This is a genomic window from Citrifermentans bremense R1, assembly GCF_000426865.1.
GTDB lineage: Bacteria > Desulfobacterota > Desulfuromonadia > Geobacterales > Geobacteraceae > Geomonas > Geomonas bremensis.
Genome location: NZ_AUGE01000028.1, coordinates 1 through 50197 on the forward strand (window position 1 = coordinate 1; position 50197 = coordinate 50197).

General features: G+C 58.6%; 46 protein-coding genes, 2 tRNA genes, 3 rRNA genes and 1 pseudogene. 11 read left to right on the forward strand and 41 right to left on the reverse strand.

Going from position 1 to position 50197, the window contains the following annotated elements; all coding sequences use genetic code 11:
* Positions 1-308 precede the first annotated feature (308 nt).
* The 3 genes from K419_RS23605 to malQ all read right to left on the reverse strand — a co-directional run bounded on the left by K419_RS23605 (position 309) and on the right by malQ (position 3519).
* Positions 309-602, reverse strand: a complete 294-nt coding sequence (locus K419_RS23605) for a hypothetical protein (protein ID WP_156912220.1) — start codon at positions 600-602, stop codon at positions 309-311.
* Between the two features lie 33 nt (positions 603-635).
* Complete coding sequence (locus tag K419_RS0115175) at positions 636-1919, reverse strand: O-acetylhomoserine aminocarboxypropyltransferase/cysteine synthase family protein (RefSeq protein ID WP_026842336.1); 1284 nt, start codon at positions 1917-1919, stop codon at positions 636-638.
* Positions 1920-2031: 112 nt separating this feature from the next.
* Positions 2032-3519 (reverse strand): 4-alpha-glucanotransferase, encoded by a 1488-nt coding sequence (gene malQ / locus K419_RS22165; protein ID WP_035497317.1) that lies wholly within the window; start codon positions 3517-3519, stop codon positions 2032-2034.
* A gap of 169 nt (positions 3520-3688) precedes the next feature.
* Between malQ and K419_RS24295 the strand changes: the two genes are divergently transcribed.
* On the forward strand, positions 3689-3814 hold the full coding sequence (locus K419_RS24295; protein ID WP_015838487.1) for a hypothetical protein: 126 nt from the start codon (positions 3689-3691) through the stop codon (positions 3812-3814).
* A 71-nt stretch (positions 3815-3885) separates the two neighbouring features.
* On the opposite strand, the gene ftsH is transcribed toward K419_RS24295, so the two are convergent.
* The 16 genes from ftsH to K419_RS0115275 form a co-directional block, all read right to left on the reverse strand.
* Positions 3886-5736: an ATP-dependent zinc metalloprotease FtsH gene (gene ftsH / locus K419_RS0115200; protein WP_026842339.1), complete on the reverse strand. Its 1851-nt coding sequence runs from the start codon at positions 5734-5736 to the stop codon at positions 3886-3888.
* Between the two features lie 145 nt (positions 5737-5881).
* Positions 5882-6751 (reverse strand): CRISPR system precrRNA processing endoribonuclease RAMP protein Cas6, encoded by an 870-nt coding sequence (gene cas6, locus K419_RS0115205; RefSeq protein WP_026842340.1) that lies wholly within the window; start codon positions 6749-6751, stop codon positions 5882-5884.
* Positions 6752-6866: 115 nt separating this feature from the next.
* Positions 6867-7835 (reverse strand): Tim44 domain-containing protein, encoded by a 969-nt coding sequence (locus K419_RS0115210; RefSeq protein WP_026842341.1) that lies wholly within the window; start codon positions 7833-7835, stop codon positions 6867-6869.
* Between the two features lie 52 nt (positions 7836-7887).
* Complete coding sequence (locus K419_RS0115215) at positions 7888-8694, reverse strand: HD domain-containing protein (RefSeq protein WP_026842342.1); 807 nt, start codon at positions 8692-8694, stop codon at positions 7888-7890.
* The gene (locus tag K419_RS0115220) at positions 8684-9058 is read right to left on the reverse strand and encodes a PilZ domain-containing protein (protein ID WP_012529443.1); all 375 of its coding nucleotides are present in this window, start codon (positions 9056-9058) and stop codon (positions 8684-8686) included. Before K419_RS0115220 ends, K419_RS0115215 begins: the two co-directional genes overlap by 11 nt.
* 84 nt (positions 9059-9142) lie before the next feature.
* Positions 9143-10426, reverse strand: coding sequence for a class II fructose-bisphosphate aldolase (locus K419_RS0115225; RefSeq protein WP_012529442.1), 1284 nt, complete (start codon positions 10424-10426; stop codon positions 9143-9145).
* Positions 10427-10550: 124 nt separating this feature from the next.
* The gene (locus tag K419_RS0115230; RefSeq protein ID WP_026842343.1) at positions 10551-11489 is read right to left on the reverse strand and encodes a hypothetical protein; all 939 of its coding nucleotides are present in this window, start codon (positions 11487-11489) and stop codon (positions 10551-10553) included.
* 96 nt (positions 11490-11585) lie between these two features.
* On the reverse strand, positions 11586-12053 hold the full coding sequence (locus tag K419_RS0115235) for an FKBP-type peptidyl-prolyl cis-trans isomerase (RefSeq protein ID WP_026842344.1): 468 nt from the start codon (positions 12051-12053) through the stop codon (positions 11586-11588).
* Positions 12054-12106: 53 nt separating this feature from the next.
* A complete protein-coding gene (locus K419_RS0115240) occupies positions 12107-13348 on the reverse strand; it encodes a DUF1015 domain-containing protein (protein ID WP_026842345.1) in 1242 nt (413 codons plus the stop codon).
* A gap of 145 nt (positions 13349-13493) precedes the next feature.
* Complete coding sequence (locus K419_RS0115245; RefSeq protein ID WP_026842346.1) at positions 13494-14303, reverse strand: NlpC/P60 family protein; 810 nt, start codon at positions 14301-14303, stop codon at positions 13494-13496.
* Between the two features lie 16 nt (positions 14304-14319).
* A protein-coding gene (gene prfB / locus K419_RS0115250) for a peptide chain release factor 2 (RefSeq protein ID WP_156912221.1) occupies positions 14320-15436 on the reverse strand; the annotation gives its coding sequence in 2 pieces (ribosomal slippage) (positions 14320-15366 and positions 15368-15436; 1116 coding nt in all).
* An 86-nt stretch (positions 15437-15522) separates the two neighbouring features.
* A complete protein-coding gene (lnt, locus tag K419_RS0115255; RefSeq protein ID WP_026842348.1) occupies positions 15523-17046 on the reverse strand; it encodes an apolipoprotein N-acyltransferase in 1524 nt (507 codons plus the stop codon).
* A gap of 11 nt (positions 17047-17057) precedes the next feature.
* The gene (locus tag K419_RS0115260; RefSeq protein ID WP_026842349.1) at positions 17058-17921 is read right to left on the reverse strand and encodes a hemolysin family protein; all 864 of its coding nucleotides are present in this window, start codon (positions 17919-17921) and stop codon (positions 17058-17060) included.
* 45 nt (positions 17922-17966) lie between these two features.
* Positions 17967-18674 (reverse strand): diacylglycerol kinase, encoded by a 708-nt coding sequence (locus K419_RS0115265; protein ID WP_012529434.1) that lies wholly within the window; start codon positions 18672-18674, stop codon positions 17967-17969.
* Positions 18675-18692: 18 nt separating this feature from the next.
* A complete protein-coding gene (ybeY, locus tag K419_RS23200; RefSeq protein WP_026842350.1) occupies positions 18693-19058 on the reverse strand; it encodes an rRNA maturation RNase YbeY in 366 nt (121 codons plus the stop codon).
* The gene (locus K419_RS0115275) at positions 19045-21414 is read right to left on the reverse strand and encodes an HD family phosphohydrolase (RefSeq protein ID WP_026842351.1); all 2370 of its coding nucleotides are present in this window, start codon (positions 21412-21414) and stop codon (positions 19045-19047) included. The genes ybeY and K419_RS0115275 overlap by 14 nt, the downstream gene beginning before the upstream one ends.
* A gap of 246 nt (positions 21415-21660) precedes the next feature.
* Between K419_RS0115275 and eno the strand changes: the two genes are divergently transcribed.
* The gene (eno, locus tag K419_RS0115280; RefSeq protein WP_026842352.1) at positions 21661-22950 is read left to right on the forward strand and encodes a phosphopyruvate hydratase; all 1290 of its coding nucleotides are present in this window, start codon (positions 21661-21663) and stop codon (positions 22948-22950) included.
* Between the two features lie 191 nt (positions 22951-23141).
* Positions 23142-24050, forward strand: coding sequence for an RluA family pseudouridine synthase (locus tag K419_RS0115285; protein WP_026842353.1), 909 nt, complete (start codon positions 23142-23144; stop codon positions 24048-24050).
* A 1-nt stretch (position 24051) separates the two neighbouring features.
* Here the strand turns inward: K419_RS0115285 and K419_RS0115290 are convergent, their stop codons facing one another.
* Entirely contained in the window at positions 24052-24711 is a 660-nt protein-coding gene (locus K419_RS0115290; RefSeq protein WP_026842354.1) for a protein-L-isoaspartate(D-aspartate) O-methyltransferase, read from the reverse strand.
* A gap of 874 nt (positions 24712-25585) precedes the next feature.
* On the opposite strand from K419_RS0115290, the gene K419_RS0115295 reads away from it, so the two are divergent.
* Complete coding sequence (locus K419_RS0115295) at positions 25586-26077, forward strand: BCAM0308 family protein (RefSeq protein ID WP_026842355.1); 492 nt, start codon at positions 25586-25588, stop codon at positions 26075-26077.
* A 75-nt stretch (positions 26078-26152) separates the two neighbouring features.
* Here the strand turns inward: K419_RS0115295 and K419_RS0115300 are convergent, their stop codons facing one another.
* Together K419_RS0115300 and rpsA are read right to left on the reverse strand one after the other, a co-directional pair.
* Entirely contained in the window at positions 26153-26380 is a 228-nt protein-coding gene (locus K419_RS0115300) for a DUF3820 family protein (protein ID WP_026842356.1), read from the reverse strand.
* A 4-nt stretch (positions 26381-26384) separates the two neighbouring features.
* On the reverse strand, positions 26385-27587 hold the full coding sequence (gene rpsA, locus K419_RS0115305; protein WP_012529425.1) for a 30S ribosomal protein S1: 1203 nt from the start codon (positions 27585-27587) through the stop codon (positions 26385-26387).
* Between the two features lie 239 nt (positions 27588-27826).
* On the opposite strand from rpsA, the gene K419_RS0115310 reads away from it, so the two are divergent.
* The 3 genes from K419_RS0115310 (at position 27827) to K419_RS0115320 (ending at position 30177) form a co-directional block, all read left to right on the forward strand.
* Entirely contained in the window at positions 27827-28009 is a 183-nt protein-coding gene (locus tag K419_RS0115310; protein WP_026842357.1) for a GSU3473 family protein, read from the forward strand.
* A 243-nt stretch (positions 28010-28252) separates the two neighbouring features.
* Entirely contained in the window at positions 28253-29713 is a 1461-nt protein-coding gene (locus K419_RS0115315) for an RtcB family protein (protein ID WP_026842358.1), read from the forward strand.
* Positions 29714-29745: 32 nt separating this feature from the next.
* Complete coding sequence (locus K419_RS0115320) at positions 29746-30177, forward strand: archease (RefSeq protein WP_026842359.1); 432 nt, start codon at positions 29746-29748, stop codon at positions 30175-30177.
* Between the two features lie 9 nt (positions 30178-30186).
* On the opposite strand, the gene K419_RS0115325 is transcribed toward K419_RS0115320, so the two are convergent.
* The 5 genes from K419_RS0115325 to K419_RS0115345 all read right to left on the reverse strand — a co-directional run bounded on the left by K419_RS0115325 (position 30187) and on the right by K419_RS0115345 (position 34068).
* Positions 30187-30501, reverse strand: coding sequence for a transcriptional regulator (locus K419_RS0115325; RefSeq protein WP_026842360.1), 315 nt, complete (start codon positions 30499-30501; stop codon positions 30187-30189).
* A complete protein-coding gene (locus K419_RS0115330; RefSeq protein WP_026842361.1) occupies positions 30498-31220 on the reverse strand; it encodes a BON domain-containing protein in 723 nt (240 codons plus the stop codon). The genes K419_RS0115325 and K419_RS0115330 overlap by 4 nt, the downstream gene beginning before the upstream one ends.
* Positions 31221-31422: 202 nt before the next feature.
* Entirely contained in the window at positions 31423-32202 is a 780-nt protein-coding gene (locus K419_RS0115335) for an amino acid ABC transporter ATP-binding protein (protein WP_026842362.1), read from the reverse strand.
* Positions 32189-33208 carry an amino acid ABC transporter permease gene (locus K419_RS0115340; RefSeq protein WP_026842363.1) on the reverse strand — a complete coding sequence of 340 codons (1020 nt, stop codon included), beginning with the start codon at positions 33206-33208 and terminating at the stop codon, positions 32189-32191. The genes K419_RS0115335 and K419_RS0115340 overlap by 14 nt, the downstream gene beginning before the upstream one ends.
* Before the next feature lie 65 nt (positions 33209-33273).
* The gene (locus K419_RS0115345; protein WP_026842364.1) at positions 33274-34068 is read right to left on the reverse strand and encodes an amino acid ABC transporter substrate-binding protein; all 795 of its coding nucleotides are present in this window, start codon (positions 34066-34068) and stop codon (positions 33274-33276) included.
* A gap of 297 nt (positions 34069-34365) precedes the next feature.
* On the opposite strand from K419_RS0115345, the gene K419_RS0115350 reads away from it, so the two are divergent.
* Complete coding sequence (locus tag K419_RS0115350; protein WP_026842365.1) at positions 34366-35460, forward strand: AAA family ATPase; 1095 nt, start codon at positions 34366-34368, stop codon at positions 35458-35460.
* 70 nt (positions 35461-35530) lie between these two features.
* Here K419_RS0115350 and K419_RS0115355 read toward each other — a convergent pair.
* From K419_RS0115355 to mutL, 4 genes and pseudogenes are all read right to left on the reverse strand, one after another.
* Positions 35531-36832: pseudogene (locus tag K419_RS0115355) on the reverse strand (DUF512 domain-containing protein); the annotation flags it as partial.
* Positions 36833-37098: 266 nt separating this feature from the next.
* Positions 37099-37323, reverse strand: coding sequence for an RNA chaperone Hfq (gene hfq / locus K419_RS0115360; RefSeq protein WP_012529414.1), 225 nt, complete (start codon positions 37321-37323; stop codon positions 37099-37101).
* Between the two features lie 12 nt (positions 37324-37335).
* Positions 37336-38256, reverse strand: a complete 921-nt coding sequence (gene miaA / locus K419_RS0115365) for a tRNA (adenosine(37)-N6)-dimethylallyltransferase MiaA (RefSeq protein WP_026842367.1) — start codon at positions 38254-38256, stop codon at positions 37336-37338.
* A 34-nt stretch (positions 38257-38290) separates the two neighbouring features.
* Positions 38291-40228, reverse strand: a complete 1938-nt coding sequence (gene mutL / locus K419_RS0115370; RefSeq protein ID WP_026842368.1) for a DNA mismatch repair endonuclease MutL — start codon at positions 40226-40228, stop codon at positions 38291-38293.
* A gap of 140 nt (positions 40229-40368) precedes the next feature.
* On the opposite strand from mutL, the gene K419_RS0115375 reads away from it, so the two are divergent.
* A complete protein-coding gene (locus K419_RS0115375) occupies positions 40369-41232 on the forward strand; it encodes a D-alanyl-D-alanine carboxypeptidase family protein (RefSeq protein ID WP_026842369.1) in 864 nt (287 codons plus the stop codon).
* Positions 41233-41649 (forward strand): secondary thiamine-phosphate synthase enzyme YjbQ, encoded by a 417-nt coding sequence (locus K419_RS0115380; protein ID WP_026842370.1) that lies wholly within the window; start codon positions 41233-41235, stop codon positions 41647-41649.
* A 5-nt stretch (positions 41650-41654) separates the two neighbouring features.
* Here K419_RS0115380 and K419_RS0115385 read toward each other — a convergent pair whose 3' ends face one another.
* The 3 genes from K419_RS0115385 to K419_RS0115395 all read right to left on the reverse strand — a co-directional run bounded on the left by K419_RS0115385 (position 41655) and on the right by K419_RS0115395 (position 44244).
* Positions 41655-43205, reverse strand: a complete 1551-nt coding sequence (locus K419_RS0115385) for a SpoIIE family protein phosphatase (RefSeq protein ID WP_026842371.1) — start codon at positions 43203-43205, stop codon at positions 41655-41657.
* A complete protein-coding gene (locus tag K419_RS0115390) occupies positions 43202-43690 on the reverse strand; it encodes a response regulator (RefSeq protein WP_051293061.1) in 489 nt (162 codons plus the stop codon). Before K419_RS0115390 ends, K419_RS0115385 begins: the two co-directional genes overlap by 4 nt.
* 266 nt (positions 43691-43956) lie before the next feature.
* Positions 43957-44244, reverse strand: a complete 288-nt coding sequence (locus K419_RS0115395) for a MoaD/ThiS family protein (RefSeq protein WP_012529407.1) — start codon at positions 44242-44244, stop codon at positions 43957-43959.
* Between the two features lie 213 nt (positions 44245-44457).
* Between K419_RS0115395 and K419_RS0115400 the strand changes: the two genes are divergently transcribed.
* Positions 44458-44769: a hypothetical protein gene (locus K419_RS0115400; RefSeq protein WP_012529406.1), complete on the forward strand. Its 312-nt coding sequence runs from the start codon at positions 44458-44460 to the stop codon at positions 44767-44769.
* A 35-nt stretch (positions 44770-44804) separates the two neighbouring features.
* Here K419_RS0115400 and K419_RS0115405 read toward each other — a convergent pair whose 3' ends face one another.
* From K419_RS0115405 to K419_RS0115435, 7 genes are all read right to left on the reverse strand, one after another.
* Positions 44805-45635 (reverse strand): L,D-transpeptidase family protein, encoded by an 831-nt coding sequence (locus K419_RS0115405; protein ID WP_226377708.1) that lies wholly within the window; start codon positions 45633-45635, stop codon positions 44805-44807.
* 103 nt (positions 45636-45738) lie between these two features.
* Positions 45739-46077, reverse strand: coding sequence for an alanine-zipper protein (locus K419_RS0115410; RefSeq protein ID WP_026842374.1), 339 nt, complete (start codon positions 46075-46077; stop codon positions 45739-45741).
* Positions 46078-46241: 164 nt separating this feature from the next.
* Positions 46242-46358, reverse strand: a 5S ribosomal RNA gene (rrf, locus tag K419_RS0115415).
* Positions 46359-46493: 135 nt separating this feature from the next.
* A 23S ribosomal RNA gene (locus K419_RS0115420) occupies positions 46494-49451 on the reverse strand.
* A gap of 192 nt (positions 49452-49643) precedes the next feature.
* Positions 49644-49719, reverse strand: a tRNA-Ala gene (locus K419_RS0115425).
* A 23-nt stretch (positions 49720-49742) separates the two neighbouring features.
* A tRNA-Ile gene (locus tag K419_RS0115430) sits at positions 49743-49819 on the reverse strand.
* A gap of 285 nt (positions 49820-50104) precedes the next feature.
* A 16S ribosomal RNA gene (locus K419_RS0115435) occupies positions 50105-50197 on the reverse strand; the annotation flags it as partial.

The window sequence follows — 50197 nt, forward strand, 5'->3', positions numbered from 1 at the left end:
TCGTTCTGAGCCAGGATCAAACTCTCCAGTTTAATTTGAAACCGGAAAATCCGATTCTAGTTTGAAACAACTGACTTGTTACATTTTGAAACCCACAAATGCTGTTTCGTCTACTATTTAGTTTTCAAAGACCAAGCCGCCGTTTGCGACAGACTCAGCACCCTACCCGAACCGGACCAACCTGTCAAGAAATTCTTTTCAGATTTTTTCGAAACTCTTTCCCCGTCTCAGTCATCGATGAGATTGCGAGCTTCACGCTCTCAACTTCAAGCTGCTGACTATCAACAGTTAACGAACTTCTTTCCGGCTTATTCGGTTGCAAAGAACTGTGCTGCGAAGTCAGACTTTATAGCAAAGGCGTTTTCTGCTGTCAATGCTTTTTTTCCGACCCGCTGCCGAACAAGTGGTGCGTTCGTCAGCGGATGGTGGTTATAACAAAAGCCCTCACCCGCGTCAACGGGTTTGTTGTTTGTTTTTTCCAATGGTGGGAAAGGGCAACGGTCGGTGCGCTGTGGCGGCTTTTTATGGACTCGATGGACGGGGTGGACGACCTCATGGACAGGCGAATATACACACAGAAAAGGGGGGCGATGCTTGCGCATCGCCCCCCCTACTAACTGCTCTAACGTTTGCGGCTAAGCTTGCGCCGCTTTCAGGGCCTGCTCTATGTCGGCTATGATGTCCTTGACGTCCTCTATGCCTATGGAGAGCCTGATGAAGTCGGGGCTCACGCCACTTGCCAACTGCTCTTCTGCGGAGAGTTGCTGGTGAGTGGTGGACGCCGGATGGATCACTAAGCTCTTTGCATCGCCGATGTTGGCCAGGTGGGACAGCAGCTTTACGTTGTCGATGAACTTCATGCCTGCTTCAAGCCCACCCTTGATGCCGAAACCAATGATGGCGCCTGCGCCGTTCAGGTACTTCTTGGCGTTCGCGTGGTCTTTGTGGCTCGGCAGACCTGGATAGTTAACCCAGCTCACCAGCGGATTCTGCTCCAGCCATTCGGCAACCTTCTGCGCGTTCTCTACGTGACGCTGCATCCTGACATGCAAGGTCTCTATCCCCTGGATGATCTGGAAGGCGTTGAAGGGTGAAATGCAGGCGCCCATGTCGCGCAGAAGTTCTACCCTCATCTTGATTATGTATGAGATGTTGCCCAACGCGTCCCAGAACTTCAAGCCGTGGTAGGAGGGATCCGGCTCTGTGAACTCGGGGAACTTGCCGTTGTTCCACGGGAAGGTGCCGCCGTCGACTACGCAACCGCCGATACTGGTACCGTGGCCTCCCAGGAATTTGGTCAGCGAGTAGACGACGATATCGGCGCCGTGCTCAAGCGGTTTGAATACGAACGGCGTGGCCGCGGTGTTGTCCACGATATAGGGAATGCCTGCATCGTGTGCGACCTTGGCAATGGCCTCGAAGTCGTCGACGTTATTCTTGGGGTTACCTATGGCCTCGCTGTACACCAAACGGGTGTTCTCATCGATGGCTTTGCGGATGTTCTCCGGGTCGGAGGAGTCGACGAACTTCACGGTGATGCCGAGTTTCGGCAGGGTGTAGTGGAACAGGTTGTAGGTACCGCCATAGAGATAGCTGGTGGAGATGATGTTCTGCCCGGCACTGGCGATGTTCAACACCGCATAGGTCGTGGCCGCCTGGCCGGAAGCCACTGCGAGCGCGGCAACACCGCCATCCAGCTCCGCCACTCTCTTCTCAAGCACGTCGGTGGTGGGGTTCATCAAACGGGTGTAGATATTGCCGAACTCTTTGAGCCCGAAGAGGTTGGCGGCGTGTTCTGAGTTCTTGAAGACATATGAGGATGTCTGGTAAATGGGAACCGCACGGGACAAGGTGGCAGGATCTACAGTCTGGCCGGCATGAAGTGCGAGGGTATCGAATCCGAATGAATTTTCTGACATAGGTTCTCTCCCGTCCTTTTCTGAAGTTCTTTTATAAAGAATGCGTGATGTATTCTCTATACAAAAACAGCAGCCGCACTGTCAACAAATTTACCGCGGCATCTCCAGCAAATTAGTCTGGCAACCTGCCGTAAAGTTCCGTAGCCCGTGCGAGTTTGGCGGCAAGCCTCCCGGAGAAGGCATCAGTAGGGCATCTCCAGCTCCAGTTGCCTCCGGCTACGCCCGGAACGTTCATCCGGCCATTGCTAGGCAGTTCCAGCAGATCCTGCATGGGGATGATGGCATAGTCGGCAACTGAGGCGAGGGCGCATTTCACCATCTGCCACACGATGTCGCCTCCATCCCGATCAAAATAAGCCAGCACGTTCTTTTGCTCTTTCGTCTTCAGCGTATCGAACCACCCCGCAGTGGTGTCGTTGTCGTGAGTCCCGGTATAGACCACGCAGGAGCGGACATGGTTGTGCGGCAGATATGGATTTTCGGGGCCGGATCCGAAGGCGAACTGCAGAATCTTCATGCCGGGGAAGCCGAATTGTTCCCTGAGAGATTCCACCTCCGGCGTAATGATGCCGAGATCCTCGGCGATGATGGGGAGATTTCCCAACGCGTTGCGCAAGGCATGGAACAACGCCTCACCCGGCCCTTTCACCCACCGGCCGTTGATCGCCGTCTTCTCCCACATTGGCACTTCCCAGAAGGCCTCGAAGCCGCGGAAGTGATCGATGCGCACCATGTCGTAGAGGCAAAGGTCGTTTCTCAGCCTCGCGATCCACCAGCCGTACCCCTCCTGGGCCATCTGTTCCCAGTTATAGAGCGGATTCCCCCAGAGCTGCCCGGTCTTGCTGAAATAATCCGGCGGCACCCCTGCCACTACGATGGGAACCCCTTTCTCATCCAGGTGGAAAAGGTGGGGATTGGCCCAGACATCTGCGGAATCGTAGGCGACGAAGATCGGCAGGTCACCGACTACCGAGATACCGAGAACGTTCGCATAGCTCTTCAACTTCTTCCATTGCCGAGCGAACTGCCACTGCTGGTACTTCTGCTCGCCGATGGCGGTACCTAATTTCTCGCTCCAAAAAGAAAGCGCAGCAGGCTCCCTACTAGCCAGCGCATCCGGCCAATCCTTCCAGCTAACACCCTTGAACTCTTCCTTCAGCGCCATGAATAGCGCGAAATCGTGCAGCCAGAAGGTGCCATCGCAGAACTGCCAGAATTCCTCTTTGCGCTTTTGCGGCGCCTCCGCGAAAAAACGCGCCGCCGCATCCCTCAAGCGCCCCAGCTTGTACTCTTCGACCGTCGGGAAATCAATCCTGTCGGTGGAAAGGTCGGGCCTGTTTTCCTGGGGCAATAGATCCCCATCGTCCTGGACTGCTTCCAGGTTGACCAGAAGGGGGTTGCCCGCAAAGGCCGAGTAACAGGAATATGGGGAGTTTCCATAGGCGGTAGGGCCAAGGGGAAGGATCTGCCAGAGAGACTGACCGGATTTGTGCAGAAAGTCAACGAAACGCCGCGCTTCTTCGCCAAATGAACCTATGCCTCCGGCTCCTGGCAACGAGCTGGGGTGCAGCAGTACCCCACTCTTTCTCTGTCTCACCATGTACACCTCGATAACATTGAAATAGAAATGAAAGTCATACGGAATTTTAGCAGTGAGTACTATGACATAAATAAGTTGTAATGCAATACTGTCAGGGTTTACGAGGTCTGCAACAAATGGTATAGTGCCGCCCATGGAAACTATAAAGACAGCAACTTTTGAAGCTTTGATGGAACTGGCCGTAGCTGACGGCGACGGCTATGTTTTCACCTTGGACGGAGAGACCTTCAGGATCAAGGATACGCTTGAAATTACCGGGATCGCTACTAAGAAGGGTTACATCATAATCTACTAGTCGGGGAAAGGGTCCGGCTTTGTGGACCTGGTGGACCGTTGACCGCATGTACTGCCTGGGACACGATTGAGTCACGCTCCCGACAAAATCTCGTCGACGCGCTGGCCGTCAAGGGTCTCTTCTTCCAGTAACGCCGCCGCCAATGCATCTAACTTGCTCCGATTGGCACTCAAAAGCTCCAGTGACTTACCTTCGGCTGCCCTGATAAACGACGCTATCTCCTGGTCTATCAGCCAGGCCATCTCTTCGGAAAATGTCTTTTCTTCCGCGAGCTTCATACCGAGAAAGGGATGCTCCTCTCCTCTGGAGAAGGTCATCGGCCCTATCTTCTCACTCATCCCCCACTGACATACCATCTTTTCCGCCAGGTCAGTTACATGCTTCAGATCGCTCTGGGCACCCGACGACACGTCGTTGAAGACGATCCGCTCGGCGACCCTCCCCCCCAGCGCCACGCACAGACGGTTGACGAGATAGGCGCGCGGGTAGTGGTAACGGTCGTCTTCGGGCAACTGCTGGGTAACCCCAAGAGCACGCCCCCGCGGCAGTATGGTTACTTTGTGGACCGGATCGGTGCTCGGAAGAAGGCGGGCCACCAGGGCGTGCCCCGCCTCATGGCAGGCCGTGATCCGCCGCTCCTCGTCCGAGATCACCATGTGCCGCTCGCCCCCCATCAGGAGCTTGTCCTTCGCCCGTTCCAACTCGTCCAGACCGACGACATGCTTGTTCTCACGCGCGGTGAGAATCGCCGCCTCGTTGACCAATCCCTCCAGGTCCGCTCCGGTCATCCCAGGTGTTCCCTTGGCGATGACCCCCAGATCGACATCGGCTGCCAGCGGGATCTTCTTGGTATGAACCCTCAAGATCTTCTCGCGGTCACGCCAGTCCGGCCGCTCTATGACCACGGTGCGGTCAAAGCGCCCGGGGCGAAGCAGGGCAGGATCGAGGACGTCGGGCCTGTTGGTGGCAGAAATGACGACCAACTCTGTGTGGGGATCGAAACCGTCCATCTCCGAGAGCAGCTGGTTCAAAGTCTGTTCGCGCTCGTCATGCCCACCGCCGAAACCCGCTCCACGGCTCCTTCCGACTGCATCCAGCTCGTCAATGAAGATGATGCTGGGGAGCGATTTCCTTGCCGTGGCGAAAAGATCCCGCACCCGGCTCGCGCCCACCCCGACGAACATCTCTATGAAGGCCGATGCGGAAATGGAGAAAAAAGGTACACCAGCCTCCCCCGCCACCGCCCTCGCCAAAAGCGTCTTGCCGGTTCCCGGAGGCCCGACCAGCAGCACCCCTTTGGGGACCTTTCCTCCTACCTGCTGGAACTTCTTAGGCTCTTTCAGGTATTCCACCACCTCGCGCAGTTCCTGCTTGGCCTCTTCCATGCCGGCCACGTCCGTAAATGTCACCTCGATCCGCTCGGAGGTATACGCCTTGGCGCCGGAGCGGGCGAACCCGCCCATCATCCCGGTCGGTCCCTGCTTTCTCATCCCCCGCATCACCAACCACCAGACCCCGAGGATGATGAGCCACGGCAGGAGGTACAGGAACAAGGTCCCCATCGCTGACCCTTCCGTGGAAACGACCGAGACGTCGACCCGTCTGCTGTTAAGCTCGGGCAACAGGGTCATATCTTCTATAGACGGTAATGTGGTGGTGAAGTTGGAGACGCTGACGGTCCCCCCCTTTTCATCGACGGTGGCCGCGGGAACCTTGACCTGATTGCGGAACTGCCCTTTGACGTTCTTCCCCTTGAGCGTGACCTTGGTCACGTTGTTCGCTGCCACCTCGTCCCGGAAACGGGTGTAGCTGATGTCGGCCCCGCGCTCCGCCGTCGGCTTCACGACTGCACCGTAGAACAGGTCGACCAACAGCACGAACAATGCGGCGATCATCAGGGGTTTCCAGATGCCTTGTCCCATGAACAGGCTCCTGTAGTTGTACTAACGTTAAAATACCACCGAATTCTAGCTGAGATAACTATCATTACAAGAGATTAATCTGCTCTGACAGGGGTTCTAATCGCGTTGCGGTGCGGCAGTGGGGTCTTAAAGCGGCAGGAAAGGCTCAACTCTCTACGCGGTAAGAGCCAAAGCCAAAGGAAGCACCTTTGCCGAGATGGGTGGCCATCCCAAGTTGCAAGAGCAGGTGAAACGGCTCGAGATCGCCGCCAAATACCGCGGTTCCGGCGATCCCCGCCGGACGGCCGTTCCACGAGACCAGCCGGCAGCCGTACTCGAGGGTTTCCACGGCATCGCTGCTCTGGGAGAGCCAGCGGTAATCGAGGGACGGCTCCGCCCCCTCGTAATGATAAGCAAGCGAGGAGATGCGGCGCATCAGCGACCGCGCGAATTGGGCGAAGGTGAAGGTCTTCAGCAGCCTTCCCTCATGGACGAGTTTCAGCGGGGTGAGCAGATGCAGGGTCACCGTCTCCGTCGAAAGCGGTCCTGCCAGCACCGGGTCCTGTGAACTGAGCAGCGGGACGCCGCAGGCCGCGTCGATCGGGGTACGCCCTCCTCCCGGAGCCTCCGCTTCCACCCGCAAGACGCGCCCTTTCCTGGATTCTACGAGAACCCGCACCGCACAAAGGTAATAGAAGACATGCTGGACAGCGCTACCGACCAGGTGTAGAGCCAGCTGATGGTTCGTGCCGCGGTTAGGGGATGGAGGTAGCACAGGGAACTGGAAGATGAAGGGAAGCGGCGGCTTCTGGTGCCGCCGGACCGCTTCCGGGTCCTTGGCTATCTGCTGCCCGAAGGTGGCGGGAAAAGGACAGGGGGCCGCAGGAAGGCAGCCGGCGCAGTCGGACCTGCGGCAGGCAAGAGAGCTTCGGAAGGCGCTCTCGAACTCGGCGCGGGTGACAAAAAAAGCGTGGGGGTCAGGAAGATCCGACGCGAGGGTAAAGGTGAACAGCAGCCTGGCGTAATGCAGCTCCACAAATAATCTCCACTTCTTTGCGCGCAGCCGGACTGGGAGCTCGCTGAAGGGGGACAGGCACCTTGCGGAGCCAGTCCCATTCAGGGATGGCTTGAACCGATATCCGGCGGGGCGGTTACTTCTGGTTGATCGCGCTCAGCTTCCAGGGGTTGTTGCCGACCGTCCTGGTGAAGGTCCAGTACTCCTCGAATTTGACCGGGTCGGTCTTGCTCCCAGAGACGACGGCCCCGGTAGCGTCGTCAGTCGTGTAGTCGAGGAGGTTGGCATAAACGAGGGCGGTGATGAAGTCCTTGCCGCTCTCCTGCCACGCCTCCGAGATCTCCACGTTGCGCACCGCGATGTTCTCCAGCCGGTTCACCCTCTTCTCCCGCAGCAGTTGATCGACGTCATTCTGCATGGCGGCCCGCATTTCATCGGTGAAAAGAGCGGAGACGCCGGAGAGGTCACGGTTCATCCAGGCCCCCTGGATCTTGAAGAACATGTCCATGACGGCGTCGTTGAAGCGGCCTTCGTCAAAAGAAGGATCCATCTGACGGATGTGCGAAAGCCCCTCCTCGACTTCGTCCTGTGCCTGCTGGTATCCCAGGGACTGCGCACTTCCCTGGCTGACCTGATAGTGATCGATGTCGATCACGTTGGGACGCTGCCCGTAGACATCTGCTTCGGGCTCACGCTTTTTCTTGACCATCCGGTAGATGAGATAGGCGATGCCGGCCAGAAGCAGGATATCGAAGAGGCCGATGCCGCCCCCCATGCCCATGCCGCCGCCAAAGCCCAGAGACCTGAACAGCATCCCTCCCAGGAAGCCCCCGGCGAGCCCGCCCAAGAGGCTCCTGCCAAAGCCGCCGAAGCCGCGCGAGGGCTGCTGGTAAGGGGGAGTCATGGGACTTGGGGTGGGGCTCGGTGCGTACTGACGTGACGGCGACTGGGACGGCGGAGCGACGGGGCGCGAATAGCTCCGGCTCCCTCTGCTTCCAAAGGAGCGTCCGCCGCCGGCGCGGGCATCCGCGTTCTGCTCCGCTATAAGCAGCACCATTGCCAGCAAAACCATTACGATTGCGCTTCGACCGAGGTATCTGTGCATTTTTTGCTCCTTTTTCTCGATGAACACCTTTAAGGGAAGGTTCAGGTAGTCGCTATGCAGTGCCGCCGCCCTCTTTCAGTCGCTGTTCCAGATATCCCCGCACCTGTGCCAGCACGTCGGCGACCGCCTCGTCGGCGGGGAGGATGGCAGCGAACTGCTCCAGCACGCCCCTCTCGCGGATAAGCCTGAGAGCCGAGACGAAGTTGATGTCATAGATCCACGACAACTGCAGGAGTTTGAAGTCGTTCAAGCTTCTCAGGCTGGAGAGGTGCACCATCTTCCCGTTTCTCACCGCATCCATCACTTCGGGAGAGCACCCCGGCAGGTCTGGAAACCCGAGGCCGGCGGCGGAGGGGCGCTCCTCTTCCGGAGTTTCGAAGTACTCGATGAAGACGCGCCAGATGTCGAGTTTGTCGGCATCGCGCAGCAGACGCAGCAGTTTTTCCGTCTCAGGCGGGAGTCCGGCCGGAACCTCGAAAGCGTTATGCAGCCGAACCGCGATCTCCACAGCTTCCCTCTCCTCACGGGGGAGAAAATCGAGCAGCGCGTGCTGCCGGGCCACCTGGGCCGAGAGATGGGCATGGTTGACGGAATCGCTGTCTTTGAAGGTGTGATAGTCCCTGAATTGGGGGAAGCGGCCCAGGTCATGGCAAACGGCGGCCACCTCGGCCAGTATGCAGAACCTCGGGCTCTCCCCCTGCGCGATGCGGCGGGCGGCAAGGCAGACGTTGCGGGTATGTTTTTCCTTGAGGTCGAAGTTGCGCTGCTGTTCCGGGTCCGCGCCGCGGAAGGAATCGCAGTACGAGGCAAACCAGGCCCGCAGCGGTTCCAGACCCGGAACCTCCGCGTCACTCATCATGCATCTTCCTGACGATGTACTCGGAGAACTCGGCCATGACCTTGGACTCGTCTCCCCCCTGGTAGGAGATGATGCTGCGGAGATGGGCGAAGGATTCGATGTCCATCTTGTCGAAGGCGCACCCGATCCCCCCCGGAACCAGCCTTGCCACCGTCCCCTTCACGTTGATGACGACGGGCTCGGTGGTCGCGGAAAGGTAGATGGTGATCTCCACAGGACTCCCCATCGGTATCTGCTCATCGGTCTCCATGTAGAGACCGTGCAGACTTACGTCCGTTACCTCGCCCTTTATCGCCACACCCTCTGCCTGCAGCAACGCCGAAACCCTGAACTCGACCCGTGAAAAATTGCGCCTGTCTTTCATCGTGATCCCCTTTCGGACACCCAGTCAAAAAAGGGGGGCGCGGCGCCCCCCTCGTGTTCCGCGAATCGCTGCAACGACGGCTTTTTAGTCTTCGAAGTTACCCGCAGGCCCTTTATCCCTGGAAAGCCCGGCAGCCTGCTTCGGGAGCATTTCCTTGGTCCACTGTGCCGGATCCTCGACGCGCTTGCCCTTGGGGCCGAGATCGTAAGAGCCCGCTTTGAGGATGGCGTCGACGGCAAGCGGCGCGGTATCGCCGGAGTTGAACACCTCGGTGATGAGCTTGTAGGCGAAATCCTCGACCCGCTTGGCCATCCTGTCACGCGCCTCCTTGGGCTGTGCCAGGAGCTTGTTTTCGAACGGGAGGTTGAGGTTTTTGTAATCCCCTTTCTTCCACCCCTTGGAGTCGGCGAAAGCGACCATTTCGGTCCAAAGCTCCTCGGTCATCCCCTCGCCCTTCACCTTGATGAAGTTGCCGTTCGCGTCGAGCTTGGCGTTGCCGTAGTCGTTGACCTCGAGCCCCCACGAGATGAACTGCAGCGCCGTGGCGACGTTGGCCTTGGTGGTGCGGGTCTTCTGGGCGATCTGGCGCAGCCTGTCGTAGCTGTTGCCGGAGGTGCCGTGCTGGGCGCCGTTCACGCCGTATTGCTTGATGGCCTCGTGGATTTCGGCGGTCAGTTCCACCTGGATGCCGGCGTCGGACGCCTCGATCCCGTGGGTGGTGCCGTTATTGAGGGCGATCCAGTCCGGGAAGACGCCGTGGGCGTTCAATCCCTTGATAAGGAAAAGCGCCTCGGGCACGGTGGAGAGCCCCTCTTTACCCTTGATCTCGCCCACCTCGGTCTCAAGACCTGCCCAGGCAGGGATGAACTGGTTCAGTTCCAGGTTCGCCAGGAGGTTTTCTTCGTCGGGGAGGTGGGATGCGTCGATGGCGATGGAGGTGATGCCGGCGTCGAACATGCTGGGGATCTCGACCTTGGCCGACTTGATGTCACCCTCACCCTTGATGCCGTAGTGGTCGGCATGGATGGCGACCGGAATGGTGATGCCGAGTTCATTGGCGACGGCGTCGACCTGACGGGCCATGTTCCAGTAGTTGACGGGGCAGTACGCTTTCTGGCCCCCCTCGGATTTGGCGATCTCGATGAGGACGGCGGCGTTGGCCCTTTGTGCCGCAGCCAGCACGCCGCGGATGACGAAGTGGTTCCTGCCGTTGGCTGCCAGTGCGAGGGCGTGCCCCTTGGCGTTCATGGCGCGATCGATCACCTTGCCGCTGACCAGCAAAGCCTTGGAATTGGGGAAAAGTTTCGCGACGTTGGGGGGACGGCCTACTTCGAGGGCTTTGACGAAATCTGAAGACGTTACGGGCATATCTCCTCCTTCTCACTGGGATTGTAGTCACTTCATCACAAAAACCGCTTCCTTATAGCATCTTAATCATACAAAGGCAAGGACAGATCGGTAATCGCGAGCCCTCCGATCGTCCCAGGTACAGTCACTTGGCTAGGGAGAATTCCGTGGCTCCGCCACCTGCGAACCTACCGCCGCCGAGGTATTCGCCATGCCAGAACAGGTACCCCTCACCCGGCGGAAGCCCCGCCTCGACCGCGGTAAAGGAGAGGCGCGAGGGAGGCGATCCCTTTTCCGCACCCACCACCGCTTGCAGCGGGTAGCGCGACAGCGTGGGATATTCCCCCCGTACCGTCTGCGCTTTTACGGCTTCCGCAACGGTCCCCCGCGAGACGGCATACTGCACCCCCTTTTCGCGCCGGGGTAGCCTCGCGTGCAGCAGCAACTCCCCGCTACCTTCTCCTGAGACGCGAAGGTCGTAACAGGGTGTCCAGCGCTCGTCCTGCAAAAGGTAGCTGACCCGCGCCTTGCCTCCGGCCAGCCAGATCCTTGCTGCGGCCACTCCCTTGGCGGCCGCGGCTATTTGCCGCTCCACCTCTTCGAGGTTGTTGCGGCACTTGCGCTTACTGCGGTACACCGACTCCATCTGGTTCAGCGCGAAGTCCGTTCCCTGCTGCAAGGACCCCAGGGGGTCGGGGTTCGCCTTGGTCTTGCGCGGCGCCTTGCCGCTTTGCGACCTGGCCGCAGCGCTGAAGATCTCCTCGCGCCTTTCCAGGACTGCCATGCGGTCCTGCAATTCGGCCTTGCGCTCCTTCAGGCGCGCTATCTCCCCGGCACGCCGCCGCTCCTTTTGCGCCGCCACCAGTTCCACCCGGAGCACCCCCCCGCCGGACGCCGGCTTCACCCGCAGCGAGCCCGGGGCGAAGTTGTCGGGGAGAGGGAGCTCGACGTAGCCGTTAGCAGCGGGCAGCTCCTGCTCCACCCGGGCGCCGTCCAGGAAATAGGTGACACTCTTCTGTCCGGCCAGGGCCTGTCCGCTAAGCGGCAGGGAGAGCAGGATAAGGGCAAAAGGCAAAAAGCGCATGCGGCACCTCGCAATGAAACCCTGTAGGGTCACCGGCAAAAAACACAGATGACAAATCTACAGGACCGAAGGGTCATTGCAAGAGCCGGAAAAGCTCTACTTTTCTACGTCCAGCAGTTCCACATCGAAGATCAACGTGGCGTTCGGGGGAATCACCCCGCCGGCCCCTGACGCGCCGTAACCAAGCTGCGGCGGGATGACCAGCTTTCTTTTGCCGCCGACCTTCATGGAGATGACACCTTCGTCCCACCCGGGGATCACCTCGCCCGCACCGATGCGGAAGCTGAAGGGCTGGCCGCGATCTACGGAGCTGTCGAACTTGGTGCCGTTTTCCAAAACGCCCGTGTAATGCACGGTCACCATCTTCCCGGAGGTGGGAGCGGCGCCGGTACCTTTAACGATATCGGTATAGGAGAGCCCGGAAGCAGTCACCGTCGCGCCGGCGGGGGCCTTGCTCTCGGCGGCCTTTTCCGTCACCGGCTTCGCCTCTTTCTGGGAACATGCGGGAATGGCCACTGCTGCCAGGAGCAGCAAAACGACGATGAACTTCTCTACGTTGCGCATCTACTTCCTCCGTCTGTGTTTTGTTCTTCTTGTCGGTGAGAACAGCAGTTTTTCTAGTCGAGCATATGGATGAACAGACCGCTTCTGAGTTTGGGTTCGAACCAGGTCGACTTGGGCGGCATGATCTTGTCCACGTCGGCAAGGGACATAAGCTCCTCGATGGAGGTCGGGAAGAGCGAGAAGGCGACCTCGTATTCTCCGGAGTTCACCACCCTCTCCAGCTCCTCGACCCCGCGGATCCCCCCCACGAAATGGATGCGCTGGTCGGTGCGCGGGTTGCGCACCCCGAGGACCGGGTTGAGCAGGTTGTCCTGGAGGATGGAGACGTCCATCGACGCCACCGGGTCCGTCTCGGAAAAAGACTCTTCGCGGGGAACGAGCTCGTACCACTTCCCGGCCAGGAACATGCCGAACTGGTGCCGCTCGCCCGGCTTCACCGGGCCGCAGACCGGGGTGACCTCGAAGCGCTCGGCGACCCGGGCCATGTACTCGGCCACGCTCCGGCCGTTGAGATCCTTCACCACGCGGTTGTAGGGCATGATGGTCATCTCGTTGTCCGGGTAGATCACGGTGAGGAAGTAGTTGTACTCTTCGCTGCCGGTGTGCTTATAGTTCGCGTTTTTCCTGAGGTCGCGCACCCGGCTCGCCGCGGCGCTCCGGTGGTGGCCGTCGGCGACGTAGAGTGTCGGGATGGCCGCGAAGCTGCTGGTAAGCGAGTCGATGAGGGCGCGGTCCGCAATGGTCCAAAGGGCATGGGAGACGCCGTCGTCGGTGGTGAAGTCGTAGACCGGCTCCCCCTTGGTCACCTCTTCAATGGTCCGGGTGATGCCGGGGTTGTTGCGGTAGGTGTAAAAGACTGGCTCGTCGTTGGCGTTCAAAACGTCGATATGCCTGACCCGGTCCTCTTCCTTGTCGGCACGGGTCAGCTCGTGCTTCTTGATGGTGCCGCTTTGATAGTCATCCACGCCGGCGCAGACGACCAGGCCGGTCTGGGTGATCCCCCCCATCTTCTGGCGGTAGACGTAATACTGCTCGCTTTCGTCCTGAACCAGCACACCCTGCGCCAGGAAACCCTTCAGGTTTTCATGTCCCTTGATGTAGACCTCTTCGGAGTGGACATCGATCCCCTGCGGCAGGTCGATCTCGGGGCGGGAGATGTGCAGAAAGCTCATCGGGTTCCCGGCGGCCATCGCGATGGCCTCTTCGGTGTTCATGACGTCATAGGGGAGAGCGGCCACTTTCTCGGCCAGCTCCTTCTTCGGGCGTACCGCTTTGAACGGTTTGATAAATGCCATAACTGCTCCTGTCTTAGCTTCTTTTCTACCTTCTATGTTCTTAGCGCCGCGCCCGGTTTTGCGCGCCACTCTCTGTCCGAAACGCGAGGTTCGGAAGCTAGTGGCGCGGCTTACCATTAACCTATCGGCATGACGCGGCTTTTCCTTAAAAATACCTTTTAGCGCCGATAAATCGTTTCTGGAAGTACGACTCGTCCATGGAACTCACCTTGATGTCGTCCCCCCTGCGCGGGGCGTGGACGAAACGGCCGTTGCCGACGAAGATCCCGACATGGTTGATCTCCTCGGGGGAGCCCCCGAAAAATACCAGGTCGCCGTCCTTCAATTCATCCCGCCCCACCACGTCCCCCACGCGGTACTGCTCCCGTGAAGTACGCGGGATGTTGACGCCGCACAGGTTGTAGACGGCGCGGACGAATCCGCTGCAGTCCATGCCGTCGACGACGGTGTCCCCACCCCAACGGTACGGGATGCCTACGAAGCGCTCGGCGGTGCGGGCGGCGATCCCCCCCATGTCGCTTCTGTCGCGCTTGGCCACGGATTCCTCGGTTTTTCTTGGCAGCGCCGGCGGCTTGGCGATGGAGGGAGAAGGAGCCTTGTGCAGCGAGGGCTCGCGGACCGCCGGGGTCCGCTCGGCCTGCGGCGTGGCGATGAAATACGAGGTTACCACCCGGTCCTTCACCAGCTTCTGGGCCACCTGCCTCGCGTCCTCGCGGCGGGGGAAGTCGCCGAAGCGCACGGCGTAGATGCCGTTCTCCTTCTTGAAGTAGAAAGCCTCGATACCCTGTTCCTGCAGCTTGCGGGTGACGCGCTCGGCGTTTTTGACGTCGGAGAAGGCCCCTACCTGGATGGCATAGCCTACGCTGGAAAGTCCTGCGCGCTGGGCGGCGCATCCGGTGGCAGCCGGCGCCAGGAGCATCAGGCAGATGGCCAGTACGTGAATTTTTTTGAACATTGGATGAATCCTTACCCTAAATATCCTTGGTCTCCCGGCGCACTCCCATAAGGTACGGGACCACGAAGTCGTCGAGGGAACCGTCGAGGACGGCGTCGGGGTTGCCGCTCTCCACACCGGTGCGCAGGTCCTTCACCATCTTGTACGGGTGCAGCACGTAGGAGCGGATCTGGCTCCCCCAGCCGATTTCCTTCTTCTCGCCCGCTATGTCCGACGCCTTTGCCTCCCGCTCGCGCAGCTCCATCTCGTAGAGCTTCGAGCGCAGCACCTTCATGGCGGTGGCCTTGTTCATGTGCTGGCTCCGCTCGCTCTGGCAGGCGACCACGGTCCCGGTGGGGATGTGGGTGATCCTGATGGCGGAGTCGGTGGTGTTGACGTGCTGCCCGCCGGCGCCGCTGGAACGGTAGGTGTCGATGCGCAGGTCGCTCTCGGCGATCTTGATCTCGATGTCTTCCTCCTCGATTACCGGGAAGACGAAAGCCGAGGCGAACGAGGTGTGGCGCCGGGCGGAGCTGTCGAAGGGGGAGATGCGCACCAGCCGGTGGATTCCCGCCTCGGCCTTCAAATAGCCGTAGGCGAATTCGCCGGTGACCGCGAAGGTGACCCCCTTTACCCCGGCGCCGTCGCCTTCCTGGTAATCGGTGATCTCGGTCTTCCACCCCTTCTTCTCGCAGTAGCGCAGGTACATCCGCAACAACATCTCGGCCCAGTCCTGGGACTCGGTCCCCCCCGCCCCGGAGTTGATGGAGACGAAGGCCCCCGAGGCGTCGTGGGGGCCGGAAAGCATCCTGCGGAATTCCGCCTGGGACACCCCGGTCTCCAGCTGCGCGTTCATGGCGGCTACCTCGGCCAGGGTCGCCTCGTCCTGCTCCTCGCTCCCCAGCTCGATCAGCTCCTTTATGTCCCGCGCCTGTTTGTCGAGGCTCTCCCAGGTGGTGACGTCCTTTTCCATCGCGGTCCTGGATCTGAGCACCTTCTGGGCGTTGTCCGCATCGTTCCAGAAATCCGGGCGGGAGGTCAGCTCCTCGAGTTCCTGCATCCGCTCCTTCTTGTCATCTACTTCAAAGAGACCCCCGGAGCTTGTCAATACGCTCGGTGAGTTCTTCTACCTTGGCAATTTCTTCTCTGAACATCTGATTCTCCTTATCTCTCTTTAATCCCCCAAGGGGAGTGCGTTTGGTTGCAGCGGCTGGTGCCGCTTCTACAGGTGGCGCTGCACCTAAAAGCGTTTCTTTCTGAAGCAGGCCGCGCCGAGCGCGATGCCGGTCCCCAGGCAAAGGAGGGCAAAGATGTCGCCGTAGCGGCTGTAAAAGGTGCCGCCGGTCCCCATCCTCACCTCCCCGGAAAGGGTCGCCTCCTCGAAGAGCGGGGTCATGCCCCGGATGTGACCCTTGCTGTCTATCACCGAGGAGATCCCGGTGTTCGCCGCGCGCACCAGCGGAACCCGGTTCTCGACGGCCCGGAACACCGTCATGGAGAGATGCTGATAGGGAGCGGAAGAGCGCCCGAACCAGGCGTCGTTGGTGATGTTCACCAGCATGGTCGCCCCGTTTTCCACGTAGGCGCGCGCCACCTCAGGGAAGATCCCCTCGAAGCAGACCAGGACCCCGATCTTCCCGTTGCCGGTCTTAAGCGGTGCCGCCCCCTTTCCGGGGGAGAAGTCGCCGATCCCCTCCACCAGCTTGTTCACGAAGGGGAGCAGGGACGCCAGCGGCACGTACTCGCCGAAGGGAACCAGGTGCAGCTTGTCGCTTCTTCCGGCAACCACGCCGGCCGGGGAGATCAGGAACGCGCTGTTCAGGTAGCGCACCTTTTCTCCCTCCTGGTCGTAGGCGGGGCTCCCGGTCAGCAGGTAGCTTTTCAGCTCCGCCGCCAGGGCCTTAACCCGCGCGGCATAGAGAGGCTCCGACTGCAGGAAGAAGGGAAGCGCGCTCTCCGGCCAGACCACCAGGGTGCCGGGGCTTTGCGCACCCTGGCGGGTGAGCCGCTCGTAGGTCGCCACGGTCGATTGCTGGAAGGCGGGGTCCCACTTTTGTTCCTGGCGGATGTTTCCCTGCACCATGAGGACCCGCTGCAGCTCCCCCTTCTCGGGGCGGCTGAGCGCGATGACGCCATACCCGATGGTCGCTGCGATCAGCACCAGCAGCGCCAGCAGGCCCGTCACCGGATAGCGCTCCCTGTGGCGCATGGATACCCAGATCCGGTAGAAAACCACGTTGGCGAAGGCGACCAGGAAACTGACCCCGTAAACCCCGGTGAGGTCGCTGATCTGGATCAACGGCAGGGTCCGGTACTGCGAATAGCCGAGGTTGGCCCAAGGGAAACCGGTGAGAAGATAGGAGCGGACGAGCTCCCCCGCCACCCACAAAAAGGGAAACGTGAGCATCAGCCCGATCCGCTTCGACTCGCAGCGCCGCGTAAGCCAGAGGACGATCCCCGGGTAGAGCGCCAGGTAGCCTGCCAGCGCCAGGTAAAGGGCGACGCTCGCGGACAGGGGGAGCTTCCCGTAGGTAGTCATCACTATGTTCAGCCAGTAAAGGATGCCGGCATAGGCGGCGCAACCGGCGGTGAAACCGAGCCTGAAGCCCTCTCCCGGTGAAGCGCCGGCTGCGGCCAGAAACAGCGGCACGAAAGCGATCCAGGCCAAAGCCGAGATGCCCGGCTCCGGGAATGCCAGCGCCAGCATCCCCCCGGAAAGAAGCGCCAGCAGGTAGCGCCCCGCAGCAGACCTCCCAAGGTTCATCTTGCTTTTTCTCACGGCGCCTCGGACTCCTTGTCCTGCGGCCGCGCCTCGCGCCTGGAGATATGCACCTTGGCGATGCGCCTCTCGTCAGCCTCCAGCACGGTCAAGACCAGGTCGTCGCTCTCGATCACCTCTCCGGCGGCGGGGATGCGCCCGGTGAGATGGAAAATGAGCCCCCCCACCGTCTCGAACTTGTCCTTCTCCACCACCACGTCGAAATGCTCCTGCAGCTCCTCGATGGGAAGCCTGCCGTCGGCCACGATGGAGTTGTCCGCTTGCACCGACAGCCGCTCGGTCTCCAGGTCGTACTCGTCCTGGATGTCCCCGACGATCTGCTCCAGGAGGTCCTCGATGGTGACGAGCCCGGCCGTGCCGCCGTACTCGTCGATGACGACGGCCATGTGCACCCGCCGCTTCTTGAAGTCGTGCAGCAACTCCTCCAGGTTCTTGGTCTCGGGGATGAAAAACGGCGGGCGGATCAGCTTTCTAAGCTCAATCGCGTGGTCCGGCTCCCCCCAATACCGAAGCAGGTCCTTGGCGTAGATGAGGCCGATCACGTTGTCGATGGTTCCTTCGTAGACCGGGAGGCGGGAATGGCCGGAGGCGATGATGGATTTCAGCACCTCGCTCACCTCGTCTTCGATGGAGACGCAGGACATCTCCATGCGCGGCAGCATGATCTCGCGCACCATGGAGTCACCCAGGCCCAGGATGGAACGAATCATCGCGTTCTCCTCCTGGTTGATGACCCCTTCTTCCTCGCCGGCGTCCATCATCTCCTGGATCTCGGCCTCGGTGACCCGCTTCTTGCCGTACAAGAGCCTGGTGAGGGACTCGATCAAGCCCTGCCCCTTGCTTCCGTTATCCTCTTCCAAGGACGTTTCTCCTCCGTTGTTGCGTTAACCGTTTGATCTTCCCTCTCAGGCGAAGGCGTTGAATAGCAGGTTCACCGCCACGGTGATCGAGATGCCGGTGAGCGCGCCGTACACGAGTTCCCGCACCGTGTGGATCTTCAGCAAAAGCCTTGAGTGGCTCACCATGAGGGCGAGTATCAGGCACAAAAGCGCGATGAGCGGGTCCTGGGTCTGCAGGGTGACCGAGGTGGCGATGGAGAAGGCGACCGCCGAGTGGCCGCTGGGGACTCCCCCCTTGAGCGGCGTGCCGCTGCCGGTCACCCCCTTCAGTATGATGACGGCGATGAGCACCAGGATCACCGAGACAAGGATCCCCAGCTCCGAACCGGTTCCGACCATGGCAAGCAACCTCTTTTCCACCGGGAAAATGTACTTCGACAGCACCAGGTATCCCATGATCGCCGTCCCGAAGGCAGCCACGAGCACCGCGCCCGCCGCGACGTCCTTGGCGAGCTTCGCCATGGGGTTGAACTCCGGGGAGATCATGTCCACCACCACCTCGATGGCGGTGTTCAAAAGCTCGGCAAAAAGCACGAAGCTGATGGCGAGCGCCAGAAGCATGAACTCCAGCAGGGTGACCCGCAAGAGGAGGGCGGCGACCAGCACCACCAGCGCGGCCAGAAAATGGTGCCTCATGTGCTTTTGCGTCCGCGCCGTGTAGAGGATCCCCTCTATGGCGCAGTTCACCGATTCGACGAAGCTCGTGGGCTTCATCGCTTCCCCCTGCGGACGCTAGACAAGACCTTCCCCGACCAAGAGGGCGAAGATCTCGCGCTCCTTCGCCTCCATGCGGGCCGCCTCAGCCTCGCCGCTTCTTTCGTGATCGTATCCGGTGATGTGCAGGATGCCGTGCATAAGCAGGAAGTAGAGGCGGCTTAGGAAGGTCTCCCCCGCCTCCTCCGCCTCGCGGAGGGCGGTGTCCACCGAGATCACCACGTCCCCCAAAAGCTCCGGGTTGACTGCGCCGAACTCCCCTTCCTGCATGGCGAACGAAATCACGTTGGTCGCCTTGTCCCGCCCCAGGTAATCGCGGTTGATGACCCTGATGGCGCGGTCGCCGACGATGCTGATGGAGAGTTCCGCCTCAGGACATCCCAAGGCGTCTAAGATCCTCTGCGCCACCTTTCGCAACGCCGTCGTCCCGACCGGGATCCGCCTTTGGCGGTTCGCTATCGCAATCCTCTGGGCACTTCTTGACAATGTTCTTCTCCTTGTAGGCCGGCTCCGGGTAGTCTATGCGCTGGTGGTAGATCCCGGCGAGTATCTGGTTGAAACTCTTGGCTATCTCGTGCAGGTTCTTGAGCGTCAGCTCGCACTCGTCGAGCTGCCCGTCGATGAAGATGTTGTTGATGATCTTCTGCACCATCCCCTGGATCCTGGCCGGGGTCGGGTCGGTGAGGGTGCGCGAGGCGGCCTCGACGCAGTCCGCCAGGAGCACGAGGCCGGCTTCCCTGGTCTGCGGCTTGGGGCCGGGGTAGCGGAAGTCCCGCTCCTCCACCGGCGGGGCGCCCGGGGTCTCCAGCCCCTTCGCCTTCAGGTAGAAGTAGCTGATCAGGGAGGTGCCGTGGGACTGGCGGATGATCTCGATGATCGGCTGCCCTACCCGGTGCTCCTTGGCGAGCTCCACCCCTTCCTTCATGTGCGAAATGAGGATCAGTGCGCTCATGCTCGGGGAGAGCTTGTCGTGGCGGTTCTCGCCGTCGCGGATGTTCTCGATGAAGTACTGCGGCTTCTTGAGCTTGCCGACGTCGTGGTAGTACGCGGCTACCCGGGCCAGGAGCGGGTTCGCGTTGATGGCCTCGGCTCCCGCCTCCACCATGTTCCCCACGAGCACGCTATGGTGGTAGGTCCCGGGGGCGCGGATCATCAGCTCGCGCAGAAGCGGCGAATTTAGGTTGGCGAGTTCGAGGAGCTTCACGTCCGTCGTGTACTGGAAGAGCGCCTCGATGAGCGGGATGGTTCCCGAGGCGAAGACCGCGTTGATGAGGCCCCCCAGAAGGGCGAAGGCTACGCAGTATACGGTCTGCAACGAGAAATGGCTGTCGCTGTAGACGTAGAAGCAGACGGCAAGCGCCATGTTGACCACGCTCACCTTGAAACCGGCGCTGTAGATGGTCCCGCGCTCCTTGCACTGGCGCACGCCGTGAGCCCCGACGATACCCCCCAAGAGGGCGTAGATCACCACCAGCAGCGAGTTGTTAAGCATGATGCCGGTGAGGGGGGCGGTGACGGCGCAGTAAACCAGCGCGACCTCGGAGTTAAGGATGATCCTCACGATGATGGCGCTGGCGGCAAAGGGGAAGACGTAGAAATAGCTGGCGGTGTCGATGCTGGGAAAGAGTCCCCCCATGGCGGTGGAGACGGCGGAGACCAGCTTCAGCACCGCGAAGTTCCCCACCGTCAAGAGCGACAAAAGCAGGATGTCCTTGTTGCTCGGGTTGAACTTGCGGATGTTCTTGCGGCCGAAGCGAAACGGTACGTAGCAGAGCACGACGACCAGCCCGAAGATCCCCAGCCCGGTAAGGATCGGGGCGCGGCTCTTCGCCTTGTAGATCTTCTCCAGCTTCATCGCCTGCTCGGAGGTGACCCGCTCCCCGACCCGGACGATCATCTCGCCGCGTTTCATCTTGAAAAGGACCGGGCGTACCGCGGCGCGCGCCTCGCTTTTCTTGTCGTCGGTGAGGTTGCGGTCGAAGCTCAGGTTGGGGGCGATCATCCGCTGCGCCACCTTCCTGAGAATTTCGAGGTCATGCGCCGAGGCGCCCTGGGTCAGGTAGACGCCGCTAAAGGCGCGCCTGGCCGCGGGGAGGTCGATGCTGGATGAGTAGTCTCCTCCCGCCACTTCCTGCCGCGTGGTCTCGTCCAGTACTACGATGCCGTGGCGCAGATCCGCGGCGAAATTGGAGCGGTCGGCGACGATACGCTGACGGTAAATGGGGGCGAGCTGCCTTCCCAGATCGGAGAGAAAGGCACGCTCCTGCCTGATCCGCGACAGCGCCCCGAATTCCTGGGTCGAGATGTCGACCCCCAGGACGCCGGCGATGGCGTTGCGGCGCGCCTCCCCCTGCCCGGAATCGCGCATGAGTTCCAGCGCCTCCTCGAAGCGGCGCACCAGGTCTATGTTTCCGTTTTGGGCGAGACTGTAGATAAACGGGGCCACGGCCTCGGCCTCGGCGCGCTTTTTCTCGGTGAGCAGGAGATCCTCGATGAGGTAATCCTGGGTGGCGCGGATATCCGAAGTAGCGATGTCGCCTTCGCGGTAGTTGACCGTGAGGAACTGCGGGCTCGGGATGATGAGCAGGGTGAGGAATAAGGCTGTGAGGAAGAGCATGATAAAGCGGCTGCGCTTTTCATACTTGTCACAGGAGAAGCCTTCGGCAACTGCTTCCAACCATCTGTCACAGAGCCGGATGAGTGAGCTCTTCTGTTTTTTGTCGCCGCTTTCGGTGGGCATTATATCTATAGTTCCCGTGTCATGAGGACAGAGGCTGCAGGTTGGCAGGCAAGGGGACAATATATATCTAATGCCGGATTACTGTCAATCTAAACCAAAAACCTTGGGAACAGCAGCTCTGACAGCAAGTTAGCAAAATTTTACAAAAGTCCCTTCCATTTAGGTGCAGAAATGTTATATAACGGAACTCAATTAAGAGGGGAGTCGTAGTCTCTTCATAATTTAAATTCAACCTAGGGGGGAGAGATGAGCCAGATAACCGACGTTTATGCCAGAGAGATCCTTGATTCCAGGGGGAATCCTACGCTTGAGGTAGAGGTGTTCCTGGATTCCGGCGTTATGGGAAGGGCTGCGGTTCCGTCCGGCGCATCGACCGGCGAGCGCGAAGCACTGGAGCTGCGTGACGGCGACAAGGGGCGCTACCTCGGCAAAGGCGTGGAACAGGCCGTTTCCAATGTTAACGACATCATCGCCGACGAGATCACCGGCATGGATGCGACCGACCAGGTCGGGATCGACAAGAAGATGCTGGAGCTCGACGGCACCGAATTCAAGAGCCGCCTGGGCGCCAACGCCATCCTCGGCGTTTCCCTCGCCGTTGCCAAAGCCGCAGCGGAAGAAGTCGGAGTGCCGCTGTACCAGTACATCGGCGGATGCAACGCAAAAGAGCTGCCGCTGCCCATGATGAACATCATCAACGGCGGGGCTCACGCCGACAACAACGTCGACATCCAGGAATTCATGATCATGCCGGCAGGCGCGGCCAACTTCAAGGAAGCTCTCAGGATGGGCGCGGAGATTTTCCACGCGCTGAAGAGCGTCCTCAAGGGCAAAGGGTACAACACCGCCGTTGGCGACGAAGGTGGCTTCGCGCCGAACCTCAAATCCAACGAGGAAGCGCTGGAAGTCATCATGGAAGCCATCGTCAAGGCCGGCTACAAGCCGGGCGAAGAAGTGCTTTTGGCGCTCGACGTCGCGTCTTCCGAACTCTTCGAAAACGGCGTCTATACCCTCGAGAACGAGGCGGATTCCAAGAAGACCGCGGACCAGCTGGTCGACTTCTACGAGAACCTGGTCAACAAGTACCCCATCGTCTCCATCGAAGACGGCATGGCCGAAAACGACTGGGACGGCTGGAAGAAGCTCACCGACCGCCTCGGCAAGCGCATCCAGATCGTGGGCGACGACCTGTTCGTCACCAACCCCTCCATCCTCAAGGAAGGGATCAAGAAGGGGATCGCCAACTCCATCCTGATCAAGCTGAACCAGATCGGCACCCTGACCGAGACCCTCGACGCCATCGAGATGGCCAAACGCGCCGGCTACACCTGCGTCATCTCGCACCGCTCCGGCGAGACCGAGGACACCACCCTTGCCGACCTGGCAGTAGCGGTGAACGCAGGGCAGATCAAGACCGGTTCGCTCTGCCGCACCGACCGCGTCTGCAAGTACAACCAGCTCCTCAGGATCGAGGACGAACTCGACGATGTAGCGCAGTTCCGCGGGCACGAGGTCTTCTACAACATCAAGAAGTAATCGGGTCGATTCATGGCTGAAAAAAGGGGCGCCTCCTGACGGGGGGCGCCCCTTTTTTTCCGCCCGCTGCGTTTTTGCAGCAGCGGCCCGCCCGGGCTTGGGGGCTCCACGCTGGCAGCGGGTGCCCGGAAGCCGGTCGGCGCACGGGGATTCGCTTGCGCCTTATAGCTCATGAGGGTATACTCCGCCCCATGTTAACCTACCAGATAGACGCCAAAGACCACTGCAGGCGCATGGACAGCTTCATGCGCAACCTGCTGCCGACCGCCCAGTTTTCCTACCTCAAAAAGCTGATCAGCTCCGGACACGTCAAGGTGAACGGCTCCCCCGTCGAGGCGGCGCAGCTGCTAAAGTTCGCCGACCAGGTCACGTTGAAGGAAAGTTCCAAGACCGCGGCCTTCCTGGCGCGCCTCACCCCGGAGCTCGACATACTCTTCGAGGACAGCTGGATCATCTCGCTCAACAAGGCGCCGGGGCTGTCGGTGCACCGGACCGAGGATCCCGACGAGGTGAACCTGGTTGACCTCGCCGAGACGCTGCTGCAAAAACGCGACGGCGTCGGCAGGCTCCGGCCGGTGAACCGATTGGACAAGGGAACTTCGGGAGCCATCATCCTCGCCAAGAGCGCTGTGGCCGCCGGGATGTTCGGCAAGATGGTCCAGGAAGAGGGACTGGGCAAGCTCTACCTGGCGCTGGTGGAGGGAAAGCTCCAGAAGCAGGGCGTTATCGATGCGCCGTTGGACGGAAAGGAATCGCAGACAAGTTACCTGAGGCTTTTTCATGGGGGAGGGGTTTCGCTATTGGCGGTATACCCGATCACGGGTCGCATGCATCAGATCAGGCAGCATTTCAGGATGATCGGTCACCCGATCCTGGGGGACAAGCGCTACGGCGGGAGGGGTCTGACCGGCTTCACCGGGCACGCCCTGCATTCCTTCAAGACGACCCTGGTGCACCCGGCAACCGGCGAAGAAGTGAACATCCCGGCCCCGCTACCGGAGCAGTTGATGCGGCTCGTGTCGCGCTACAGCGCCGTGAGCGAGAAGAACCTGCTCGACACCCTGGACCAGCTGCCCGCCTCAGGCCCCCTCCCCGCCTAGCTCACCAGCCGTGCTCGCCGATCAGCGGCACGAACCGAACCGGGCAGAGCTGCTCATGGCGGAAATGCCCATCACGCGTCCGGCGCACCCGCACCAGCTCCTGCAGGTGCTGGGTGGGGCCGACCGGTATCACCAGCCTCCCCAAGGGCGCCAGCTGGTCCAGCAACTCGCGCGGCACTTCGGGCGCCCCCGCAGTCACCACGATGGCGTCGTAGGGCGCGTGTTCCTCCCACCCCAGCGTGCCGTCCCCGAGATGGACGGTGACGTTGCCGTAGCCAAGCTCTTTGAGCCTCGCCCGCGCCCCCGCTGCCAGGGAGGGGATGCGCTCCACCGTGTAGACCTGGGCGGCGCAACGGCTAAGAACCGCCGCGGCATAGCCTGAACCGGTGCCGATCTCGAGCACCCGCTCCCTGCCCAGCAACTCGAGCGCCTCGATCATGTAGGCGACGATGTAGGGCTGCGAGATGGTCTGCCCCTCCGCGATGGGGAGCGGACCGTCGTCGTAGGCAAAAAGTTCCATCCCCAAGGGGAGAAAGGCTTCCCTGGGAACCTCCCGCATCGCCTGCATCACGGCCGCGTCGCGAATCCCCCGCGCGGCAAGGTGCTCGCTCAACATCCGCTCCTTCCTGGCCTCCATCGCTCTTTTCGGGTCGACAGTCATACCTCCTCCCAAGGTGCAAATGGGAACATACAGCAATCGGCAGACAACGGGGCTGGCCTGACAGTCACAGCCCGATTTCAACAGCCGCCATTCTGGCATCAGATGCCCCCCGTACAGCTTTAGCGGCATCTAATCTTATACGGAAGCGTGGCCCATTCAAGTTGTTGACTCTTTTTTGGGGCGAGCGTAGACTAAAATCATAGCAGAGAGGTCTTTGAAATAGCTCTGGAGTACAGGTACAGAGGCAGCATGAGGTTACCCTGATTATTCCACACTTACAATTTCCCAGGTTTCAGACGCGGTGTGCAATTCCCTGAAGTAAAAGGAATTACCTAAAGCGTTTTCCGGGGAGATGCTTCACAAAAGAGCGTGGTCTCACCAACCTCTACCGTACTTTGGAGCTCATAACTGGCGCTTAAGGAGATCAAGCCGATTGGCCTAAAATAATCACATCCGCCATGCGCGTTTAAACCGCTTCAAAAAGGGGGAGTAAACGGAGTGCAACGGGTGGCATGGTCAGTAGAGAGCATGCGCATCGACACCACCTGCAATCGTTCCCACCGACGGATATGTGTAAAGGATTCTCCGCGGTTAAGCGCCAGTTATATTTCTGGGGAAAAGGTCCAGTGATTTCATTCACTGGGCCTTTTTTCGTTTCCACTCCGCATCGGGGCATGCCCCGGTTGCCGCTGCTCAAACCGGGACAACTTGTCGGTATCTGAGAAAAGGTCCGGGAAGCTGGGCCGACTGGAGGGACCCCATCCGGAAGATCGATCGACTCAGGCATGAAATCTCGGGCAGTAAAATGCGGGGTATGATCGGGATGCTATACTGTGGTGGCTTTAAAGGAATCTAACGCAACACGGAGGTAGCCATGCCACGAGGTGCCAGAATAACCATGGAGGAAAAGGGACAAAGGGCGGTACGGAGCTTGGAGCCTTACCTGTCCAAAGGCGGACTCCAGGAGGGAACCGTATGCAAGGGGTGCGGCATCGTCTACCGCAACAAGAGATGGCAGATTGAAACCACCCCCGGCGCACATAGCGGCGAGGTGTTCTGCCCGGCCTGCCAGCGCATCCAGGGGGAGGACCCGGCGGGAGTGGTGACGCTGTCCGGCCCTTACCTGGCGCAGCACAGGGAAGAGATACTCAACAGCATCAAGCAGCAGGAGTCCAAGCACCGCGAGAAAAACCCGCTGGGGCGCATCATGGAGATCAAGGAGGAGAACGGCCAGATCACCGTTACTACTACCGAGGACAAGCTGGCCCAAAAGATAGGTAGGGAGATCTACAAGTCTCAGCGAGGCGAGCTTCACTACCAATGGAGCCACGACCAGCGCATGGTCCGGGTGGCGTGGAAGCGTTAGGTTTTCGGTCGCCGCTCCTTCCAGTGCCACATAAAAAAGCCCCCCTTGCCACGGCAAGAGGGGCTTTTTGTTTGGTTATCGCCTGCGTAAGGGGTCGAACAGGTATTCCAGCCCGTTCACCTTCACCTCGTAGATGCACTGCAGCATGGCGCCCAGTTCTCCCGCGGGAAACCCTTTCTGGCGCATCCACACCAGGTAAGGCTCCGGGAGATCAACCAGGAGGGTTCCAAGGTACTTCCCGTAAGGCATGGTCGTCTTCGCCAGCCGGAGCAGGTACCCAGGGTCAGGGACCAGATCCTCCAATCGCCTACCCCTTCAGCTTCGCCTTCAGCAAATCGCCCAGGGTACCCATCCCCTTCGGCGCTTCGGAGACGGTCTTTTTGTAGGCGTCCATGGTTTCGGCTTGCTCCTGCTCGGCGCGGCTCACCGAGGCAAGCGACAGCGAGATCCTTCTCTGCTCGCGGTCCACGCCTTCAACCTTCACCTCGACTTCCTGCCCTTCGGCAAGGACCTCGCGCGGGTGCTGAATCCTCTTGCCGGCGCCCAGCTTGGAGATGTGAATCAGGCCGTCGACGCCGCTTCCCAGCGTGACGAAGGCGCCGAACGGGGTGAGACGGGCTACCTTGCCGTTCTGGTAGGAGCCTTCCGGGAAGGCACTGGCCGCCTCTTCCCAAGGATCGGCCAGGGTGTCCTTGAGGGAGAAGGAGATGCGGTTCTTTTCCCAGTCGATCCCCTTAACCACCACTTCGACTTCCTGCCCGACGGTGAGCACGTCGCTTACGTGGTTCACCCGGGCCCAGGCCACCTCCGAAACCGGCAACAGACCCTCGACCGCGCCGATGGAGACGAAGGCGCCGAAATCGCGCAGGGAGGTAACGGTGCCCTTGACGCGCTGCCCAACATTCAGGGTCTCTTTCAGCGCATCCTTTTGCTGCTGCATTTCCTCTTCCAGCAGCGCGCGGTGCGAGACGACTATATTGCGGCCGTTTTCGGCGTACTCGACGATTTTGAAGGAGAGCTGCTTCCCGATGAAGGAAGCCGTATCCTCCACCCTTCTCAGGGCGATCTGCGAGAACGGGCAGAAGGCGCGCGAACCGGCGACCTTGACTTCGAAGCCGCCTTTGACCTCTTTCTCTACGGTGCCCCCGACCGGAATGCCTGCTGCGTAAGCCTCTTCCAGCTGGGCGTTGCCGGCCGACTGGCCGCTCCCGGCACCGATCTTGGTGGTGAAGCGCATTTCGTTGTTGCGCGACGAGATGAACCAGGCGGTGACCTTGTCGCCGACCTTGACGCTCACGTTGCCTTCGGCATCGGTCAGTTCCTTTATGTCCAGGACCCCTTCGCCCTTGCGACCGGTGTCCAGGAAGACCCAGTCCTTGGTGATCTTGAGGACAGTCGCCTCAACCTTGGAGCCCGGCTCGAGGCGCCCGGCATCCTTTTGGCTGCGCTCGAACAAGTCAGCAAAGCTTTCCTCTTCCGTCTCCATCTCATCCCTGTTTTCGTTATCCATTTAAGTGACCTCATCGACGTTTTTGTTGCGCTTTCGCAACCCGTGGAGCATACAGGTGACCCCGCACCCTTGTCAACCACGTTTGAGCAGACAGAGGTCCAGTTTTGGCATTATTTATCAGGGGTATTGCCGCACGTCTAAGCAAATTCGCTCATGAAATTAAAGTTACCGCTGCTCCCCTCCGATAGGTCCTGTGATGCTTGAGGAAAACATCACTTTGCTATACCAGGAGGAACAGCATGGGCATCTTGGTCTGCTACGACGACTTCACTTACGATGTAGTCAACGATTTTCATTTTGACTACCTTGTTTCCACCGGGTCCATTGTCGGGTTTGATCGGTCAGGGCAATGGGTCAAGCAGGAGGAAACAATTCCAACGCCTCATCCTATCGAAGCTGCCAAGGCTGAGCACTCGGCCTAATCACATCACAGACAGCAGGGGCAGCAGTTGCCAGGCCTCCAGTGAGGATATGCAGCTCTCCCCTTCTCCTGCCAACAGGATTTTACACTTGCCGCAGTGACTCTTGTGCAAGCGGCCGCACCGCTATGCCACCCGCTCCCCTTCCCGCCGCCCTGATCTAAGCATTGTTTTCGGACAACTTAGATTAAATTATGATAACATCTCCCGGTGCATGGCCATGAGAACCGTAGCAACGGAGGAGTTATGAACGTACCGGCGGCGCTAAAGCGGATCACAGATCAGGTATGGGAACTACCGGTGAGCTACAAGGAAGGGATGCTGGTACCCGCACGAATCTTCGCCTCGGAGAAATTGGTCCGGGAGATGGATGCGGGCGTTTTCGAGCAGGTCAGCAACGTCGCCACGCTCCCCGGCATCCAGAGATACGCCTACTGCATGCCCGACGGCCACTGGGGCTACGGCTTTCCCATAGGCGGAGTCGCCGCCATGGATCCGGGAACCGGCGTCATCTCCCCTGGAGGGATAGGCTTCGACATAAACTGCGGCATGCGGCTGGTATTGACCAACCTGACCGCCGACCAGGTCCTCCCCAAACTGCATCAACTGGTCGATCGCCTCTTCGCCAGGATACCCACCGGCGTTGGATGTCATGGTTTCGTGAAGCTGAAGCAGGACGATTTTCGTTCCATAGTGCAGCAGGGTTCGCGCTGGTGCCTGAAAAACGGCTTCGCTACCCAGGAAGATCTGGATATGACCGAGGAAGGGGGCTGCTTCTCCGGCGCCGACGCCTCGCACATAAGCGACAAGGCGGTGGAACGCGGCTACAACCAGCTCGGCACACTGGGGAGCGGCAACCACTACTGCGAGATCCAGGTGGTTAAGCCCGAGAACGTCATGGATGCGGAACTGGCGGCAGCGTTCGGGCTCACCACGGTGCCCAACCAGGTGGTGATCATGTTCCATTGCGGCAGCAGGGGCTTTGGCCATCAGGTGGCAACGGACTACCTGAAGCTGTTCCTCTCGGTCATGGGGCGCAAGTACGGCATCAAGATAGTCGATCGGGAACTCGCCTGCGCTCCATTCCATTCGCCGGAAGGTCAAGCCTACTTCAGCGCCATGAAGTGCGCGGTCAACATGGCCTTCGCCAACAGGCAGGTGATCCTGCACCGGATCAGGGAGGTCTTTTCCGACCTGTTCCATGCCTCGCCCGACGAACTCGGGCTGCGCATGGTGTACGACGTGGCGCACAACACGGCGAAGCTGGAACGGCACGAGGTAAACGGGCCCCGGAAGGAACTCCTGGTACACCGCAAAGGATCAACCCGCGCCTTCGGCCCTGGCGCGGCAGGCTTACCCGGGTGCTACGCCAAGACCGGCCAGCCGGTCATCATAGGGGGTAGCATGGAGACCGGCTCCTACCTGCTCGCGGGGATGCAAAGCGGCGCCGACGCCTTCTTCACCACCGCCCACGGCAGCGGCAGGACCATGAGCAGGCATGAGGCTAAGAAAAATTTCAGGGGGGACAAGCTGCAGCGTGAAATGGAGGCGCGGGGCATCTACGTCCGCACCGACTCGTTCGGCGGGTTGGCGGAGGAGGCGGGGTCCGCCTACAAGAATATAGACGAGGTCGTGGAAGCCACCGAGCTGGCCGGCTTGAGCAAGAGGGTGGCCCGCCTGGTTCCGATCGGCAACATCAAGGGGTAGCCCCTGCAGAACAGGGGACCTGTGGAGGAAAGATGCCGTACCAATACCGCGGTGACATAGCCCATGCCGACGTCGCATTCGATGCCTGGGCTAAGACCCTGGAAGAACTCTTCCGTGATGCGGCACGGGCGACCGTGCAGGTGATGGCGGAAAACCTCGAGGGGATCAGGCGGACGCAAACGCTGGAAGTGAAGCTGACCCAGGAAAACGAGGAGATGCTCCTTTTCGATTTCCTGAACGAACTGATCTTCTACAAGGACGCGAGGAGACTGCTCCTGCTCCCTGCGGAGCTGACCATCATAAAGGGAGAGAGCGGCGTCGAATTGCGCGGCACGCTGCAGGGCGAGGAGATCGATCCGGCAAGGCATGAAATGAACACCGACGTTAAGGCGGTTACCATGCTGAGATACGCGGTGGAAAAAACCGACGAGGGTTGGCATGCGACGGTGGTCTTGGATGTCTGAAATAAAAGGCTAGCCGATGGTGTAGGAGGGGTCGACGATACGTTCGCTGCGGCATACCGGGCAGCGTCCGGGCTTTCCCAACCGCTCCCGTTTCCGAAAAGAAAAACCGCACTCCAGGCAGGCAGGAGGTGTCACCACCAGCCTGCCTCGGAGTGCGATTCGTATGTGCTCCAGGTGCTCCAGCACCTCTTTCTCGCCAATCCCCACCTGCCCTGAAATCTCCCTGGCCGTCATGTTCTCGCCGGTCAAAAGCGAGACGGTCTCATGGCGCACCGTCTCGCGCCGGTCCGGAGGGACGCGCGGCCCCTTCGGCCTGCTCCTCATAGCCCAGTCAAGACCAGCTTGTTGACCACCTCGTTCACCCCTAGCACGTACCACACGTCCGACTCCGCCGCCCTCTTGTTGTTCGGGGTCGGCACCGTCCCTTCCATTGTGACGATCCCGTCCCGGCTATGGACGGTTATCTGCGACGCATTCACCAACGGGTCCTTCTCGAGCACGATCCGGATCAGGTCGACCAGCTCTTCATCCTGCTCCTCGGCGTTGGAGAAGAGGTCGATCCCGTTGACCACGTCGCTGCTGCCGGGAACCCACCAGCTAAGAACCCCGGCCAGGCGTTTATGAGAGATGCTCTCGGCGACGCCGTTAAGCACCACCACGCCGTTATCAACCTCCACCTCGAAGTAGCGCTCCTCCTGAACCGACCGGACCGGCTCCATAGCCTGCTTAACCAGCGCCCTGACCGAGTACGACCGGAAGGCGGGCTCGCTGGTGAGGGCGTTGCAAACATGGTCGCGAATAGCGCCGTCCTCCATAGGCTCCGAAGGCTCAACCCGCAGCCGGTCCACGAGGCCGGAGACGGGGGAAGGCTTCGCGGCTATCGCGAGCGCGATCTTCTTGGCGGCGATGCCGCCGACCTCGCCTGAGATGGTGACCACGCCGTCAGCGAAACTGAGTTCAATGGGATGGTTGTGCAGGTTCACCCTCGGCTCGCGCTCTAATGCGGCGCGGATGGTGCCGACGACCTCGTCTTCTCTTATCATGATGATCCCCCTTTTGTGCCTTATAATTAGGAAACGGCGGCTCGCAATCTGCTGGTTTCACAGCTGTTTGGGTGGGAGCAAAACACATTAACGAAAGCCAAGGCGCAAACGAATTAGATTGTATCACGGGGCAATGGGTTGTCGAACGAGAGGGAAAACGCGGTAAAGGTGGGGACGGGGCGGCTGGCGCCCCGATTTTCCATCACATGATACGGTTGAGAAAGGACTGAATTCTGTCGTGTTCCATCTGGTTGCTGAAGAAGTCTTCGGGGGTTCCCTGGGCGACGAAGGATCCCTTCTCCATGAAGATGACCCGGTCCGCCATCTCCTTGGCGAACCCCATCTGATGGGTGACGATGATCATGGTCATCCCCTCCTTGCCCAACGACCGGATGGTGTCGAACACCTCGCCGATCAGCTCGGGGTCGAGGGCGGAAGTGGGCTCGTCGAAAAGCATGAGCTTTGGCCGCATGGCCAGCGCCCGCGCTATGGCGACGCGCTGCTTCTGCCCACCCGACAGGGTGGCCGGGTAGACGTCGCGCTTGTCGGAAAGCCCCACCTTCGCCAGCATGTCCAGGGCGATCTCGCGCGCCGCCTCGGGGGACTTCTTCTGCACGGTAAGCGGCCCCTCCATCACGTTGCCGAGCACGGTCATGTGCGGGAAGAGGTTGAAGTGCTGGAACACCATGCCGATCTCGGAGCGAAGCTCGCAGATCTTCGCGGGAGCGTCCAGGTGGCGCCGGCCGTGCTTGCTCTTCACGTAGCCTATCTCGTTCCCTTCGAAGGTTATGGACCCTTCTTCGATCTCCTCCAGGAAGTTCACCGAGCGCAAAAGCGTCGACTTTCCCGATCCGGATGGCCCTATGATGACCACGATTTCCCCCGGGCAGACGTCGAGGTCGACGCCGTTTACCGCGGTCAGGGCGCCGAAGCGCTTGGTGATCCCCTTGAGGCTTAGCAACGGTTGGTTAGCGGTTTTCATAGATGCCGGCCCTGATCTCGATCTTCTCGAATATGAAGGTGAAGATGGTGGTGAAGAGGAGGTAGATGAACGCCGCCAGAATCAGCGCCGTCACGTTGAAATAGGCGTTGAACATCTGGTCGGCGGAGCGCATCAGTTCCACCATGGCGATGGTGGAGACCAGCGCGGTGTCCTTGATGAGCGCTATGAACTCGTTGCCGATGGGGGGCATCAGCCGCTTGTAGGTCTGCGGGATGATTACCCGGCGCATCGCCTGCCAGTAGCTCATGCCGATCGCCTTGGCGGCTTCCATCTGCCCGTGTTCTATGCTCTGAATGCCGCCGCGGATGATCTCGCCCAGGTAAGCGGAGTAGTTGAGGCCCAGCCCCAGGATGGCGGCGGTGAAGGGTTTGAAGGTGATGCCCAGAGACGGAAGGCCGTAGTAGATGAAGAAGAGCTGCAGCAGAAGCGGAGTGCCGCGGAAGAGCCAGATGAAGAACCAGCAGAGTCCGGAGACAGGCTTAAAGGTGCTGATGCGCCCTAAAGCTATCAGCAGGCCGCCCAAGGGGGAGATCACGATGATGCAGACCACCAGGGTGATGGTCATCACCGCCCCCTTCAAGAGCTGCGGCAGGAAGCGGAGACAGTCCTCCAGGAAGACTACGTAGCGCGGCTTCTGTTCCTTTTTGACCGATGCGATGAAGTTGAGCGCCTCGCTGTTGTCGGGGTAGAGGGCAAGGACCTCGTTCGCGCTGGCGCTGGCGGCATTCATGTCCTTGAGGGCGAACTGAAGCCTCGCTATCTGCATCCGGCTCCTGACGAAGGCGCCACTGTCGTCGCCCTTGTCCGGTTTGACCTTTTGCAGGATAGCGATGGCGGCAGGGAGGTCACCGCTTCCCATCGCGTCGTTCGCGTCGCTGAAGATCTGGTCGTAGTCCGCGGCGTAGCAGGCCTGGACCAGGAGGAGGAACAAGCATGAAAAAAGCAGGATCGTTTTCTTCGAGATCCTGCCGGAAAAAAGTCTCATCGGCACACCTGAATTATTAGCTGTAACGGTCCCCCTCCCCGTTGCCGGGGAGGGGATAGTTCGGTCTATTTCCACTTCTTCGGGTTGGTGATGTCCTCGCCGAACCATTTCTTGGAGATCTTCGCCATGGTCCCGTCCTTCACCATCTTGTCCAGGGTCTTCTGCACCGCCTCGCGCAGCTCTACGTCATCCTTGCGGAATGCGACGCCGAAAGGCTCCTTGGTGATGTTGCCGGGGATGATCTGGAACTTGCCGGGGCGCTTGGCGATGAAGTCGCGGCCGGTGGCGTCGTCGATGACGACCGTGTCAAGACGCTTGGATTCGAGGTCGAGCAGAGCCTTGGGGTTGTCCTCGTACTCGCGCACTTCGGCGGGTGCTGCCGGGAGTTTCTTGACCGCTTCCACGGCGGAGGAGCCTTTCTGGACCCCTACCTTGGCCCCTTTCAGGTCCGCAAGCTTCTTGAACTTCTTCTCCCCGAAGCGCACCACCGCCACCTGCCCGTCCATCTTGTAAGGCTTGGTGAAGGCAACTTCCTTCTTGCGCTCGTCGGTGATGGTCATCCCGTTCCAGATGCAGTCGAACTTCTTGGAGTTGAGCGCGTGCATGACGCCGTCCCAGGCGGTCGGCTGCCACTTGATCTTGATCCCCAGGCGCTTGCCTACTTCTTGCGCGGCGTCGATGTCGAAGCCTACTAGTTCGCCTTTATCGTTGCGGTAACCCATGGGGGGGAAGGCATCGTCCAGACCGATGGTGAGGGTGCCTTCTTTCTTAACCCTTTTGAACGACCCGTCCGCGGCAAAAGCCGAAACGGCCAGCGTGAGTACCAGCAAGGAGGAGAGGATTGCCAAGATCTTTTTCACGTTTACGCTCCTTTTCTTTCCTGTTTTATGGGGGTGCGGCTTAGAAAACTTTGATGTAGACAAACAGGGGTTAGGACCGGCGGATTATTACAGAATATGGGAAAACCGTCAAGCAGGTATTGGTGATGCGGTCAGACCGCCTGACAGGATGTTGCACTGTCACAAATGCCGCTAAAGAACGAGAAGATACAGTATAGACCCGGTACCGTATACCATGTTGCCCCCATTTTGCCAAAACAGTATAATGCCGGTAGTTGGATTGTTATCAGCTGAGAGGATGTGACGAGGCTTTAGCAAATGTGCAAGAAGATATTCATAGCGGCGACCGGGCAGCACTGCGGCAAGACCACCATCAGCCTGTCCTTGCTGCACCTGGCCAAGAAGAAGTACGCCCGCGTCGGATTTATAAAACCCATAGGCCCAAAGGTCTTCATGCTGGACGGGGTCGAGATGGACATGGACGCTGCGCTGATCGCCTCTGTCTACGGGATGGAAGCCGACCGCGCGCTGATGTCCCCCGTGGTGCTCGGCAAGGGATACACCAAAAGATACCTCTCCGGCGAGATCAACCCCGAGGCGCCGCTGGAAAGCATCAAGAAGGCGTGCCGCGAGCTTGAGGCCAAGAACGATTTCCTGATCATCGAAGGTTCTGGGCACGGCGGGGTCGGCTCCGTGGTCGGCGTCAACAACGCACAGATCGCCCGCACCCTGGATGCACCGGTCATCATGGTGGCAAGCGGCGGCATAGGTTGCGTCATCGACTCGGTGCAGTTGAACCTTTCGCTGTTCCAGCAGCAGGGAGCGGACGTCAAACTGGTCCTGGTGAACAAGCTCCTGCCGAACAAGCGTGAGGAAACGCTGGGCTTTCTGCGCAGCTTCTTCGAGAGCCGGCAACAGCAGGTGGCCGGAGCGTTCGACTACTCCCGCACCCTGGCGAACCCTACCCTGCTCGACCTTTCCAAGCTGCTGAAACTACCGCTTCAAGGGGACCAGCAGGGAAAGAACCGCATCATCCACAACATCCAGTTAGGCGCAGCATCCTCCCAGCGCGTCATCGACACCTTGCAGGATTCGACGCTTCTCATCACCACCAGTTCCCGCGACGAATTGATAGTTACCACATCGGCACTCTACAATATCCCCGCCTACCGGCAGAAGCTGGCCGGCTTGGTGATCCCCGGCATCGCCCCCATCTCCGCCATCAGCCAGAAGATTCTGGACGACAGCCATATCCCCTACATCCGGACGCTGCAGAACACCGCCGAGGTCTTCATAACCCTCTCCGAGCACGTCTCCAAGATGACCGCTGACGACGATGAGAAGATCAACCTGATCAAGGCGACGGCTGAAAGCGTCTTCGACTTCGACGCCATCGACGCCATGAGCCGTTAACAGAAAAGCCGGCGGGGGGTTCTATCCCCACGCCGGCTTCCCGCTTCAATCCTGCCGCAAACCTTCTTCCCTACTCCCGCATGTCAGCTAAAGCGTCATAGATGCCATAAGGGGTCGATTCGACCACCTGAACCGTCTTCCCCAGTTCCCGCTCCAGGTCGTCCATCGTCAGGTCGTCGAGAAATACCCCCTCCCCCTCCTTAAGCATCACGTCGGGGACCAGCACCAGATCTCCCAGCTCTACGCCCTGCAGCGCGGAAATGATGTCCCTGCCGCAGACGAGTCCGGTCACGGTGACCGACGGGCCGAACAGCCTGTTTTTCACCGCCACCGCAGCTATGGAGGCGCCGGTCGCCGTCGAAAGTTGCGCAAGAAATCCCGCCAGGTAGTTGTAGGGCGACTCGCCGGTGACCACCGTGACACGCGCACCCGGTACCGGTTCGGCCTCCTCCAGCACCTGCTCCGCCTCCGACAGAAAGAGAGGGATCATTCCCACGCCGTTTTCCAACTGTGGCAGGTCGCCGTAGCTCGCCAACGGGGGGAAGGGAATCTCCCCCTTGATATAAAACTCGTCGGCGAGAAACAGAAACGGCTCTCCGAGCCTCTCTTCCAGAAGCCGCGCCTTGCCGCTCCATTGCTCGACGAAGGAGGCTGCGAACTCTCTCGTCAACGGGACAAGCGGCGGAAGATGCTTCCGGTGCTCGGTAAGCCCCACCGGAACCACCGCCAGCGAGGCGACCGCCGGATACATCGACGCCAGATCCTCGACGGTACGGGCAAATGCCTCCCCATCGTTCCATCCCGGGCAGAGCACCACCTGGGTGTGCATGGTTATCCGCGCCTCGGCCAGCTCCTTCATGACCTCGAGTATAGGGAGGATGCCGCTTTTGCCCAGCAACTCCTCCCTTAATTCAGGCTCGGTGGCGTGAACCGAGATGTAGAGCGGCGACAGGCGCTGCTCCTTGATCCGGTCCAGCTCGGCACGGCCGATGTTGGCCAGCGTCACGTAATTTCCATAGAGAAAGGAAAGCCGGTAATCCTCGTCCTTGACGTAGAGCGGACCGCGCAGCCCCTTGGGAAGCTGGTGTACAAAGCAGAAGACGCAGTTGTTGCCGCAGCGTGCCGGAAGAGGAGCCTCGAAGGAGAGGCCCAGCGGTTCACCTTCCTCCCGCTCCACCTCCAGCTCCCAAAGCTCGCCATCCCCCTTTTCGAGTTCGAGATCGAGCAGGTCGTCCGCCGAGTAGTAGTTGTAATCAATGACGTCGCGCAGCGGGTGCCCGTTCACCGATATGAGCCGGTCTCCCGGCTCGATCTCAAGTTCATCGGCGATGCTTCCCGGCATCACCCTGTCGACAATAAGGCCTGACATCCACTTCCTCCTCTTCGCGTCCCTTTGGCGAGCGCCCTGCTATACCGGCTGCGTAAGAATCCGTTTTCGACAGCGCTGTGGCACCGGGCACTCTTCCAGACACAAGCAGCAATCATATGAGGAGAAGGAGGATTTTGGCAATAGATAAAAAAGGCAGCCGGCTCTTTGGAGCCGGCTGAAGATGGAGAGGTTTCCCGCTAACCCATGGCTGCTTGGACAAGTATTTTATCCGTAGCGGACTGGATCTAGCGATGAAGTTGGCTGAATAATTACTGGTGCAGACGGAACACGCCATCTACTGAGGTGATGCTGCAGATAGCATGTTTGTAAATGAGGATATCGCCGTGAACTTCCATGAGAACGGAAAAGTTGTCGAAGGATTTGATGTGCCCTTCAAGCTTCTCACCGGACATTAATTGCACCAAAACCTTTACGCGTTCCTTACGAGACTGATTCAGATATTGGTCCTGGATGTTAAAAGGCGTTTTCGGCATGATTCCGCTCCTTTACGCAAGAAATTCAATCACATGTCCAAGGATAGTAGCAAAACTTCCGGGATATTCAAGCCAATAAATATCATTTTCCTTGCCGAACCATGTCATCTGCCGTTTGGCGTAGCGCCTCGTGTCTCTTTTTATGAGGGTAACTGCTTCATCCAGCGTCATTTCCCCTGCCAAATAAGCGGTTATTTCCTTATAGCCGATTGAGCGCAAAGCTTTCAGCTCATGCCCGTACCCCGCAGCCAGCAGCGAGCGGACCTCTTCGACCAGCCCATCCTCGAGCATTTTCTCGACTCTGAGGTCTATGCGGCGGTACAGTTCCTGCCGCTCCACCCGGATCGCCATTTTGAGCGCTTGGTAGTGAACGTCGGAGAAGGCATGTTCCGAGCGGAACGCGGAAACCGGGCGCCCGGTCTGCGTGTACACCTCCAGCGCCCTTATCAGGCGAATCCTGTCGTTTGGGTGCAGGCGCGCCGCAGTCTCAGGGTCAACCAGCGACAGACGCCTCAGCAGTTCCTCACCCGGCACGTCATCGAACTGCCGGCGCAATTCCGGGTCACCTGTGGGAGAGTCCACCAAGCCGTACAGCAGCGCGCGAATATACAGCCCGGTCCCGCCGACAACAATGGCCCTTTTCCCTCTGCGCTCAATGTCGGCGATGGCGGCGGTCGCCTCGCGCCTGAAATCGGAGGCGGTGAAATCCTCATCCGGATCGAGGATATTGATCAGGTGGTGGGGGACGCGGGCCAGGTCTGCAGCGGACGGCTTTGCCGTCCCGATATCGAGCCTGCGATAGACCTGCATGGAGTCCGCATTGACGATTTCTCCGCCGATCTCTTCCGCCAGCTTCACCGCGAGGTCGCTCTTGCCGGAACCGGTGGGGCCTCCAAGGACGATGACCTTGATCTTTTTTCCCTTATCCTGCAACTGGTGCCTCACTTCTGCGTAACGGTCGACACCGCTAGATTCTCTTGAACATCTTCTCCACTTCTGAGAGCGTAAGGGTCTGCATCACCGGCCGGCCGTGAGGACAGTTACTGGAGAAATCGGTCTCATCCATCTGCTTGAATAGTGCCGTTATCTCCACCGGGCTCAGGGTGCGCTTCCCGCGGACCACGCTGTGGCAGGCGATGCGGGCGAGCAGGTCCTCTTGGATATCGCTGAAGGCGCGGCTGCGGCTGAGGCTTCCCAGTTCCTCGAGGATGTCGCGAATCGTGTCCACATACCGCGTCGCCGACAGCACCTGCGGGACCCCCTTCAACAGCCAGGTATTCCCGCCGAACTCTTCGAACTCGAACCCGAGGCGGGCAAGCTCCGCCAGGTGTTCCCGCAAAACGGCCGACTCGCGGAAGGAGAATTCCATGGTCTCCGGGAAGAGAAGCCCCTGACTGTCCACCTCCCTCCCGGCGAACTGCCCTTTCAGCTTTTCGAACGCGACCCGCTCGTGGGCTGCGTGCTGGTCGATGAGAACGAGGTCGGTCCCTCTTTGACAGAGGATATAGGAGGCGTTGAATTGCCCTATGACGCCGAGCGAAGAGAAGTATCCCGCTGCAGCGGGGTCCGCCGTCTCGGGTTCACGGACCGGCACCGGCGCAGCAATGGGGGCATGGGGCAACGCCTCCTTGGACGTCACAGATCCCTGATACTGCGGTCGAAGCGGAGGCTGCGGCCTCGGCTGAAAATCCACCAGGAGCTCCCTGACCTCTGCCACCCGCGCTTCGCTGATCGACAACTGCTGCGGTTGAGCCTGCGGTGCGGGAACCGGTTTTTCAGACGTCAGCGCCGGCCGGGGCTGCGGCGTCACGGGCAGCGGAGCTTGCGACCCCTCCATGGGGGGAACAGCTCGCGCTGCTGCCGCGCCCTTCTCCGTCGGCCGGGATACTGCTGCGACTGCAGGGCGCTTTAGCCACGGCGTTTCCTTGAGCACCGACTCCACCGCGTTCTGGATGGCGTCGTGCACCCGCCCCTGCTCCCGGAAACGAACCTCGTGCTTGGTCGGATGCACGTTCACATCGACTTCGCCCGGTGCGATCTCGATGAAAACGGCGACGACAGGGTAACGTCCGCGCTCCAGGAAGTTGCGGTACGCCTGGAGGAGGGCGTGCTGCACCACCTTGTCCTTGATGAAACGTCCGTTTATGTAGGTGTAGAGATGGCTCCCGGCACTGCGGCTGCACTCCGGCGCCGCAACCAATCCGCTCACCTTGAGCCCCCCCTCCTGGTAGGAGACGGGGTACAAAAAGGAGGCAATGGAACGCCCCAGCATGGTGGCGACCCTCTCCTTCAGGTCCGCATCCAGCGCGCGAAACACCACCTTGCCGTCGTTTTTATAAGTGAAGCGGACCTCCGGCCTGGAGATGGCGAGGCGGGTCAGCAACTCCCCGACGTGCCCCCCCTCCGTCTCGGCGCTCTTCATGAATTTGAGCCGCGCCGGCGTGTTGAAGAAAAGATTCCGCACCGAGATCACCGTCCCGACCGCCATGCCGCATTCCTTCACTTCCTTGATCCGTCCCCCTTCGGCGTAAATCTCCGTCCCCTCGACCGAGTCGCTGGTCCGGGTAGAGATGGTGAGGCGGGAAACCGAGGCGACAGATGGCAGCGCCTCGCCTCGGAAGCCGAGAGTGCAGAGAGAGAAGAGATCTTCGTCTGTCGCGATCTTGCTGGTTGCGTGGCGTTCCAGGGCGAGCAAGGCGTCGTCCCGGGACATGCCGCAACCGGTATCGGAGACCTTGATGAGCCGCCTGCCACCCGACTCTATCTCAACCACGACTTCCTTGGAACCTGCGTCGAGTGCATTCTCCACCAGTTCCTTCGCGACTGAGGCCGGACGCTCCACCACCTCTCCAGCGGCGATCTTGTTGGTTAAATTCTCAGGGAGTATGCGAATCTTCGTTGCCAAGCCATTCCTCTCACAAGCGTTGTAGGGTGAGCCAAGATACCTTAACCAGCGCCTGTTTGTAAATCCAAGATTGAACCCTTTCTCACACGTCACGCCCATGGGGCCGTTGCAGCCATAACAAAGAGTGCTATAACCAAACGATGAAAATTTTTTCATCTCTAAGAGTGCTGACATTGACTGCGGGGATACTATTTGCTGCCGTCTGTTACGCAGACGCAGACTCCTCACCGTTTGTGCATCCCCCCTCTGCCTACCTTATCCAAGTCAACGGACACACCTACAAGGAAAGAAACGCACACATTCGCCGCCCTCCTGCAAGTCTCACCAAAATCATGACAGCACTGATCGTGATGGAGATGTGCAAACTTGACGAAGTAGTAGTTGTGAGTCGGGGCGCAGCCAGGGAAACAGGGAGCAGGATTGGCCTTAGGCGAGGCGAAAGGCTGACTGTGCGGGATTTGCTTGCTGCCACGCTCATGGCCTCAGCCAACGACGCCTGCCGGGCACTTGCCGATCATGCCTGTGGCAATCAAAGGGATTTCGTGGTACAGATGAACGCCCGGGCCCGGGCCCTGCAATTGCAGAACACGCGCTTTACCAACGCCTGCGGCCACGACAACGCCGGACTCTATACCACCGCCCACGATCTGGCACTCCTGACCGAGAAGGCGATGCAAAAGCCATCCTTTGCAGAACTAGTCGCCAGGAAAGAGATGCGCATCCGCACGCTGAACAGCAAGCGCTCCTACTACCTCAGGAACAAGAACCAGCTGATAGGGCGCTATCCAGGTGCAATTGGCGTAAAGACAGGCACGACTCCCAACGCCGGGCAGTGTCTGGTTGCAATCGCCGAGCGTGAAGAGCGCAAAGTGCTGCTGGTTATCATGCACGCCAGAAATCGGTGGCGGGTAGCACCAGCTATGCTCGACGCGGCATTTGCTGCTGATTCCGCAGATATCGAGGAAAACCCAGGCAACACCATGAAGGCAACGGTAGGAGATTAGATGAAGCATTACCGTAAGGAACTCTGGTTCCAGATAAAGTCCAGGCGCGGCTTCGTAAACATCACCGGTGACATTCAGGAGGCACTGCGGGAAAGCGGGATAAAGGAAGGGCTCCTGCTCTGCAACGCCATGCACATTACAGCCAGTGTCTTCATAAACGACGACGAGTCCGGACTGCACCAGGATTTCGAGCAATGGCTGGAAGGGCTGGCGCCGGAGAATCCTCACTCGCGCTACCGGCACAACAGCGGTGAAGACAACGGCGATGCGCATCTCAAGAGGACAATCATGGGGCGGGAGGTTGTTGTTGCAGTCACAGGCGGAAAACTCGACCTGGGGCCCTGGGAGCAGGTGTTTTACGGGGAATTCGACGGAATGCGCAGGAAGCGGGTTCTGATCAAGATCATCGAGGAGTGAATCGGCTAGTCGCCGCTAAATCTCACCACCAGTACGGTTATGTCGTCAGGCTGCGGGTCAGGCTGCCTGGTGAGAGCAATGAGCCGATCCACAGTCTCCAGCGCGCCCTCCTCACTTCTAATCTGCCCAGCAAGTATCTCATGGGTCAACTCAAGCTGCGGGTTGGCGTCGATGAGCCCATCGCTGTAAAGAACAAACACATCCCCCTTTTCGAACTGTACCCTCCCTTCCAGGTAAACTTCCCCCTCCTGCACCCCCAGGGGAAGCCCTCTCGGCGAGAGAGTCTCCATCGCGCCAGTGGCTCTCCTGACAAACACATAGCCATGGCCGCAATCAACGAAAGAAAGGGTGCGTGTGACGGAGTCGAGCTGGGCATGAAAAAGGGTGACAAAGCTCTCGGAATTCTCCAGATCCTCGTTGAGCGCCTTTTCCGCCAGGTGCACTGCCTGCGCGGGTGTGTTGTACAGCGTGACGGCGTGAAGTGCCGCTCTAACGGTCGCCATGAGCATGGCCGCCGCCATCCCCTTGCCCATCACGTCACCAAGAGTCAGATTGAAAACGGTTGGGGTCACCTGCTGCCAATCATAGAAATCCCCTCCCACCTGCTTCGCCGGCAGACACCTCGCGCTTACATCAAAACCGGGGATATTTGGATAACTGCGCGGCAATAGCTTTGCCTGGATTTCCGCGGCGTAAACCAGTTCCAATTGCAGTTGGTAGCGTCGCAGTTCGCTCTCCCTGAGATCTGCCTCAGCTTTCTTGCGCTGGCTGATATCCCTGAAGATCGAGATGTTGCCGGTCACCACGCCGTGCCGGTCCAGCCTTTTCATCGCGTAAAGTTCGCCGATGAAAATTTCGCCGCCTTTCCTGCGGAAGTTCAGCTCTATGAGTTTCCCGTCCACCGGTCCCTCGACGTCGAAGACCTCTTTACCGGTGCTGTGAAAGTCATCCTCATTCGCGTAGAGGATGATGCTGCTTTCTTCCACCACCTCTTCGGAGCTGTAGCCAAACGTGTCAATGAGTGCCGGTTGATTGACATGCAGGATGGTCCGGTTGTGGTCCGCCACCACGATGACGTCCCTGATGCTGTTGAAGAGGTTGCGGTAGTCCTCCGCCCGCTTCTCTATCTCAGCGTATGCTACCTCCAGCGCCTTCTCGGTTTGGCGCTGCTTCGCGCGCTCCGTTGCCTCAGTTAGCGCCCTTTGTACCGCTGGCCCAAGTCTGGACAGCCTGCTTTTGAGCACGTAGTCGGTGGCGCCGCTTTTAAGCGACTCAATCGCCGCCTCTTCACCAAGCTTGCCCGAGACAAAGACGAAAGGAAGATCAGGAAGCTTGGCCCGGACCATGGACAAGGCGCTCATCCCGTCAAAGGCAGGGAGCGCAAAGTCGGCAAGAATGAGGTCCATTCCACCCCGCTGCAACGCTTTGTCGAACTCATCCCGCCTCGACACCACCTGGACCTCACAATCGAGCCCCTCTGCGGTAAGAGCCATCAAGACGAGTTCGGCATCCATCGGATCGTCCTCTAGATGCAGTATGCGCAATCGCTGCGTCATCTGATCCCACCTCTGTGCTGAACCGGAGGCGGCTCGTTCACTATGGCCCAGAACGCGCCTATCTCCTTTACAGCTGTAATGAATTCGTTGAAATTCACCGGTTTGACCACATAAGCGTTGACACCAAGTCGGTAGCTTTCCACTACATCCTTCTCTTCACGCGAGGAGGTTAGAACCACCACGGGAATGCACCGTAATTTCTCATCCGCCTTGATAACGCTCAGCACCTCGAGCCCGTCCACCTTAGGCAGTTTGAGATCGAGCAGGATGACAGCGAGGTTGCCGGCTTCGCTGCCTGCATATTTCCCCTTTTGCTGAAGGTAGTCGAGCGCTTCGGCCCCGTCGCGGACAATATCCACCTCGTTCGCTAAGTTGTGCTCGGCCAAAGCCTCCATGGTGAGTTCCGCATCGTTAGCATTATCCTCAACGAGGAGGATACGTTTTAGCTTAAACGTACCCAGCCTCTCCTTAGTCTCCGCAGCCATGAGTACCTCCCAGACACTCCTTCCAGATGAATACGCAGCTACTGAAAGACGTTCTGATTTTACCATGCCTTCCAATCCTTACACGCAACAGCTTATACTGAATTGGACGCACCTGTCGCATTAAGTACCCCAAGTGGCGGGCGCCAGATAGTTCAAGTGGTTTACCTGCGAGGAAAAGATCTATGGAGGGAGTGAATGGCCAGGGGCCGGTCCCCTGAAGAGAGGGAAGAAGAACCGGCCGGTTCAAGGTAGACAGAGTGAGTGCGTCACTGATGACGCTCTGAGGCAAACAACCCGCGGGAACCTGGTACTCCTATAGGTATGAACGCAACGCGATCTCCGGGATGAACAAGGTGATCGAGAGTGTAGATCTTGTGGTTGATGAATACTCCATCCACCTTTTCAGGCGGCAAGTCCAGCCGCTGTGCTATGCTGATAGCGGTACACCCTGACTCGGGCACGTCCATTTCGACCTCTGTCGGCTGGCCACGTTCTTTCCTGATACCGTGGAGGGCTCCGAACATGCGGACTGTAGCACTTGCTTGACCTGCCATAACAACCTCCTTTAATTTAGGGACTCCGGCTGGAGTAGGTTGTTACGAGCCAGAGCGCTTGGTGGCTCAGCCGCGGTTAAGGTAGGCTGAGTATACGTTCCCGATAATACCCCTCTGGCATTTGATGTCAATGAGGGAAGTCAAACAGCAGCAGCAAGAAAAATATGTGTTATATCTTTTTGTCACAAGCAAATTTGATAGAAAGGAGTAACAATGAAAACGATACTCGCACTGGCACTCATCTTAACATCTGCCACCTTGCTGCAGGCAGCACAAGAAGTGCCGCCCTCAGGAACCAAACTTGGCAGTGTTACAGGAGGGGTATTCAAGGATGCTCACCTGGTGATCGACAACAAATGCGTTTCCTGCCATTCGGCACAGCGGATTGAGCAAGCCTTGGCGGCCGGCAAGGACATGCAGAGCATCCAGCATCGCATGGAGCAAAAAGGCGTCAAGCTCACTGCCGACGAACAGACTGTGCTGGGAATTTTTTGGAAAGATAGCCCCTTGCGAAAGAAGAAGTGAGCTGACGCAGCCGGACATGCCGGTGGGGTTGAGAGTTACTGTGCCAGACTCACCTCCACCGGCACGCCCTTTTTTTCCAACATGGCACGAACCAACTTCGAAAAATCCGTTTTTGCTAGCAGCCCCTCATCATAGAGTCGCTTCAGCGCCTGGCCTACAGTCGGTTCATTCTCCCGGCATCGATGTACTTCGATCAGGACCTTACCGTCACGTACACAGATCTTCAACGGCTGGTACACCACTACGACACTCATACCAACATGCGCCAGTTCGAATAGGGTTGTTATGTCTTCAGGGTAGAGCCGTAGGCAACCGTGGCTTGACCTGCGGCCAATCCCCCACGGTCTGTTAGTGCCGTGAATGAGGATATTGGCCCGGGAGAGGCGCAGCGCATGTGTGCCCAGGGGGTTGCTGGGCCCTGGCGGCACGATTGGCGGTAATCCTGGCACTTCATGTCGTATTGCGTCTGGGACATGCCAGGAGGGGCTGGTTATTTTTTCTATAACTGTGTAAGTGCCCAAGGGGGTTTCAGCACCTTCGTCCCCAATGCCCAGCGGGAAGGTAAAAACGGCGCCAGATTTTCCCTGTGGGAAAAAATACAGGCGGTACTCCGGTAAATTGACAACGATGTCAGGATCACTCTGGACACGCGGCACAATCCATTCAGTCGGAACGGTGACAATTGTTCCCGGTTTGGGAACGAACGGGTCGATGCCAAGATTGGCGTTGACGATCGAGTAGTAGCCAACATCAAATCGTCGCGCTACCTCTACCAGGGACTCGCCTTTGCCAATGGTGTACTGCTGGATGGCGCCAATGGTGCCCCCGGCCTCCTGGAATGTGGCAGCGGAGGCAAAGGAAGGCAAGGCGGCAGCTATTAACGAGACAATTATAGATAAAGTTATTGAAGCGAAACCTAGAGAAGGAGTGAAACCATGACGCGATGGAGAGGTGGCCATGGCGATAGAGTTATTTTTTCTGGTTCAGTTCAAAGATCTTCTGAGCCCGTTGCGCAGACTGTTCAGCAGCAGCAGCGGCAGCTTCAGCTCTTTGTGCGCTCGCCGATGCCGTAGCAGTCGCTTCATCCAGCATCGCTTTATTTGCCAGTTGGGCTTGGTTCACCTGGGCTTCTAAAGCAGCTACGCGGGCCTCAAGTGAATCAGCTTTGCTCTGAAGAGAAGCATTTCGATTTTCGAGGACGTCGACTCTGCAACTGATGGGGTCGAGCTGCTTCTGCACAAAGCTCTTTGAGGCGCAGCCCGTTGAAAGAAGCAAAATAGAAACGACTCCCAGAGAGTAGATCTTCACTTTATACCTCCCTTGCCAAATTATTACATGAGCCTAATTTTAACGATGAGGGTTTGAATTTGCAATGCAAGGGAGGTGAAACACGAAATTAATCTATGACTAAATACGAGCCCAAACAGCAAAAAGCCCCGTCGGGAAATCCTGACGGGGCTTTTCTATTAAATTCCCTGCGGCGACCTACCCTCCCACACCGTTACCAGTGCAGTACCATCGGCCCTGAGAGGCTTAACTTCCGTGTTCGGGATGGGAACGGGTGTGACCCTCTCGGCATAGCCACAGAGAAACTCTTAGCTCGAACCTCTACGGCTCTCGCAATATATTTCTCTACAATTGCATCTTCGTGATTTGTAGGTTTTGACCGCTAGCAGTTTATGATCGGGGGGTGGGAGACCCACCCCCCTCTCTAAGAATTTTTTATGGTCAAGCCTCACGGCCGATTAGTACCGGTAAGCTGAATGCATTACTGCACTTACACACCCGGCCTATCAACGTTGTGGTCTACAACGGGCCTTTAGGGGATTGCTCCCAGGGATACCTAATCTTGAAGGAGGCTTCCCGCTTAGATGCTTTCAGCGGTTATCCTTTCCGTACATAGCTACCCAGCGACTGCTCCTGGCGGAACAACTGGAACACCAGAGGTACGTTCAACCCGGTCCTCTCGTACTAAGGTCAACTCTTCTCAAGTATCCTACGCCCACAGAAGATAGGGACCAAACTGTCTCACGACGTTTTAAACCCAGCTCGCGTACCGCTTTAATTGGCGAACAGCCAAACCCTTGGGACCTACTTCAGCCCCAGGATGCGATGAGCCGACATCGAGGTGCCAAACCTCCCCGTCGATGTGAACTCTTGGGGGAGATCAGCCTGTTATCCCCGGCGTACCTTTTATCCGTTGAGCGACGGCCCTTCCATACAGAACCGCCGGATCACTAAGACCTACTTTCGTACCTGCTCGACTTGTTGGTCTCGCAGTCAAGCTCCCTTATGCCTTTACACTCTACGGCTGGTTTCCAATCAGCCTGAGGGAACCTTCGCGCGCCTCCGTTACTCTTTGGGAGGCGACCGCCCCAGTCAAACTACCCATCAGACAGTGTCCCCGATCCGGATGACGGACCTGGGTTAGACATCCAAACAAACCAGGGTGGTATTTCAAGGATGACTCCACCGAGACTAGCGTCCCAGCTTCAAAGTCTCCCACCTATCCTACACAAGCTTATTCGAATGTCACTGTCAAACTGTAGTAAAGGTGCACGGGGTCTTTCCGTCTTTCTGCGGGTACTCGGCATCTTCACCGAGAATTCAATTTCGCTGAGCCACTGGTTGAGACAGCGCGGAAATCGTTACGCCATTCGTGCAGGTCGGAACTTACCCGACAAGGAATTTCGCTACCTTAGGACCGTTATAGTTACGGCCGCCGTTTACCGGGGCTTCGGTTCAAAGCTTCACCTTGCGGCTAACAAATCCCCTTAACCTTCCGGCACCGGGCAGGCGTCAGACCCTATACGTCGTCTTGCGACTTTGCAGAGTCCTATGTTTTTAGTAAACAGTCGCTACCGCCATTTCTCTGCGACCCTCCAAAGCTAAGAGAGCAAGTCTCTTCACCAAAAAGGGCATACCTTCTCCCGAAGTTACGGTATCATTTTGCCGAGTTCCTTAACCAGTGTTCTCTCAAGCACCTTAGGACATTTATCCTCACCCACCTGAGTCGGTTTACGGTACGGTCACCTGCTGTCTGAAGCTTAGAGGCTTTTCTTGGAAGCATGGGATCAACGACTTTATGGGGATACCCCCTCGTCATCAGCTCTCAGCGTTGAATGGAGAAAGGGATTTGCCTCCTTCTCCCGCCTACGACCTTAAACCAGGACAACCAGCGCCTGGATCGTCTACCCTACTCCGTCCCCCCATCGCAACAACAGGTGGTACGGGAATATTAACCCGTTTCCCATCAACTACGCCTTTCGGCCTCGCCTTAGGGACCGACTAACCCTACGCAGATTACCTTTACGTAGGAAACCTTGGGTTTTCGGTGACAAGGTTTCTCACCTTGTTTTTCGCTACTCATGTCAGCATAATCTCTTGTGATACCTCCAGCCGTCCTCACGGTCGACCTTCGCAGGCTTACACAATGCTCCCCTACCACTCGCTTCTTAAGAAGCGAATCCGCAGCTTCGGTACTACGCTTAGCCCCGTTACATTTTCCGCGCAGACCCACTCGACCAGTGAGCTATTACGCTTTCTTTAAAGGGTGGCTGCTTCTAAGCCAACCTCCTGGTTGTCTGGGCATTTCCACATCGTTTTCCACTTAGCGTAGATTTTGGGACCTTAGCTGGCGGTCTGGGCTCTTTCCCTTTCGACCGCGGATCTTATCACCCGCAGTCTGACTCCCGCAATAACAGTTAACGGTATTCGGAGTTTGGTTAGGTTTGGTAATCCGGTAAGACCCCTAGCCCATCCAGTGCTCTACCCCCGTTACTTACTTTGCGAGGCTATACCTAAATATATTTCGGGGAGAACCAGCTATCTCCGAGTTTGATTAGCCTTTCACTCCTATCCACACCTCATCCCCTGGCTTTTCAACGCCAGTGGGTTCGGGCCTCCACGAAGTGTTACCTTCCTTTCACCCTGGACATGGATAGATCACCCGGTTTCGGGTCTACCCCCAGCAACTAATGCGCCCTATTAAGACTCGCTTTCGCTGCGGCTCCGTTCTATGAACTTAACCTCGCTGCTGAGGGTAACTCGCTGACTCATTATGCAAAAGGCACGCGGTCACACTGGATTGCTCCATAGTGCTCCCACTGCTTGTAGGCATACGGTTTCAGGTTCTATTTCACCCTCCTCATTGGAGTACTTTTCACCTTTCCCTCACGGTACTGGTTCACTATCGGTCAGAGAGTAGTATTTAGCCTTGGGAGATGGTCCTCCCGGATTCCCACGAGGTTTCACGTGCCTCGCGGTACTCGGGGACACCCTAGGGTGAATCATGGTTTCGGATAAGGGGCTATCACCCACTATGGCCGGCCTTTCCAGACCGTTCTCCTACCAATCATCAATCCCACGTCGGGGCCCCACAACCCCCGCACCATCGAAATGGTACAGGTTTGGGCTGTTCCGCTTTCGCTCGCCGCTACTGACGGAATCACTATTGTTTTCTTTTCCTGAGGGTACTTAGATGTTTCAGTTCCCCTCGTTCGCCACGCATGGCTATGTATTCACCATGCGTTACTGAAGCATTACCTCCAGTAGGTTTCCCCATTCGGAAATCTCCGGGTCAAAGCCTGTTTAGCGGCTCACCGAAGCTTATCGCAGCTTACCACGTCCTTCATCGCCTCTCTCTGCCTAGGCATCCACCGTACGCCCTTAGTAGCTTGACCATAAAAAAACTGTAAATCGATCAAAACTGCTATGCATACCCCAGAAGCAATTGACAACTGACAAGTCAATTGACAACTAACTCCCGGTTGTTACCTACAAATTCACTATATGCAATTGTCAAAGAACACTTGAACCAGATTAAGATTCAGATTAAGTAAAACCTTAATCTTTATCTTAGTCTGCTTCTAAGATGGTGGAGGTGAACGGGATCGAACCGATGACCCCCTGCGTGCAAGGCAGGTGCTCTCCCAGCTGAGCTACACCCCCATTTTAAATGGGTTTGATAAATGTGGTGGGCCTAGGTGGACTCGAACCACCGACCTCACGATTATCAGTCGTGTGCTCTAGCCAGCTGAGCTACAGGCCCCTATCCAGAAGCAATTGACAGTGGACAATTGACAATTGACAATTAAACCAACTGCCACTTCTCGCGGCCCGTCATCGCTAACCATTCATCTCTTAACTTTTAAAGAACAAAGGCCCCAGACATCGAGGCTGTAAGCGTCGTCAATTGTCAATTATCAATTGTCAATTGATGTCGCTTGGTCCTTCAAAACTAAACAGTAGACGTCATGTCAATTGTGGGATTGACCTGGATTACCATGACCAGCATCTTACGTGAGCAAGCTCACTGGCTGGTTAGGCTCCTTAGAAAGGAGGTGATCCAGCCGCAGGTTCCCCTACGGCTACCTTGTTACGACTTCACCCCAGTCACCGGCCATTCCTTAGGACGCTGCCTCCCTTG

Bases quoted from the DNA above. Each gene is read 5' to 3' on its own strand.
- K419_RS23605 (WP_156912220.1), bottom strand. From the start codon at position 602: ATGCGCAAGCATCGCCCCCCTTTTCTGTGTGTATATTCGCCTGTCCAT.
- K419_RS0115175 (WP_026842336.1), bottom strand. From the start codon at position 1,919: ATGTCAGAAAATTCATTCGGATTCGATACCCTCGCACTTCATGCCGGC.
- malQ (WP_035497317.1), bottom strand. From the start codon at position 3,519: ATGGTGAGACAGAGAAAGAGTGGGGTACTGCTGCACCCCAGCTCGTTG.
- K419_RS24295 (WP_015838487.1), top strand. From the start codon at position 3,689: ATGGAACTGGCCGTAGCTGACGGCGACGGCTATGTTTTCACCTTGGAC.
- ftsH (WP_026842339.1), bottom strand. From the start codon at position 5,736: ATGGGACAAGGCATCTGGAAACCCCTGATGATCGCCGCATTGTTCGTG.
- K419_RS0115210 (WP_026842341.1), bottom strand. From the start codon at position 7,835: ATGCACAGATACCTCGGTCGAAGCGCAATCGTAATGGTTTTGCTGGCA.
- K419_RS0115215 (WP_026842342.1), bottom strand. From the start codon at position 8,694: ATGATGAGTGACGCGGAGGTTCCGGGTCTGGAACCGCTGCGGGCCTGG.
- K419_RS0115220 (WP_012529443.1), bottom strand. From the start codon at position 9,058: ATGAAAGACAGGCGCAATTTTTCACGGGTCGAGTTCAGGGTTTCGGCG.
- K419_RS0115225 (WP_012529442.1), bottom strand. From the start codon at position 10,426: ATGCCCGTAACGTCTTCAGATTTCGTCAAAGCCCTCGAAGTAGGCCGT.
- K419_RS0115230 (WP_026842343.1), bottom strand. From the start codon at position 11,489: ATGCGCTTTTTGCCTTTTGCCCTTATCCTGCTCTCCCTGCCGCTTAGC.
- K419_RS0115235 (WP_026842344.1), bottom strand. From the start codon at position 12,053: ATGCGCAACGTAGAGAAGTTCATCGTCGTTTTGCTGCTCCTGGCAGCA.
- K419_RS0115240 (WP_026842345.1), bottom strand. From the start codon at position 13,348: ATGGCATTTATCAAACCGTTCAAAGCGGTACGCCCGAAGAAGGAGCTG.
- K419_RS0115245 (WP_026842346.1), bottom strand. From the start codon at position 14,303: ATGTTCAAAAAAATTCACGTACTGGCCATCTGCCTGATGCTCCTGGCG.
- lnt (WP_026842348.1), bottom strand. From the start codon at position 17,046: ATGAACCTTGGGAGGTCTGCTGCGGGGCGCTACCTGCTGGCGCTTCTT.
- K419_RS0115265 (WP_012529434.1), bottom strand. From the start codon at position 18,674: ATGAAGCCCACGAGCTTCGTCGAATCGGTGAACTGCGCCATAGAGGGG.
- K419_RS0115275 (WP_026842351.1), bottom strand. From the start codon at position 21,414: ATGCCCACCGAAAGCGGCGACAAAAAACAGAAGAGCTCACTCATCCGG.
- eno (WP_026842352.1), top strand. From the start codon at position 21,661: ATGAGCCAGATAACCGACGTTTATGCCAGAGAGATCCTTGATTCCAGG.
- K419_RS0115285 (WP_026842353.1), top strand. From the start codon at position 23,142: ATGTTAACCTACCAGATAGACGCCAAAGACCACTGCAGGCGCATGGAC.
- K419_RS0115290 (WP_026842354.1), bottom strand. From the start codon at position 24,711: ATGACTGTCGACCCGAAAAGAGCGATGGAGGCCAGGAAGGAGCGGATG.
- K419_RS0115295 (WP_026842355.1), top strand. From the start codon at position 25,586: ATGCCACGAGGTGCCAGAATAACCATGGAGGAAAAGGGACAAAGGGCG.
- rpsA (WP_012529425.1), bottom strand. From the start codon at position 27,587: ATGGATAACGAAAACAGGGATGAGATGGAGACGGAAGAGGAAAGCTTT.
- K419_RS0115310 (WP_026842357.1), top strand. From the start codon at position 27,827: ATGGGCATCTTGGTCTGCTACGACGACTTCACTTACGATGTAGTCAAC.
- K419_RS0115315 (WP_026842358.1), top strand. From the start codon at position 28,253: ATGAACGTACCGGCGGCGCTAAAGCGGATCACAGATCAGGTATGGGAA.
- K419_RS0115320 (WP_026842359.1), top strand. From the start codon at position 29,746: ATGCCGTACCAATACCGCGGTGACATAGCCCATGCCGACGTCGCATTC.
- K419_RS0115325 (WP_026842360.1), bottom strand. From the start codon at position 30,501: ATGAGGAGCAGGCCGAAGGGGCCGCGCGTCCCTCCGGACCGGCGCGAG.
- K419_RS0115330 (WP_026842361.1), bottom strand. From the start codon at position 31,220: ATGATAAGAGAAGACGAGGTCGTCGGCACCATCCGCGCCGCATTAGAG.
- K419_RS0115335 (WP_026842362.1), bottom strand. From the start codon at position 32,202: ATGAAAACCGCTAACCAACCGTTGCTAAGCCTCAAGGGGATCACCAAG.
- K419_RS0115340 (WP_026842363.1), bottom strand. From the start codon at position 33,208: ATGAGACTTTTTTCCGGCAGGATCTCGAAGAAAACGATCCTGCTTTTT.
- K419_RS0115350 (WP_026842365.1), top strand. From the start codon at position 34,366: ATGTGCAAGAAGATATTCATAGCGGCGACCGGGCAGCACTGCGGCAAG.
- hfq (WP_012529414.1), bottom strand. From the start codon at position 37,323: ATGCCGAAAACGCCTTTTAACATCCAGGACCAATATCTGAATCAGTCT.
- K419_RS0115375 (WP_026842369.1), top strand. From the start codon at position 40,369: ATGAAAATTTTTTCATCTCTAAGAGTGCTGACATTGACTGCGGGGATA.
- K419_RS0115380 (WP_026842370.1), top strand. From the start codon at position 41,233: ATGAAGCATTACCGTAAGGAACTCTGGTTCCAGATAAAGTCCAGGCGC.
- K419_RS0115385 (WP_026842371.1), bottom strand. From the start codon at position 43,205: ATGACGCAGCGATTGCGCATACTGCATCTAGAGGACGATCCGATGGAT.
- K419_RS0115390 (WP_051293061.1), bottom strand. From the start codon at position 43,690: ATGGCTGCGGAGACTAAGGAGAGGCTGGGTACGTTTAAGCTAAAACGT.
- K419_RS0115395 (WP_012529407.1), bottom strand. From the start codon at position 44,244: ATGGCAGGTCAAGCAAGTGCTACAGTCCGCATGTTCGGAGCCCTCCAC.
- K419_RS0115400 (WP_012529406.1), top strand. From the start codon at position 44,458: ATGAAAACGATACTCGCACTGGCACTCATCTTAACATCTGCCACCTTG.